This is a genomic window from Yersinia similis, from assembly GCF_001053095.1.
In the GTDB taxonomy this organism is placed as follows: Bacteria; Pseudomonadota; Gammaproteobacteria; order Enterobacterales; family Enterobacteriaceae; genus Yersinia; species Yersinia similis.
In genome coordinates, this window is record NZ_CGBP01000001.1 from 288,358 (window position 1) to 346,028 (window position 57,671).

Sequence of the window (57,671 nt, forward strand, 5' to 3'; positions counted from 1 at the left end):
CCTCTGGCTGACTCCACCACACTGTCGGGGACAGCCTCTAACCCGGCAACCACATTACGTACTAAGGGTAATAAGGCATACAGCACCAATGCGATAATCGCGGGCGCTAAACCAATGCCACCGATACCCTGTTCAGCAAGCCAGGGGATAGCAGCGGCTAACCCTGCTAATGGTGCAATCAGCAAACCAAACAAGGCAATAGATGGGATCGTTTGAATAATGTTTAACGTCGAAAAAATAGCGCCTTGTAAGCGGTGAGAGTGAAAGCAAAGTAAGCCAAGAGGAATGCCAATCACCACCGCCGGAACTAGCGTTGTCAGTAGTATTTGGACATGCCGCCATAGGGCATCATCAAATACGTCCTGACGATTCATATATTCCTTCATTAATGACAACTGATCTAATTGCCCACTAGCCAGCAATGCAATTATTGGTAGCATCAACAAAGTATTGGCTAAACTGCGCCAGACAGGATGAGCAATAGCACGAGATAAACTGTCGATAGCAATCAATAAACTCACCCCACTCATCAACCAAAACCCACCTCCCAATGACGTGCGGACGAGGCTCTCTTCGCCTCCAGCCAGTTGAGTGGCGGTCATACCCGCCAATAGCAGTAAGCCTAATACCAGCAACTCTGCAAGCAAGGCAGTCAACCAATATAGGGCGACGCTGGGAGTGAGAAAAGCAAAGATAATTAACCCAAGTATTGGTGCTAGCAGCCACAGAACAGGGCCGGTTATTAGCGATATCAGCATGATCCCCTGCCCGGAAATCAATCGATTAGGTGCATGACTAAGAAAGGCAAGCCCAGCGCCTGCTAAAACCAATAAAATAGCCAGTGTTAGCAGAACCCGGTTTTTTACAACCATAAAAATCCATCTCCATGCCAGATAACCTTATGTGTCATCGTGGATTACCTGTTTACTTTCTCACTTGAAGCTGTAGGGGCGTTAGCTACATTTACATTTACATTTACATTTACATTTACAACTACAACTACAACTACAACTACAACTACAACTACGTTGGATCTCGTTGATGGCACCATAAAGCAAATAGTTTATGGTGCCCCCTCTGCTAATGGTCAGTTTTTAATAAACCCTTTCTCTTTTAGGTAATTGGCAGCCACTTTCTTTGCATCCTGCCCTTCCACCGCAATACGTGCATTCAGCTTTTGTAACGTTGAGCCATCAAGTGTGGCGAATACCGGATTAAGCAAAGCCGGGATGTTCGGGTGAGCTTTCAGAGTAGCTTCGCGGATGATTGGGGCTGGCGCATAAATCGGCTGTACGCCTTTAGTATCTTCCAGAGTCTGTAAACCCAGTGCAGCCACTGGGCCATCGGTACCATAAGCCATGGCGGCATTCACCCCTGAGATCTGTTCTGCCGCTGCTTTAATCGTCACCGCGGTATCCCCCCCAGCCAGGGACAGTAGTTGATCTTGATTCAGCGTAAAACCATATGCCTGTTGGAAAGCGGGTAACGCATCAGGCCGCTCGATAAACTCGGCTGAGGCGGCTAATTTAAACTGACCTCCGGCATTGATCCACTTACCTAAATCATCCATCGTTCGCAAATTATTGGCCGTGGCTAAGTCTTTTCGTACAGCAATGGTCCAGGTATTGTTCGCTGGCGCAGGAGAGAGCCATACCAATTTATTTTTTTCGTAATCCAGCACTTTTACTTTTTCATATCCCGCTTTGGCACTCTTCCAAGCAGGGTCTTGTTCATCAGAAAAGAAGAAAGCCCCATTCCCCGTATATTCAGGATAAATATCAATCTCACCGGCAGTAATCGCCCCACGTACGACTTTGGTTGCTCCCAGTTGGGATTTATTGGTGGTTTTAATCCCGTTAGCCTCCAAAACCTGCACAATAATATTGCCCAGCAAGGATCCTTCGGTATCAATTTTAGAGCCTACGCGGACGTTATCTGCCGCTTGCGATATGCCACTTGATGCAGACAGCATGATGGCGGCCAATGCGAAAATCCGACCACGGGTTAGGATTATTGCCATACATTACCTCTTATCAGTTTATACCCGTCACACTTCAAGTTGCCTGAGCGTTGGCGGCTTTACGGGCTGCATAAATGCGATTCAAACCAGTCTTCGACCAATTTACCGCTTTGTTGCCGCCTTCCTGCAACTCGAATTACTTCAGGTATGTAAGGCCTATTGGTTTATAAAACGTCTGGGCAGTAGGGAGATATCATTAGCTTATTAACATACCCGTCACCCTATTAGATTTAACCCCAAACACACTAAATAACCAACTGATATTAAATATATTATTCACGTTTCATCGGACAGCCAACCTTGTCATAACCACATGATAGATAAGTATTTAAAGCCACTCACTCAAGCAAAGGGGGTTATTAACATTACACACAAAGCTGTATATAACAACAGTTAAACATCCCAATTAACAACCCACTTTCAAGCCAATGCCAGGAAAAAAATGTTCGTATAGCTCGAAGAAAGCGCTATTCAACTTAATGAAAAACCATAGGAACAGAAAGTAAACCGCTGTACATCGCTCAAAAACGAGAGTGTCCCAAGCGCAGCAACGAATTATTTGCTTACGATATGAAATACGTTAAATAATAAATACGAATAAATGCGAAACATTACGCATCATTGATAAGTCGGGGTTTAATTGCGAGTATTTCGTTATATAGTGAGTCACTTGATGGCGTTATCCATAGAATTACCCCCTTATAATTTTGATAGGTAATATGTTATGAACTCAGACTTTCTGGTTACACCGCAATGGCTTGCAGCACATGCTAATGATGCCAATATAGTTATTTTGGATGCCAGAATGTCGCCTCCCGGATTGATACCCAAACGTAATATTCAGGCTGAGTTTGAACAGGGCCATATTCCTGGTGCGGTCTATTTTGATATTGATGCAGTAGCAGACCACAGTACCGGCTTACCCCATATGCTGCCCTCTCCTCAGCTATTCAGTGAAATGGCAGGCCAGCTAGGCATCACTGAACAACACACGTTGGTGATTTATGATGAGGGTAATCTATTTTCTGCACCACGCGTGTGGTGGACATTCCGCACATTTGGCGCTAAAAATGTGCGAATTTTGGCAAGTGGTCTGAGCGGGTGGCAACAAGCAGGCTATAAGCTGGAAAGTGGCCCTGTACATCCCACGCCACAAACATTCAATGTTACTTTCAATGCCACCGCCGTTTCTAGTGTCGATGAGGTACTGGCGGTTCTGGGTAATAATGAGGTGCAAATATTGGATGCTCGGCCATCAGCAAGATATAAAGCACAAGAGCCAGAACCACGCCCTGGTTTACGCCTTGGGCGCATCCCCGGTAGCATCAATATACCGTGGGGGACCATGGTGGAGAATGGTCATCTGAAGTCACCACAGGCATTGGCAGAGATATTTGCGGCTCAGGGGGTGGACTTAACCAAGCCCATTATTACCAGTTGTGGTTCAGGGGTCACCGCAGCGGTAGTGGCACTGGGTCTAGCGGCGGTGAATGCACGGTCAGTGTCACTCTATGATGGCTCTTGGGCTGAATGGGGGGCGTCAAACTCCCTACCAATAGACGAAACGCCTCTGGCGTGAGACCAAAGGCTGGCTCACCACCAGCCACTGACATTACTCATTGTTTGTTGCCTATTGCTCGTTGCTCAGTTCTTAATATGGTAAAACCCTTTTATCTCTCCTTAACCAAAGACTGCAACAACAACCACAGCTTCTCAACGTGATGACGTTCCGTGCCCAGAGTGCCGATAGAAATCCGCACCATCCAGCGGCCACCAAGCGTGGCCGGTGTGACATAACCTTTACCGGATTGATTAAGTTTCTCGGCCCAACTGCGGGTATAATTATCCAACGCGTTTCCCATCAACCCACCCGGTTCGTGACGAATACACAAAGTTTGCAACACTACAGGTGCGACCAGTTTCCAGTCATCGCTATTTTTAATCTGTTCTGCTAACCAATTAGCATTAGCAATATCACGACGCAAACGCGCCTGTAGCCCTTCCACCCCTTGCTCACGAATTAAAAACCATAGTTTAAGCGCACGAAAACGGCGACCGAGAGGGACCCCCCAATCGCGGTAATTTCTCACTTTCCCATCAGCATCGGATTGTAAGAAACTGGGGTTAGTACTCATGATACGAATCAAATGCTCTGAATCTTGTACACAATAAACCGAACAATCAAAAGCAGCACCCAGCCATTTATGCGGGTTTATCACCACAGAATCAGCCTTTTCTATGCCGTACCACAGATGACGGCATTCTGGCAAAATCATCGCTGAACCAGCCATAGCAGAATCTACATGCAGCCATAAACCATAACGCTGAGTAATATCACCAATGCCATCAAGGGGATCCATCGCTGTCGCAGCGGTAGTACCTGTAGTAGCGATAACGATACAAGGCCGGTTTCCCTTCATCAAATCCTGTTGAATGACCTGTTCTAATGCCAATGGTGACATGGCATTGTGCCCATCGGTGGGCACTAAACGGATATTATTGTGGCCAAACCCAGCAAGCAGAGCGGCTTTATTCACCCCGCTATGAGCTTCTGGTGAAGTGTAGACAATCAACGGTTCGTCGCTGTTTTGCATCCCTTTATTCATTAACGCATAGTTTGACGTCCGCTCTCGGCCACTGATCAGCGCCACTAACGTGGCGGTTGAGGCTGAATCCTGAATCACTCCGCTCCAGGCAGCGCTAAGACCAAGCATTTTTAGCAACCAGTTGGTGGCCACTTCTTCAATTTCTGTCAGGGCCGGGCTGGATTGCCAAGACAGACCTATCACCCCCAACCCAGTACTCAAGCAATCCCCAAGAACGGAGGATAACTCGACATTAGAAGGAAAATAACCAAAAAAGTCAGGATGTTGCCAATGCAATAGTCCTGGCATGATGAGTTCTTCTATGTCAGAAATAATGTGATCGAAAGGTTCTGCTTTTTCAGGTGCATTTAACGGCAGACGAGATTTAATCTCACCGGGCACTGTCGTGGGATTAACGCCACGCAATTCGATATTTTGTCGGTAATCTGCGATCAGATCGATTATGGCATAGCCATGGCGGCGAAATTCTTCAGGAGTCATAAAAAGCTCTCATTTTGAAGTCATTAACACCAGAAATAGAACGGCTGGTTCGTGTTGTAACCTATAAATGACTGCATGCTGATTCGTTTGCCTGAATCAAACCCGCAAATGGCGTGAGGGCGGCGGGTATTGATGATCACCAGCTCATTTTTCTGTGGTTGAATGCGTAGTGGCCGTTGCAAACGCTCTTCGGGCAGTTTCCCCCCCTCGAATAGCGCGACTTCGGCGAAGGAAAAGGCATCAGTATCCCAGACCACTAACTCACCGCCAGCAGGTGGTGTCTCAATATAAATATTAGCGCTGAATTGATGCTCTAACTCGGCAACGGAAAATGGCAGGCAATCCACATGTGGAACCGTTTCGGATAGATGCGCCGTTTCAGGAAACATCACGCGAATGATACCGGCAAACATCGGTTTCCCTTCGAAAGAAGCGGTAACTGCACCCTCTGGCCAGTGCTGTTTAATATTTTCGATTAACGCTTGAATTGGCGGTAAGTCTGGGGCGCAAAGACGGTCAATCAGTATGCGCATCTGGGTGGCATCACGATAATACTTCTGCTTTGCACTCTCGTTTTCAGCTTTACCGTAGGTCGTATTGAATGGCGTCCCCCAACGGTGAACACCGTAAAAGTTTTGTACCACCCTTTCTTTTTCATAGATCTCATGGGTGTACTCATCCAGCTTTGCGATTTTATTAATGTATTGATTTAATGATGCGGCGGTTTTTTCAGAGCAGTAATTGGGAATACGAATTGCCAGGATGTCACCACGGATTAATTGCTCCAGACTATGTCTATCTAACTGTTTTAACCGGGCAATCCTAGGCTCCTCAGCAATGGAGGGTTTGAGTTGGTTAGCGGTTATTGGCAAACTAGTCACAATGATTAGGCTCCATTAGTTTAGAAACCCTATCATTTTAAATTACTCGATGAGTCTGCTAAGGGACAACATAATGAGATGTTGTCTTATTGACGAGAAGCCGTCTAAACGGGGCTAAATAGCCACCAAACGGCGAACATCATCATGTTCCATATCAATGCCTAATCCCCGTTGGACAATTTTTCCTCGAGACATCACCAAATAGTTATCCGCCAGCTCGGCGGCAAAATCATAAAACTGCTCCACGAGCAGGATAGCCATATCCCCCTGAGCCGCCAGTTTTTTGATAACCCCCCCGATCTCCTTGATAACGGATGGCTGAATACCCTCGGTCGGCTCATCCAGAATCAATAACCGAGGCTGGCACGCCAATGCCCGACCAATCGCCAACTGTTGCTGCTGACCACCGGATAAATCGCCACCATGGCGATGCTTCATCTCTTGTAACACTGGGAACAGTTGATAGATATGTTCAGGTACGCTTTTACTCTGTGAACCGGGGAAACGTGAAAGCCCCAGTAAAATATTCTCTTCCACTGTAAGCCGGGGGAAAATTTCTCTCCCTTGGGGGACATAAGCAATGCCTTCTTTGACCCGCTGATGTGGCGACTGGTGGCTAATGTTTTTCCCCTCCCAAGTGATGCCGCCGTTCTTAATAGGAACAAGCCCTATCAGGCATTTCAGCAACGTGGTTTTGCCGACACCATTGCGGCCCAATAGACAAGTGACTTCCCCCACTCGGGCCTCAAAAGTCAAGCCGCGCAGAATATGGCTACCACCATAATATTGATCAATCTCATTCACTTGCAGCATAAAAGCACCCTTAATTATCAAATAAATATGAGGGAAAAATGCAAGCTCACTGACATTCTCCAAATAACGTGCTCATCATTGAACTGCACTGAGTCAACGCCCTAAATAGACCTCAATCACCTGATCATTCTCCTGTACCTCTGCCAGTGATCCCTCGGCCAACACCTGTCCCTGGTGCAACACAGTGACATGATCAGCAATCGTCTCGATAAACCCCATATCGTGTTCCACCACCATCAACGAGTGTTTACCCGCCAACTGATTAAACAACTCAGCGGTATAGGCCGTCTCGGCATCAGTCATTCCTGCGGCTGGCTCATCTAATAACAATAGATGCGGGTCTTGTACCAACAGCATACCAATCTCAAGAAACTGCTTTTGACCGTGGGATAACAACCCCGCCTGCCGCTGCCGCAGCTCACTTAAACGCAATATGGCCAGCGTTTCATCAATCTGATCGCGCTGTTCACTGTTGAGTTTGGCGCACAAACTGGCCCACACAGTTTTATGGTTTTTTTGTGCCAATTCTAAATTTTCGAAGACACTCAATGCCTCAAATACCGTGGGTTTCTGGAATTTTCTCCCAATACCGGCATGGGCAATTTCAATAGTATTCATGGTGGAAAGATCATGGTGTTGGTCATACACCATCTTGCCGGTTTGTGGCCGCGTCTTACCGGTGATCACATCCATCAGCGTGGTTTTCCCAGCCCCATTCGGGCCAATGATACAACGCAGCTCCCCAACACCAATTTGCAATGAAAGATTACGTAACGCATGAAAACCATCAAAACTGACGTTGATGTTTTCCAGCGTCAGTACCGGATCGCGCTGCTGGCGATATTTATCGGCTGCATACTGTATCGCGCCAGGTTCCTGAGCATTTATCTCGGCGTAAATTAGTTGCTCCGTCAGTTGAAACCGGCTCATTGGTCTTTCCCCCTGCGCAATAGCCCGATAACCCCCTTCGGCAAAAATAACGTGACCAGAATGAATATCAGACCAAGAAAGAATTGCCAGTATTCCGGCATCGCCATGGTGAACCAACTTTTAGCACCGTTGACAATCCCCGCCCCCAATACCGGCCCTATCAGCGTTCCTCGTCCCCCCAGTGCCACCCAAATTGCCGCTTCAATCGAGTTGGTTGGCGACATTTCACTGGGATTGATAATGCCCACCTGCGGTACATATAACGCCCCTGCCAATGCACAAAGCACCGCAGATAGAGTCCAGACAAACAGCTTGAAACCTTTAGGATCATAACCACAAAACATCAGGCGGTTTTCGGCATCGCGCACCGCCGTCAATACCCGACCAAATTTAGTGCGAGCTAATGCCAGCCCCAAAGCCAGACTGGCAATGAGCAATGTGAGCGTTGCCAGAAACAATGCAATACGGGTAGAAGTGGCCGAGACAGGGAACCCCAATATCGTAGTGAAGCCAGTAAAGCCGTTATTGCCACCAAAACCCGTTTCGTTGCGGAAAAACAACAACATGCCCGCGTAGGTCAGCGCCTGCGTCATAATAGAAAAATAGACGCCTTTGATTTTGGAGCGAAAAGCAAAATAGCCAAACAGAAAAGCCAGCATACCGGGGACCAGTACAATCAGGCACAATGCCCAAACAAAGTACTGGCTGCCACTCCAAAACCAGGGCAGCTCAGACCACGATAAAAAAGACATAAATGCAGGTAAACCGTCTCCGGCAGCCTGACGCATCAGATACATCCCCATGGCATAACCGCCCAGAGCAAAAAACAATCCGTGCCCAAGTGATAACAATCCGGCATATCCCCAAACCAGATCAAGGGCGATAGCCACCACCGCATAACATAATATTTTGCCGATCAGCGTCAGAGTATAGGTTGATATCGCCAACGGATGGTCCGCCGGTAACAGCGCCAAAAAAGGAAGAATAATCAGTGCAATCAGCGCGACTATACCCAATGACAGGCTGGTAAGCGGTGCTTTTTTCGTCAAGGTTACCGTCAGTGGTTGATTCATTAGTCACTCACCCTGCCCTTGAGGGCAAACAGACCCTGCGGTCGTTTTTGAATAAATAAAATGATCAGCACTAAAATCAGGATCTTGCCCAATACTGCGCCAATTTGTGGTTCCAAAATTTTATTCAACATCCCCAGCCCTAATGCGGCAACCACACTGCCAGCTAACTGCCCGACGCCACCCAGGACCACCACCAAGAAAGAGTCGATGATGTACCCCTGCCCTAATTCTGGGCCGACATTGCCCAGTTGCGAGAGTGCTACGCCACCAAGCCCTGCAATACCAGAACCCAACCCAAATGCCAGCATATCAACACGCCCCGTTGCGACTCCGCAGCAAGCCGCCATTGCCCGGTTTTGTGTCACTGCGCGGACTTGCAAACCAAGACGGGTTTTATTCAGCAACAACCATGTGAGTAGCAAAACGATAACGACAAATACAATCACGGCAATCCTATTCCACGGCAAAACCAGATTCGGTAAAACCTGAATCCCACCGGACAGCCATGCAGGGTTAGCAACTTCCAAATTCTGTGCGCCAAACAACATGCGGACCCCCTGAATCAACATCAGGCTGATCCCCCACGTCGCTAATAGTGTTTCCAGCGGGCGGCCATACAAATACCGAATCACCGTACGCTCCAGCACCATACCAATGCCTGCAGTAGTAAAAAACGCAATCGGCAAGGCGATTAATGGATAAAGCGCCAGCCAGTGTGGGGCAAATTGTTGGAAAAGCGATTGCACCAGATAGGCGGAATAGGCTCCCAGCATCAGCATTTCACCATGCGCCATATTGATCACCCCCAGTAAGCCATAGGTGATAGCCAACCCCAATGCCGCCAACAGTAAGATTGAACCCAATGATAGTCCGCTGAACACCTGCCCAATAATCTCCCCAATCATCAATCGGTGTTGTATCTGTTTCAAGCTGGTGGTTGCCGCAGCTCGAACCTGTTCATTCGGTTCAACATGCGTATCGGTTAAATTTTGCAGTCGTGATTGAGTTTGCGGTGAGCCTGATTGCCCCAACAATTGCACCGCATTCAGACGCACCAGGGGATTACTGTCAGTCAGTTGTAAATTGGCGAGTGCAATGCTCAGTGCCTCTTTTACCTGACTGTCCGTTTCCAGCTTCAGGCGTTGATTTAGCAGCGGTAATTGATCGCTCTGCGCCTGCCGTTGTAATTCAACTGCCGCCTGTAAGCGCACGGTTTCATCGTCACTGACCAAGCATTGTGCCGCCAGAGCATTGGCGATCAAAATACGTAACCGGTTATTGAGCCAGATTTTTTTCAGCGTACCGGTCGGTTGCGATTGGCCTTCCAGCGAATTAACACTTTGATTATTTTTAATAAACGCTTGGCCGGCACTGTCTACCACTAATGTTTCCTGTTTTAGCGCCTGCAAAAGAGGCAACCGGCTAGCATCAGGCTCCGTTGCCCACTGTTGTAATAACGTGGCCTGCTGTGCACGACTCGCCGCAACAAAATCCTGTGCTGGCCCTGCCATTGCCAGCGTCGATAAGCCCAGTAACAGACCTATCATCGGCCTGAACAAATAATTTATTGCCCAACCCCAAATAGGAATTAACGATTTCATAGGCCCACTCATCACATATATGTGGTGAAAAAGAGCTGACATCAGATCTCGCTGACATCAGCACGTCATAGCGATTACCTGTTTGACGACTACTGGCTGCTTTTTACCGGGTGATCTGGTTTCTTATCATTACCCGCGATGAACGGGCTCCAAGGTTGGGCACGAATTGGCGCATCGGTTTGCCATACCACATTGAACTGACCATCCGCTTCAATCTCGCCAATCATGACCGGCTTATGTAAATGGTGATTGGTCTGATCCATGGTCAAAGTAAAACCAGAAGGGGCGGCATACGTTTGCCCTGCCATCGCTGCGCGGACTTTATCTACATCCGTTGACTGGGCTTTTTCTACCGCTTGCGCCCACATGTGCATCCCCACCCAAGTGGCTTCCATCGGGTCATTGGTTACCGCGCTATCGGCGTTAGGTAGCTTGTTCGCTTTAGCGTAGGCCTTCCATTGCTCAACAAATTTTTTATTCGTCGGGTTATCAACGGATTGGAAGTAGTTCCACGCGGCCAGATTACCGACCAGTGGTTTGGCATCGATACCACGTAACTCCTCCTCCCCAACAGAGAAGGCGATCACCGGTACATCGGTGGCTTTAATACCCTGATTGGCTAATTCTTTGTAAAACGGTACGTTAGAGTCACCGTTGATGGTGGAGATCACCGCAGTTTTACCCTTGGCTGAAAACTTCTTAATATTTCCAACAATGGTCTGGTAATCGCTGTAGCCAAACGGGGTATAGACTTCTTCGATATCTTTATCTTCAATACCCTTGGTGTGTAGGAAGGCACGCAGGATCTTGTTGGTAGTTCGCGGATAAACATAATCAGTTCCCAACAAAATAAAACGCTTGGCCGCACCGCCCTCGTCACTCAATAAATACTCTACCGCCGGAATAGCTTGTTGGTTTGGCGCGGCACCGGTATAGAACACATTCGGCGACATCTCCTCACCCTCATACTGCACCGGATAGAACAGTAAACCGTTCAACTCTTCAAATACCGGTAATACCGATTTACGGGAGACAGATGTCCAGCCGCCAAACACCACGGCAACCTTATCCTGTGTTAATAGTTGGCGCGCTTTCTCGGCAAACAGCGGCCAGTTAGATGCAGGATCAACGATCACCGGTTCTAATTGCTTACCCAACACACCGCCATGAGCATTAATGTCATCAATACTCATCAACGCCATGTCTTTTAACGGTGTTTCAGAAATAGCCATCGTGCCGGACAACGAATGCAAAATACCCACTTTGATGGTGTCAGCCGCCAGAGTGCCAAATGCCATTCCCATACTGATAACCGAAGCCGAGAGCGCAAAAACTTTAATCAAGTTACGACGTTGCATAGCGTTAACCTCTAATCGTTGAGTAAACACGCAAAATTGAATTAAACCAGCGCAATTGCCATGCCAACTCTGTAGCTTGATAATTTAATTGACTATTATGATTAAGACAGCGGAATACACTGATAAAAAATCAGATTATGTGCACCAATAATGTACAAACCAAGGGCATAAACGGTGCAATACGTGGAATATAGTAATGAGAAAAGCAGAGAGGGAAATGATATGAGTAAATTCAGTTACGGATGCAGCGTGAAGTATGACGGGTATATTAACCTAAGACAGGCATGGCAGATTACCACACCTGTTTTTTTACTAACAGCCAGTCTATATTGATGGCTAGCCTTTATTAACTATTAACTATTAACTATTAACTATTAACTACCAATCTTTATTGATGACCAGCCACTAACACTAGTTCTAGGCTTTTTTAGCGCCACGAATACGCAGCGTTAGGCCCTTCAGAAAATAACGTAAAACCTGATCACCACAAGGGCGGAAGTTTTTGCTGCCTTCTTTACGGAACAGTGCATTTAACTCAGGCTTAGAGACAGGGAACTCAACGGCGTTAAAGACATCATGCATATCGGTGTCTTTCAATTCGAATGCGACGCGCAGTTTTTTCAACACAATATTGTTGGTGATAACCGCCTCTACCGCAGGTGCAGGGAACTTATCATCTTTACCACGTCTAAAAAAAATCAAACCATTCAGAAAATGCGCCATCACCAGATCTGGGCAATCCTGATAACCCGCTTCGTCTTCTTTTTTAAGAAAATTAACGACATCTGCGTTGTTCACTTCAAAATCAGCCAGCTTAATGATTTCTGCTATTTTGGTATCGTTAACGTTAAGCATATAGCGAACACTGCGGAGCACATCGTTGTTGATCATATTACTGCCCTATTCCTATTATGTAGAGTAGACGTGTGCGAATATCGCAAAAAAACTAAAAGAGCGTCTTTGACGTCTAGCGGGCAGTATTGTACAGATTTATGTTGATTTTCTCAATGTAAATTTAATCAACTGTTATTTTAAATTAATTGAATTTTATATGGATATAATATTATCCCTGAAAAAATAAATTGATAAGGATTTGTTTATCACACCAATCTACTCTCTATAATTATATAAAGTGTTATGGCTGATATAATGCAATTTCTTCACCAAGAATATACTTCTTGCGTAATACTGCTGATATTTTATCCATAATCATAACAATAATGACCATTATTAATGTGATAAACATTACCACATCCCAATTCCATAACCGCATATTCTCCGCATAAACTAAACCTATCCCCCCAGCACCGACAAAACCTAACACCGCAGCAGAGCGGGTATTAGATTCAAGCTGGTAGAGACTCAATGCCAGAAACGTAGGAAAGGATTGTGTAAAAATACCAAAGCGATGTTTTTGCAAAGAATTTGCCCCCATGGCGGTTAGGCCACGGTTGGGGGACTTATCCACCGCTTCATGCCCTTCAGCATAAAGTTTACCCAGTAACCCCACATCCTGCATAATAATGGCCAGCACCCCAGCTAGCGGCCCCATTCCCACTGCACGGACAAAAATCAACCCCCAGATCGCCATATCAATACCGCGGAAAATATCCAGGAAACGACGAACGGCAAATGAAATAATGCGTAAACCCGGTGTCGACATCACGTTACGTGCGGCAAAGAATGACAGGGGTAAAGCTATCAATGTGGCGGTTAATGTCCCAGCGAATACAATTGCCAAGGTAATGAAGATCTGACCAAAATAATATTTAAACGGCCAGTTAGCAAAATCATGCCAGACAAACATACGTAAAAAATAGCGACTGAGCTGCTGACTACCATTGGCAAGCGTCTGCCAAGGGATACCAAAAATAGTAAAGAAGAAAAGGTAATATAAAAAAATAGCCGCAGTGATTATCGCAATCAATCTGACATAACGCTTCTGCTGCATGAAAAGCTGAGGATTTTGTTGTTTCAGCGTTAATATCTGTTCTGTTGTCAGATGGTGATTCAACATTATTATGCTCCTTCCACAACTCGTTTGCGCAATTTACCGGATGTATAATCCAACAGTGAAACCACAATAATAATCAGCAATAACGTCATGCTGACCTGATCATAGCGATCCAGTTTTATCGAGGTCATTAGCTCTTGTCCGATCCCGCCCGCACCCACTAATCCCAAAATAGTTGATTGCCGAAAATTAATTTCTAATCGCATAAAGCTATAAGAGAGGAATATGGGTTTAACCTGTGGCCACAGCGCAAAGCGCATCCGCTGCAATTGACTTGCCCCACAAGCGGCTAATCCACGGGCGGGTTTGTCAGAAGCCGTTTCCAGTGATTCATAAAATAATTTTGTCAGGCTGCCTATAGTATGTAGGGCCAGCGCCAGAAAACCGGGAATGGCACCAATACCAAAAGCCATTACAAACATTACCGCCCACGCTAACTCAGGCATGGTACGCAGAAAAGTCACAAACGTCCGAACCGCTAAACGTAACCACGGTGGGCTTTGGGTATTATTTGCCGCCAGAAACGCCAAAATGGTGGCAACCATAACGGATAAAAGTGTTGCTGCGACCGCCAGTTGTAACGTTTCCCAAATTAATGGCAATTGGATGGGTAAACGATAGCCCCAATAAGCAAGAGATCCTACGGTTTTGCCATCGGCAAATAAATTACGCCAGTGAAGTACAGGTATGGTTTCCGCTAAATAATCGAAAAAATTTGGGATAGAAACAAAAACGGTATAAAGATTAAACTCAGCAATATTACCTGCGCCAAGATAAATGATAGCCAGCATCAGCGACCAAATCACTGTATCACGCTTTTGTTTGCTACGAATCTGCTGATAATAGTGGTTAAAGTCAGTCTTCAAAATAAGCTACACCTAAAAGCAATGCTACACCTAAAAAAATTCTACGCCTAAAAACAATAGCTCCGGCGAACCAGAGCCATTTTGTTTTATCCGTTGGACCAAATTAACGGTCGCCTTTGGTTAATTCACGCTTCATATCAATAATATTTTGATACTCGCTAAGTGACGTTTCACCAATATGCTGTTTACCGCCCATCGCTTTAATGAAGCAACCGTGATCTTCTTTATCTAACTTTTTAATCGCAGTCACTAACTGGGCTTTAAACTCTGGCGGTAAAGCACTACGGACTAAAATCGGGCCATTTGGGATCAACGGAGATTGCCAAATAATTCGAATCTTCTTCATGAGGTCCGGTTGGCCCATGCGGATCATGCGCGTGAATGCACCGCTGGTATACCCAGTATCATAATCGCCGATCATTGATGCCCAAGTTACCGCACCAGCAAACTGACCATTAATAACACCTAAAATGTCCTGTTCATGGCCCCCAGAGAACGTAACGCTGGAGAAGAAATTATTGTATTTATTGTCCACTGAGCCACCAAACTGCTGTTTGAAGCTTTGGTTAGGGATCAAGAAGCCAGATGTTGAGTCTGGATCAGCAAAACCAAATGCTTTGCCTTTCAGGTCTTCAAGTTTTTGATAAGGGCTATCCGCTTTAACCACCACGACAGAGTGATAACCCCTGGATTTATCAGTATCATCAATGGCAATTCCGACCAATTCGACAGCGTTAGGATCTTTGATATAAATTGACGCGAAAGAGGAAGGTGACATACTCAATACTAAGTCAATTTTCCCGCCCAAAATACCTTGAATAACACCAGAATAGTCAGATGCATTATGCAAATTAGTTTTTACATTTAATTCTTTATCTAAAAACTCTTTGACACACATATTATCGCCAATCTGTTGTGTCGCATTTTGCCCACCCAGAATACCCAGATTTATTTCTTTTGGTGCATCCTCTGCCGCAGCATTAAATATTATCATTCCAGCTACTAATGAGGTAAGGCACAATGTTTTTTTCATTAAAACAACCTATTATTTATAAATGGATAAATGGGAATTAATGTAAAAGATCGGTTGACTCATCACTATAAATATCCTGAATAACACTGTCATTCAACATACTGGGTGGCCCATCAAAGATAATTCGCCCGTGAGCAATACCGATCACTCGGGTGCAATAATCTTTAACTAAATCGACTGAGTGTAAATTAACAATGACGGCAATATCATTTTCACTGATTTTCTGTAACGTATTCATAATACGTGTCGTATTTTTAGGGTCCAATGATGCGACAGGTTCATCAGCTAATAATATTTTTGGGTTTTGCATCATGGCACGGCAGATCGCCACCCGCTGCATCTGACCACCAGAGAGATTCTCTGCCCGCTGCAATGCGTGAGGCAACATATTCAGCCATTGCAATAATTCGATAGCTCTGGCCCGATCTTGCTCAGAAAATAGTTTAAAAAATGATTTTAATGTTGATGTGTAACTTAGACGCCCCAATAAAACATTGGTAATAACGTCCAATCGGGGAACCAAACAGAAATCCTGAAAAATCATGCCACACTTTGCACGCCATTTACGCATTTGTTTTGTCGTCAATGCCGCAATATTTTGTGTATCACCATTTTCATGATAATTAATAATTTCACCTGCGCTGGTAGGGATAGTGCCATTTAGAATATGTAATAATGTTGATTTACCCGCACCTGAACGACCAATTATCGCCACAAACTCACCAGCATGTAGTTCAAAATTAATATTATCCAGAACACGGTGCTGCGACTTATATGCTTTTACTAATCCTTTAACAGCAAGTACCTTTTTACGTGGTTCTTGCACCACTGCTGGATAATCAGCTGCAGTGAGTTTACGTAATGCCTGGCCCATAATGAGTCTCTCAGATTGCCTGTAATCATGAGCCATTAACGGATATTTTTATGACATATTGATGATAGTTGCATGTGAAAAAGGTGACAAAATAGCCACCTTTTTCGTGTGTTTAATTAATGACTGTCTGTGATGTTAAATCATTACCACTGACAGCGGCAGGAGTGAGCTGCTTAATCTCCGGTACTAGCTTCTTAACTTCCGATAAATAAACAGAACAACCAGTGAGCCGATTACTGCCACTACAAAGCTGCCCAGATTAAACCCGTCAACTCTCCCCATGCCAAAGAAAGTGCTGATATAGCCCCCGACCAATGCACCAATAATACCCAAGATGATGGTCATGATAAATCCACCCCCATCCTCACCAGGCATAATCCACTTCGCCAAAATACCGGCTATAAGGCCAAAAATAATCCAAGATAGTATGCCCATGAGCGCCTCCATAAAATTAATGATTACTGTTCCGATTACCCCATATGTTCTAAACCACCATACCGGTTGATTCAAAACATGTTGCTCCTAAGCAGGCAGTCTCAAACAACAGCGATTACCTGATTAAGTTAAGACCCGAATCACCGAATCTGCAAATCAGGCCGCTGTACTGATTCAGTATCACCTAAATAACGGCTTGGCGCGGGGAGAAAATATGATTAACCCCTTGCTGCTGTAATTTTTTTAACAAATCAGAGCCACCGCTTGGCACGCTATGGGCAAGCTCTCGCTCGCGGGTAAAAATAGGACTGGCCCAATATATATTGACCGGATCGTCCTGCTGATGAGGCAATGTAAGATGGTCTGCATCCGCATATAGCGCTGATGATAAAATATAGCCCTCATATCCCTGAGGGGCGACTGCAGATTCTAAGGTATGCCCCTCACCTAACCAGGTTATTTTATTCCAGGGAACATGCGCAAACCCGGCCAGAGCACTGGCCATATGAATAGCGTTATCCTCGTTGACATATTGCCCATCAATAGCCAATGCCATTTCCATGCGCCGATATTGGCTGGCATCATCATTAAATAATATTTCAACCCAAGGTTGTGGACGAATACTGACACCAATCGTCAGAAAATAATATACCCCCTCTTTTTCATGCTGAGATATCGCCATTGGAGGCCATTTTCCCTGATCGATCGCATAATATTTTACCGATGGACCAAAATGCTGCTCATAGCATTGAATATATTCCGCTTGCAAGAGGGGCCATGGATTCCCCTCTTCTTGTTGCCAGCGCCGCCAAAATTGGCGTGTGTGCTGCGCAAGGGCATATTGCGTATTGGTTGAAGCAGACCCGAGAGGCAATACCAGCGGATTGTCTTTGATGCAACTGGCTGAATAGCAGATGGAATGGTCAATATATAAACTCCAGCCTGGGATAATTGCCAGTAATTGCCCCTGATACCATAACGCGGCACCGTCATCACTTTCTGACCAGATAATCGAAATAAATTGTGGATCAAGCTCAGCCTCACCAGCGATATTACGGCAGAACTCTGCGGCCAGGCGCGGTGCCACCCCTTGTTCCATTGCCATATTATCGGTTGACTGAGGCGCGGCAACCCGATTTCTCACCCAGCAAGCACGGACCGGGAAGCGTTCTTCGAATGCTTCTTGCGGATAAATATAAAAATAAACAACCCTCAGGTCTTGTTGCACTACTGCAACCAATGTCTGGTTCTCATTACTGACTTCAGCCAGAACCTCAGATTCTTTCATAGCGCCTCAACTGTATCGGCGAGGGGTTTTAGGTAAATGCTCTTATTGCCCGCCGTAAAATAAAATTAGCTCAATAATTCCATACTGACAGTGTAAAACGTCTTATCCCCTTAAATCATCAGCAAAAGTCTCAAAAGTTCTCTAAATAACTTTTGGTAAAATACCCGCAAATGCCGTTGATACATCCCGATAAGAAGAAAAACGCGCTAATGGCGTGTTGACGTTCGAATATTTATCCTCAAGAGTCGATAGTCCGCCGCCCGCTTTCGCGCTAAAATAAACAGAATACTTTTCGCAGAATTGAAGGCTCACATGGCATATATACCAAAGAATTATTCCCGATTGGAAAGCGGTTATCGGGAGAAGGCACTGAAAATTTTCCCGTGGGTTTGTGGTAAATGCTCACGGGAGTTTGTCTATTCCAATCTACGAGAACTGACGGTTCATCATATTGATCATGACCACGGTAATAATCCAGAAGATGGCAGCAATTGGGAGATGTTATGCCTGTTTTGCCACGATCACGAGCATTCAAAATATACAGAAGTGGATCTATACGGTTCAACCGTGGTTGCAGGAGATGATGCGCAAAAGGATCAAGGCGTCGCCACCCATAACCCGTTCGCTAATTTGAAGTCTTTAATGAAAAAATAATCTGTGCGGCTCGTGTATTTCTGACGGCTAAAAACCCAATAGTTGCCGATATGAACGAGGTTCTTGTTGCTCAGCCTGTAACCCGAACGTATTGGCAAAATAACGGCATTCTGTTTTTAATTTATCAAGCTCGGCGGCATCATCGGTCATGATGGCGATTTCAGCAAAGTCTCCCAATCCGGTCAGATGGTCAACCGTGATATGAAATTTCCCCACAAAGTAAATGCTGCGCTGTTTCTCTATGGTGAATGCCGGGTGATAACCTAACGTTGCCAACATACTTTGCACTTTGCTGATATCCTCAATGTTGCTGGCCTCACAGCGTTCAGCGCCCGGCCCTTTAACAATCCATAAGCGAATACCTGATGGATTCATTTCCCGTAATACCATGCTGATCTGTTGATCCGCTAAATCCTGCCCATTAGCATCCAGATAGATGTCTTTCTCATGATTATTGAGGGTAAAAGCTGTGGCTTTTTGGGCGACTAATTGTTCATGTAACGTCGTCAGGTCCATAACACGAAATTTCAATTCAACTTCATACTTCCCAACAAAATGCTCGCTCATAAAATGCCTTATTAATCAGTACAGCCATTAGATCTGATTCTATACTTTATATCTCATGATCAAAACGTGGGTTGAATTATTAATCACAATAACCCGCTAACCACGATAATCAACGTTGGGGCATTAAACGGCCAAGGTGTAGTAAAAGGCTAATGTCATTAACAGGGGGCCACATTGATGAGCCAGTTCAATAATGAAAAAATTCAGCTCTTGCTAACTCGATTACAGCATATAGTGGGTACACGCTATTTACTGACCGGTGAACGGCAGACTGAGCGCTACCGCACCGGTTTCCGCTCCGGTAAGGGTGTGGCCCTCGCAGTGGTATTTCCGTCAACACTACTGCAACAATGGCAGTTACTACAGACTTGTGTGGCTGCTGATACCATCATTATCATGCAAGCCGCCAATACTGGGCTGACGGAAGGCTCAACGCCAAGTGGCGATGATTACGATCGCCCTATTGTCATATTGAATACCTTACGTCTTAATCAAATTCAGCTATTGGATGATGGTAAACAAGTTATAGGATTCCCAGGAAGCACACTGAATCAATTAGAAAAACGCTTAAAACCTTATGGCCGTGAACCCCATTCGGTTATTGGATCCTCCTGTATTGGTGCCTCAGTCGTGGGCGGTATCTGCAATAATTCAGGCGGTTCATTGGTCCAAAGAGGTCCGGCATACACCGAAATGGCCCTGTATGCACAAATTGATGCACAAGGTGAGTTACAGTTAATTAATCATTTAGGCATCAACTTGGGAAATACACCGGAAGAGATCCTACAACGGTTGGAACAGGGTAAATATGGTGCTGAAGATATCGAATGGGGCGGGCAACAAGCCTCAGACAGTGAATATGCTACGCGGGTAAGAGACATTGATGCAGCAACCCCTTCGCGCTTCAATGCCGACCCCAGACGTTTATTTGAAGCTTCCGGCTGTGCCGGTAAATTGGCAGTATTTGCTGTGCGACTGGATACCTTCCCCAGTGAGAAACAACAACAAGTCTTTTATATCGGCACCAACCAAACTCAGGTATTAACTGAGCTACGCCGTATCATTCTCCGCGATTTTAAACATTTACCTATAGCGGGTGAATATATGCATCGTGATATTTTTGATATTGCGGAAACCTATGGCAAAGATACATTTGTGATGATTAACAGTATGGGCACCAATAACATGCCTAAATTCTTCACGTTAAAAGGTAAAATTGATGCTCGCCTCAATAAAATTCCGTATTTGGTCGAGCACCTGACAGATCGTGTGATGCAAGGTTTTAGTCAGATATTACCTAACCATTTACCTAAGCGCCTTAAGACCTACCGTAATCAATATGAACATCATCTGCTGCTAAAAATGTCAGGCGATGGCATTACTGAAGCGCAACAACATCTACGAACCTTTTTTGCCACTGCAGAAGGTCACTTTATTGCCTGCACAGCTAATGAGGGTAAAAAGGCTTTTCTACACCGTTTTGCAGCGGCAGGGGCGGCAGTGCGCTATCACGCAGTCCACGCCGATAAAGTGGAAGATATTTTGGCTCTGGATATCGCCCTGCGACGTAATGAAGCACAGTGGTTTGAAACCTTACCACCAGAAATAGAACAATGTCTGATCGCGAAGCTCTATTATGGTCATTTCCTGTGCCACGTCTTTCATCAAGACTATATCGTTAAGAAAGGGGTCAATATAAAAACGCTAAAAGAAAAAATGTTATCGCTCCTCAATGACAAAGGCGCGGAATACCCCGCAGAGCATAATGTCGGCCATCTCTATCTGGCAAAGCCCACATTAAAAGATTTTTATCAACAGATCGACCCAACTAACAGTTTTAATCCGGGCATTGGTAAAACCTCAAAACATAAGCACTGGCAGTCAAACTAACTATATACCCTAAATAATTCGAGTTGCAGGAAGGCGGCAGCAGAGCAAGTGGCCGGGGTGAATGAAAGCAGCTAACGCACATGCGGCTTGCAGTATTACGGGTCTTGCAGTATCACGGGTATAGTCATATTACGTGGCTAACCGTGGTTGGTTAGTGTTGATGCTGTACTAGGGGGAGAGATAAAATGAAAATAATACTGTGGATTATTCAGACTGCTGACAACCTCCGATGACTCGATCTTAAACAGTGAGGATAGGCGCAGTTCTAGCCCCTTGGGAAGGGGTTACGGCGCCTTTATTTGCTGCACAGGTCTCCATAGTGATGTTCTGCTCTTATTCTGATACCTGCGCTAAACGCCCCTGTGAATCTTTTTGCTGACGATAACTTTTGGCAGCACCAGGGATTGGCGCAGCTTTACCGGTTTCGATCCAACTACGCAGGCGGTTTGCATCCGCAAAATGGGTATATTTACCAAAAGCATCCAATACCACTAATGCGACTGGCCGCTTGCCAATCACGGTACGCATGACCAAGCAGTGCCCGGCTTGGTTAGTAAAACCGGTTTTGGTCAGTTGAATATTCCATTTGTCGTTATAAACCAAATGGTTAGTATTGCGGAATGGCAACGTATAATTCGGTTCACGGAAAGTAGCCATTTTCTCGGTGGTAGTGCTTAACTGGCCAATTAGCGGATACTGTTTGGTCGCCATCAATAATTTGGCTAAATCACGCGCGGTCGAGACGTTATTAATCGACAGCCCTGTTGGCTCAACATAATGCGTACTGTTCATGCCCAAAGACTTGGCTTTTGCATTCATGGCTTTTATAAATGTGTTGTAGCCCCCAGGGTAATGGTGGGCCAGGCTGGCCGCAGCACGATTTTCTGACGACATCAGTGTCAGTAGCAGCATGTCCTTACGGCTAATTTCACTGTTAACACGAACGCGGGAAAACACCCCTTTCAACTCTTTAGTTTGATCAATATCCACAGAGAGAATTTCATCAAGAGGTAATTTGGCATCTAATACCACCATTGCCGTCATCAGCTTAGTGATTGAGGCAATAGGCACAACTTTATCTGCATTATTGGCATAGATCACTTTATTCGTTTGTAAATCAACCACCATAGCGCTACCCGATGCCAATTCCAAAGGGGCCGTCCCTTTGACCTCAACCGCTGTTCCCCGGGCAATGGCCAAAGGGGCAACACTGATACCGGTGGATAAAAGCAAGAAGCTCAATAGTGCAAAACGGATTTTTACATACATGTTTGTCAGCTTAAATAAATTATCGGGAGTGGGCGTGATTGGTGTCGCACATTATAAATTACCGGCCAGACGCACGCATCACGGTTTCTTTAAATGATTGTTACAAAGATTAAAGTTGACTGTTTGTTATTCAGCAGTCAACCCTAAAAGCGAATTAACTCATTTCTGTTCTAATAAATTTAGCCAGACTCACCGGTTATAAAATTAGGTTATCTAAAATATTTGATATTTTAAACTAAACCCATGCTCAATAATGCTTAAAAAATGCCTCTCGGATCAAAGATTACCCTATAATCGCTCACATCTATTTTTAGATAAAAGGGAACTATGGGGGCGAATATGGGAACAACAATTTTTGGTATTATCTTTGGTGTATTCTTGATTGCTGCGGGTTTAGCAGATATTCACGATGAAAAAATGGCCTCATTGACGTTCTGGGTTGATACGTTAATCATCCTTATCGGTGCACTATTCATGCTAGGGGTGGCAAAATTTATTGGCCGCAAGAAAAAGCAATAAAATAGAGTTATTCTCAGCAATATATCTATATTCCAGCCACATTATTATTTAATTTAAACATTATTTTTCTGAGTTAATGATTAATATGCTGAATTGCCAGCGCAATGTCTTTCGAGGTTTTTAACGCACGAACTTCAGTGAACAACGCAGTGGCTTCATCATATTCTTTGCGCAGATAACCTAACCACTGTTTGATGCGCGCAACATGATACAAGCCGGTATCGCCCTGCTTTTCCAACTGCACATATTTTTGCAGTAATTTGACCACTTCCAGCCACGGCATACGCGGTTCGTTATACTTCACCACCCGGCTTAAATTAGGCACATTCAGTGCGCCACGGCCTAGCATCATAGCGTCACAACCCGTGACGCCCATGCACTCTTGTGCACTCTGGTAATCCCAAATTTCACCGTTGGCAATCACCGGTATTGTCAGCCGCTGGCGAATCTCACCGATCGCTTGCCAGTTAATCCGTTCGGCTTGATAGCCATCTTCTTTGGTACGGCCATGAACTGCCAGTTCCGTCGCTCCTGCTTGTTGCACGGCGTCAGCAATTTCAAACTGACGATCACCTGAATCCCAGCCTAGACGAATTTTTACCGTGACGGGGAGATGGGCCGGAACAGCCGCACGCATGGCTTTTGCACCTTGATAAATCAGTTCTGGATCTTTTAGCAAGGTTGCCCCGCCGCCACTGCCGTTAACCAGTTTTGAAGGACACCCGCAATTGAGATCAACACCATATGAGCCAAGCGCTACCGCACGAGCCGCATTTTCTGCCAGCCACTCTGGGTATTGGCCTAATAGTTGGATACGTACTAATGTGCCAGACTGAGTACGGCTTTGATTATGCAATTCAGGACATAGGCGGTAGAAAGATTTAGCAGGCAGCAGTTGATCAACCACCCGCAAAAACTCGGTGATGCAAAGGTCGTAATCATTTACTTCACTGAGCAATTCACGCACCAGCGAATCTAATACACCTTCCATCGGTGCCAGTATTACTCGCATACTCATTATCCAGAGCCTTTATTTGTCATGACCGCCAGCCTAATTCTATATCGTAGAATGTCAAAAAAGGCTGGCAATGATACGAGGGAAACGGGGATAAAAACAAGAGATAACACTGAATAATACAGATTACGTAGAGTAAAAAATAATAATATTCTTGGCCCCTTAAAATTTTTTGTTTGGTCATCTTTGTTCTACCACACTGAAAATCGGCTATTAAAGTCGTGTGGTAAAATACCCATGGGCAATGCCCATTTATGAAAACGGACATTGCCAAAGAGATAGTCTAAATACGTATTTTACGCATAAGCATGACTTTTCGGTGCGTTAACATGGGTGAATTGCATGCCATCCTTTTTTTCTCCGTTATATTTAGCATTTCCTTCTAAAATGACATGGCACTTTTTAGTATAAAAAACAATATCATTAACACTGGCATCTTTCGCGATATTAATAGTAACTTCCTCTACTTGTTTCGAAGTTGATTGCGAAGCTGTATGGCCGACCCTTTGTTCATTAACAAATACTTTACCATTAGTAATTATGGTATTTACCCCTCCTGAAATAAAAAGATTCCTCATTCCCATCACTATATTACCACTCCCAAAACTCGTGATATTAACATTTACAAATTCAGGGGGGGAAATGTTAATTTTTCCAATACAAGATGCTGTACCAATAAATACTTTCTCACTGGTTACATTAAGGCTTTCTTTAATCGTTGAATTGACAATTTTTACAGACCCCGCCTTACATGTTACGCTACCATCAATAGTTGAATCGCTCATCGAAATTGAACCACTTGTAGTATCCACATTACCGTTAATTTTTGTTGTATCTATGTCTATCCTACCACTTGTTGTTTCCAAATTGCCGCTTACAGTTGATTTTTCCACCTCAATCGAACCACTGACTGTTTCTATATTTTTTTCTATAGTCGAATTCACCGCATTAATATTACCACTTACCGTGGTAACATTTTTATCTACTATAGAATCTTTTACAGTAATATAGCCACTGATTGAATGCACATTACCGTAGACTGTAGAATGGCGATTAATTTTTATATCACCACTTATAGTTCCTATATTACTCTTGCACTTTTCATTATTAATGCGTAAATCATCACTTATAGATGAGACTGCTCCAGTATATTTTTGAATTGAATTTGAGTTGTTAAAGCCGGCTGAGTGTATATTGTTTGTCGATATGTTATTAACTTGCGGCATACAGAAAACCCTTATATTAATGATGAGTAAACAGTTTTTATTCGTTTGTTTCTGATGAAATAATATTCTCAATCAGTATTAACAATAATACATCAAAACTTAATTGTTATTATTTAAAAAAAAGACAAAATTATCATTTTTAATAAATTAAATTATTTTATGTTTAATGAAAAAACTTATTAATATAGAAACTTTAGTAATTAGCCCTTATAGACTTTAACTACAATTTAATTTAATTAGATAACGTTAAATTCAATAATGGTTATATATACATTTTTTAATCAGATTAAGGCTGTATTTTGATAAAAAAACCGCCTCCTAAGAAGCGGTTTTATCAGTGAATAGAAGCCGTTATACCCAAGAGGTATCGCTTATTCGCCTGGATTACGGCTACGACCGCGAGACGATGGGCCTGCCGGGCGGCGTTGACCATCAGCCTGGCTGCGTGGGCGGCTGTTGCGGCTATCACCGCGACCTGCTGCACCGCCTCCATTCTGCGGACGACCCGCACTGCTACCACGGCCCATGCCCGGACGTTGTGCGCCACGGCCCTGACGGCCATTTTGAATCGGATCGGCTTTAATGCTTAGATCCGGCTCATAACCATCAAGTGCGATACGTGGAATTTCACGTTTTAATAAACGCTCAATATCACGCAGCAGTTTATGTTCATCGACACAAACCAGTGAAATCGCTTCCCCGGTTCGTTCCGCGCGGCCAGTACGGCCAATACGGTGAACGTAATCTTCCGGAACGTTTGGCAATTCATAGTTAACCACGTGTGGTAACTGGTCGATATCCAGACCACGGGCAGCGATATCCGTCGCCACCAGCACACGGATTTTACCGTCTTTAAAATCAGCCAGTGCACGAGTACGTGCGCCCTGACTCTTATTACCGTGGATCGCCGCCGCAGTAATACCGTCTTTATTCAACTGTTCAGCTAAATGGTTCGCGCCATGCTTCGTGCGGTTAAACACCAGCACTTGCTGCCAGTTACCTTCACCAATCATCTGAGACAACAACTCACGCTTACGGTTTTTATCGACAAAGTGAACGCTTTGAGCGATCTGCTCTGACGCCGTGTTACGACGGGCCACTTCAACAGAGGCTGGGTTGTGCAACAATTTGCTGGCCAGCCCTTTAATCTCATCAGAGAAGGTGGCAGAGAACAGCAAATTCTGACGTTTAGCCGGTAATTTGGCTAATACACGGCGGATATCGTGAATAAAGCCCATATCCAACATACGGTCCGCTTCGTCCAAGACCAAAATTTCAATTTTGGACAAATCAACCGCGTTTTGATGTTCCAGATCCAGTAAACGGCCAGGTGTCGCGACTAAAATATCGACGCCACCACGCAATTTCATCATCTGCGGGTTAATGCTAACGCCACCAAATACCACCAGCGAGCGAAGTTTCAGGTATTTGCTATAACTCTGTACGTTTTCGTCAATCTGCGCGGCCAGCTCACGGGTTGGCGTTAAAATCAATGCCCGTACCGGACGGCGGCCCTTAATTGGCTGTTGATCTTGGCTAAGCAGTTGCAATAGCGGCAAGGTGAAACCAGCGGTTTTACCCGTACCCGTTTGCGCACTGGCCATTAAATCGCGGCCTTCCAGTACCACAGGGATTGCCTGACGTTGAATTGGCGTCGGCACAAGGTAGCCCTGCTCTTCAACAGCACGCAGGATGTCGGCGTTTAGGCCGAGAGAATCAAATGACATATTACGAGAAGCTCCAGATCTTCCCAATCCTGACGATATCGCCAAGTGCAGTTTCAAGGGAAGATTATCAGACGAGGCATGAATTGAGGCATTACCACGAGGATTGGCACAAACTGCAGTGCACCATTGACGCGGATTATAACAGATGTTTAGCAAGAAAAGGGATATTTACATAAATCTTAATTTTTTAATCGCGAGAACATCAATGAAACCAATTTAGCGGCCATAGATATCTGGCTTTCATAGCCGATGTCTTTACATGTCTACTACGGTGACCTAAAGTTAATCATATGATTGATTTATTGTTCAACTAACTATTCGCATCAATCTACTTTAGCGTCTACATAAAACAGTTAAGCAGGCAGAATATTTATGTCTCATTTGACTCCTCATTCCGTCACACCGCCGTCACCGGCTACCACCAGAGGTGAACAGGCCCGCCAACAGTTGCTTCAAGCCGCGATTGATTTGTTCGGTGAATTGGGTCTGAAAGGTGCGACCACCCGCGATATTGCACAACGGGCGGGGCAGAATATTGCCGCGATCACCTACTATTTCAGCTCCAAAGAGGGCCTCTATCTCGCGGTCGCTCAACATATTGCCGATTTTATCCAGCAGGCGTTCTCACCGCTGGCACAAGAAATTGATCACTTTTTGCAGTTGCCTACTGAGCATCAGCTGCCGGAACAGCAACTGCACTATATTCGTCAAGGGTTATTGGCATTCAGCCATTTAATGACACAACCTGAAACGCTAAATCTCAGTAAAATCATGGCGCGTGAGCAATTATCGCCAAGCGAAGCCTACCCACTGATCCACACTCAGGCCATTGCCCCATTACACCAAACACTGAACCAGTTGCTGGCTGCATTTACGGGTACCGATGCCAGTGCAACCAAAACCATTATTCATACTCATGCCTTGATAGGTGAGGTTTTGGCTTTTCGTCTGGCACGTGAAACGATTCGCCGACAAGCTGGCTGGAAAAGTATTGGCGAGGCCGAAAGTCACTTAATTAATCAAGTACTTATTGAACATATCGATCTGCTTCTTAACGGGCTCCGGGCCAAGGCAGCACTATGACCTCTCGCCTATTTTTATTGTGATAAAAACCAGTGGTAGACAGGAAACATTATGAATCGTAAGAAGATTATCGTGGCTGCCGTTATTGTCGCGCTATTAGCAACCCTAGCGTACGGATGGCATTATTATCGTCAGCAAAATGACGCGTCACTGACCCTCTACGGTAACGTGGATATCCGCACGGTAAATCTGGGCTTTCGCGTCGCTGGCCGCCTTGCCTCACTGGCAGTAGATGAAGGTGATGATATTCATCCGGGGCAAACGCTAGGGAAATTGGATGACGGCCCTTATCTGAATGCGCTCAAGCAGGCGCAAGCGAATGTACAAAGTGCGCAAGCCCAATTGGCACTGCTGAAAGCGGGTTACCGTGAAGAAGAAATTGCACAGGTGAGGTCCGAAGTGGCTCAGCGACAGGCCGCTTTTGACTACGCCGATAACTTTCTGAAACGCCAGCAGGGGTTGTGGGCCAGCAAAGCCGTATCCGCCAATGAACTGGAGAATGCCCGTACCGCACGCAGCCAGGCGCAGGCTAATTTGCAAGCAGCAAAAGATAAACTCGCACAATTTTTGAGTGGTAACCGCCCACAAGAAATCGCTCAGGCTGAGGCGAATCTGGCCCAAACAGAGGCCGAACTGGCGCAAGCCCAACTCAACCTGCAAGACACCACACTGCTCGCCCCATCGGCCGGTACGGTACTGACCCGCGCAGTAGAACCGGGCACCATTTTATCGGCCAGCAATACCGTACTTACCGTTTCACTGACCGACCCGGTCTGGGTTCGAGCCTATGTCAGTGAACGTCATTTAGGTCAGGCGATCCCCGGTACAGAGGTTGAGGTCTTTACTGATGGCCGCCTCGATAAGCCCTATCACGGTAAAATTGGTTTTGTTTCACCGACGGCAGAATTCACGCCAAAAACAGTGGAAACACCAGATTTGCGCACCGACCTGGTATATCGCTTACGCATTATTATCACGGATGCGGATGAATCATTACGACAAGGTATGCCCGTCACTGTTCGTTTCCCCCAACGTTAAGGCAGCATGAGTTATGAATGGAATTCAGCACATCATTACTCTGGAGACGGTTGAAAAACGGTTCAGCGGACTGGATCACCCTGCGGTTGCCAGCCTGACTACGGAGATCCGCAGCGGAGCCGTGACAGGATTAGTCGGGCCGGACGGTGCCGGTAAAACCACGTTATTACGTATGCTGGCCGGATTGCTAAAACCCACTCAGGGTAAGATAACCGTGGTCGGGCTAGATCCGTTGAAAGATGATCGCCAGCTACATGCCATTCTCGGTTATATGCCGCAGAAATTTGGCCTGTATGAAGATTTAACGGTCATGGAAAACCTGACGCTGTATGCCGATCTGCGTGGCGTGACCGGTGAACTTCGGCGTCAGACATTTGAGCGCCTGCTGACGTTTACCGATTTAACCCGCTTCACATCACGCCTGGCGGGTAAGTTATCGGGTGGCATGAAGCAGAAGTTGGGGTTAGCTTGTACCTTGGTCGGCCAACCTAAAGTACTGTTATTGGATGAGCCAGGTGTTGGTGTTGACCCCATATCTCGCCGTGAACTGTGGCGCATGGTACATGAGCTGGCAGACGACGGCATGCTCATTTTGTGGAGTACTTCTTATCTGGATGAAGCAGAACAATGCCGTGAAGTGTTGCTGCTGAATGAAGGCAAATTCCTGTACAGCGGCGCACCACAAACCCTGACACAGCGCATGAGTGGCCGCACTATTTTGGTGGCCGCCCAACATGGTACCAACCGCCAGCTGTTACAACATGCACTAACTTTGCCCCAAGTCAGTGACGGGGTGATCCAAGGTAAATATGTCCGGCTGATCCTTAAGCCAGATGTCGATCACAGCCAGTTATTACAATGGTTAAATCACCCCGATGCCGAAATGAGAGAAGCGGAACCCCGCTTTGAAGACGCCTTTATTGACCTGTTAGGTGGTGGCCCGGACAGCGAGTCCGCACTGGCAAAAATTATGCCCAGAGTGGCTGGCAACCCTGATGAAACCGTTATTGAAGCACAAGCGTTAACCAAGAAATTTGGCGATTTTGCCGCGACTGACCATGTTAATTTTCAGGTTAAACGCGGTGAAATATTTGGTCTGCTCGGGCCAAATGGGGCCGGTAAATCCACGACCTTTAAAATGATGTGTGGCTTATTGGTACCCAGCGATGGAAAAGCCTTGGTACTGGGTATGGATCTAAAAACCAGCTCGGGTAAAGCTCGCCAACATCTAGGCTATATGGCACAAAAATTTTCGCTGTACGGCAACCTGACCGTTGAGCAAAATCTGAAATTTTTCTCCGGGGTTTATGGCCTGAAAGGCAAAATCCAGCGCGACAAAATTGCCGATATGATCTCGGCATTTAACTTTACCCCGATCCTGAAACAAACACCGGACTCCCTGCCATTAGGGTTTAAGCAACGGCTTGCACTGGCCTGCGCCTTGATGCATGAGCCAGATATTCTGTTTCTTGATGAGCCAACCTCCGGTGTCGATCCGCTCACCCGCCGTGAATTTTGGTTACACATCAATGGAATGGTAGACAAAGGCGTCACCGTCATGGTGACCACCCACTTTATGGATGAAGCGGAATATTGTGACCGTATCGGGCTGGTTTATCACGGCAAGATTATCGCTGCGGGGACCCCCGATGAACTGAAACAACAGGTCGCCAGTGATGATAACCCCAACCCGTCAATGGAAACTGCGTTTATCGAATTGGTTCTGCGCTACGACCAACAGCATGATAAGGAGTAAACCCATGGCCGAGCAGAATATTTCGCCGGTAGCTAAGGGCGAGACTTATCAGGACACAGGGTTCTCCTGGCGGCGCTTGCGTGCCTTGTGCCACAAAGAAACCCGGCAAATTTTACGTGACCCCAGCAGTGGGCTGATCGCGGTGGTCATTCCCCTCATGCTGCTGTTTATTTTTGGCTATGGCATTAACCTTGATTCCAGTAAATTACATGTGGGCATTTTACTGGAGCAGCAGAGTAAACCGGCGCAGGATTTGGCTAACACCTTTGCTAATTCTCCTTATATTGCCGCACAAATCAGTGATAACCGCGAAGCACTGATTCATACTATGCAAGCTGGTACTATTCGTGGGCTAATTGTTATTCCGAATGACTTTGCCGAGCAACTCGCGCGGCCCGAAGGTAAAGCACCGATTCAGGTGATCACCGATGGCAGTGAACCCAATACCGCCAATTTTGTGCAAGGCTATGCTCAAGGGGTCTGGCAACTTTGGCAACAACAGCAGGCACAGAATACTGGGCAAAAAAATGATCCACTCATTGAGATTCAGGTGCGCTATTGGTTTAACCCTGCGGCAATCAGCCGACATTTTATTATTCCCGGCGCTATCACCATTATTATGACGGTCATTGGAGCGATTCTGACCTCGCTGGTTATCGCCCGCGAGTGGGAGCGCGGTACGATGGAAGCGCTGTTATCCACTCAGGTCACACGCAGTGAATTACTGCTATCAAAACTCATTCCCTATTATGTCCTTGGCATATTCGCCATGGCGCTGTGCATGCTGGTATCGGTGTTCATTCTGGGGGTGCCCTATCGAGGCTCGCTGGGGATCTTGTTCATCACCACCAGCCTGTTTTTAGCCAGTACATTGGGGATGGGGTTGTTGATCTCCACGCTTACCCGCAACCAATTTAACGCCGCGATGATCGCGTTGAACGCGGCATTTTTGCCTGCGGTAATGTTATCTGGTTTTATTTTTGAAATTGACAGTATGCCTGCCGTCGTTCGAGCCGTGACCTATATCATTCCTGCCCGCTACTTTGTCAGCAGCCTGCAAACACTGTTTCTGGCGGGAAATGTCGGTACTGTTTTGGTGGTTAATCTGCTGTTTCTGATCGCATCAGCCGTCGTGTTTATCGGCCTGACCGCTTGGAAGACCCGGCGTAGGTTGGATTAAAGGAAGCGTAAAATGTTTTATCGCCTATACACACTGATTATTAAAGAATTGCAGTCGCTGTTACGCGAGCCACAGACTCGTGCAATATTAATTTTGCCCGTAATATTGCAGGTTATCTTGTTCCCGTTCGCCGCGACGCTGGAAGTCACGAATGCCACTATCGCGATTTACAGTGAAGACAGCGGCAAAGCCTCGGTAGAGTTGACCCAACGTTTTGCCAAAGCGGCCGCATTTTCGAATGTGCTGCTACTGCACAGCCCCCATGAGATCCAACCGGTTATTGATAATCAAAAAGCCTTGCTGTTGATCCGCTTTCCCGCGCAGTTCAGTGCTGATCTGGCCAACGGTAAAACCACACAGCTCCAGCTCGTTCTGGATGGGCGTAATTCCAACAGTGCACAGATCGCGGCGAATTATATTCAGCAAATCGTGCAAAATTACCAGTTGGAATTAACCGGCGGCCAGATCAAACCCAATAACAGCGAATTGGTCATCAGGAATTGGTATAACCCGAATCTGGACTATAAATGGTTCGTAGTACCGTCATTGATTGCCATGATCACCACCATCGGTGTACTGATAGTGACCTCGCTGTCAGTGGCCCGCGAGCGCGAGCAAGGGACGATGGAGCAATTGTTGGTTTCACCACTGACAACATGGCAGATTTTTATCGGCAAAGCCGTTCCAGCGCTGATTGTCGCAACATTCCAGGCTTCTATTGTGTTGTTAATTGGCATCTTTTTCTACCAGATCCCTTTCGCCGGTTCGTTGGCTCTGTTTTACGGCACGATGTTGCTTTATGGCTTGTCTCTGGTCGGTTTTGGTCTATTGATCTCCTCGTTATGCTCAACTCAGCAGCAGGCTTTTATTGGCGTATTTGTCTTTATGATGCCTGCTATTTTACTTTCTGGTTATGTCTCTCCGGTAGAGAACATGCCAATCTGGCTGCAAAATATCACTTGGATCAATCCTATTCGTCATTTTACTGACATCACCAAACAGATTTATCTCAAGGATGCCAGTTTCGATATTATCTGGCACAGTCTGTGGCCACTGTTGGTGATCACTGCCACTACAGGCAGTGCAGCTTATGGCATGTTTCGACGAAAAATCGCCTAGGGATTTCAGGATCAGTGCACGCCCGGTTAGTAGAAAAAAATTCAGTGCTATAACGTCAGGCTTCCGGGTCATTTAACTAAATATTTGTTTTCAGCAATGCACTGAAATTCAGAGGGGATGCGTTTATTATCGGGCAATAGCTAGGTTCTTTTTTGCAATTTTGCCTGTAACGTTTTGCGCGTGATGCCTAAATGCTTTGCTGCCTCTGTTTTATTGCCTCCCGTCTTTTCCAACGCAGTCAAAATAGCGTCTATTTCGACTCGTTCGAGAGACTGGATAGGTTTTTCTGCATCCTCATAACCTATATTCTCACTACCGGCATTCTCCTGAATATAATGATTAATATTTAACGGCAACTCCTTCTCGCTGATGAAATCACCGGTCAGTAAAATCACCGCACGCTCCACCGTATTTTCCAATTCACGCACGTTACCAGGCCAGTTGTATTTCAACAGCATATTCATCGCTTGTGGTGTGAATCCTTTGATTGATTTACGGTTCTTGAGTGCAAACTTTTCCAAGAAATGCATCGACAACGGCGGAATATCTTCGCTTCGCTCTCTCAACGCCGGGGTATCTATCGTGACCACATTTAATCGATAGTAGAGATCTTGGCGAAACTTTCCACTATCAACATCGGCTTTAAGATTGCGGTTAGTGGCGGCAATCAACCTGACATCAATAGCTAACGTCTGATTACTGCCAACGCGCTGGATCTCCCGTTCTTGGATAGCACGCAGGAGTTTTGCCTGCATCAACCCTGAAATTTCACCAATCTCATCCAAAAATAACGTTGCCTTATGTGCCTCCATAAAGCGCCCTTCCCGACGTTTATCTGCGCCAGTAAACGCCCCTTTTTCATGGCCGAATAGCTCGGACTCCAGCAATGACTCACTGAGTGCCGCGCAGTTAACAATCACCAACGGTTGATCTTTACGCGAGCTGTTAGCATGAACTGAGCGGGCAATAATTTCTTTGCCCGTACCCGATTCTCCACATATCAACACCGTCGCTTCAGAAGGCGCAATCATGGCGACCATATCCATCAGATAGCGCATTTGTGGGCTGCGACCAATAATATTTTGGTTACTGATGAGCTGCTGTTTAAGTGTTTTATTCTCATTCTTGAGATGAGTATGTTCCAGTGCCCGCTCAAGGGTGAGTTGTAACATGTCGAAATCAAGCGGTTTGGTAAGATAATCGTATGCCCCGGCTTTAATTGCCTCAACCGCAGATTCAACGTTGGAATAAGCCGTCATAATTAAAATAGGGATTGCCGGGTTATAGGCTTTAATCGCCTTTAATGCCTCAATACCATCCATTTCAGACATTCGCACATCCGTCAGAATTAAATCGAAAGGGATCTCTTTAGCCAGTTCGATGGCCTCTAATCCATTGTGAGCTGGCGTGGTTTGATAACCCCAGCCTTTCATTAAAGCCTGGATAATTGTGCAGTGGCTTAGGTCATCATCAACGACCAAAATATGCGCTTTATGTGTTGTCATTATTAGACGCCTTTTGTTCTTGCCCATCCGGTCGATATTGACCGCGTTGTATGAGGGAGATTGTCATATCAAAGCGGGTCCCGGATTGTGGGTGGCTGGTAACGGTAATTCTACCTTGATGTTCTTCAATCACTTTTTGCACGATAGCAAGGCCCAGACCAGTGCCAGAAGCTTTCGTCGTGAAATAAGGGTTAAAGATATTTTCCAGATCTTCTGCTCTGATGCCTTTACCTGTATCAATTACGCTAATTCGTAATTTTGACTCTTCGACTAACGCCAGAGCAATTTCAAGCGCCCCCTCCCTCCCCATGGCCTGAATAGCATTTAAGTAAAGGTTCAGTAATGCTTGAGTGAAGCGATCGGGATCTATTTCCACCCGTGGCAAATTTTCATTGCTAATAAATTGAATTGTGATTTTTTTGCTATCGGCATCCTGACGAATAAGATGAAGTGAATGAGCAATGATTTCGTTAATATTGACGAGTTGGAACCGCAAATCCGATGGACGAACTAACCCCAGTAACTCAGTGACCGCTCTATTGAGCCTATCGACCTCTTTTATCATCACTTTTGCTAATTCTTGCTCCTCACTGCCTTGCGGGGAATGTCCCTCAAAATATTTCGCAAAACCTTTGATAGAAGAGAGCGGATTTCTTATTTCATGCGCGACACCTGCGGCTAAATTGCCAATGGCCGCCAGTTTTTCCTTACGCCGTATCTCTTCTTGTAACTGCCGGACCTCTCTCATGTCCCGAAAGATGAATATATTGCCCAGGAAGCTGCCATGATGATTAACAATATTTGTCACGCTAATGCTTAATGGAATAATTAGACCTTCTTTTAATTTATAATCAATTTCATGCTCTATCACTGGCTGATGGCTTTGACTTTTTTTAACTAAAAGATTCCATTCTGGAGGCAGGGCTTGGTGGATATTTTGGCCGGTCAGAATATCTTTACTAATACCGAATATCTTTTCTGCCGTGTGGTTTACGACACTGACCAATTGCTCTTCATTGGTGGTAATCAACCCAATAGGCAGATTATTGATAATCTCGGTTGAAATCGCTTTAGAGTCTTGTAGCTGGCGTCGGGAAAGCTGGTAACGGCGCGCCCAGAATAGGGCCAGAATACCCGCCAGAGCCAACATACTGAGAATAGACAAAAAGATAATCGTATTGCGAATATCTTTTGCTTGCATCGTATCTAACGCTTCAGTGTCGAAGGCGGTAAAAATGACACTTTGATTTTCATATTTGTCATTATTATCTTGAGTCGCAGCAGCGTTACTCCTTCTCGCCATATTCATATGAGACTGATGGGTATTATTTCGTCTCAGTGGCTTAAAAAAACGATAGACCTCAAAAGCATCCTGACTTTTATTATCCTCATCAAGAAAAGCTGCTATTCGCCACTGCTCAGCTAACTGAACGTTTAAATCTGCCATCTCTTGTGGGCTATAGAGCTGCGTTCCGACACGTGCCGGGTTACTGTGGGCAAGGATTTTCCCTGATAGGTCGGTAACCGCAATATAGATAACGCCAGGCTGGTAAGCCATCTCTTCCATCAACGTTTGACGCTGACGCCAACTCATTCCCATGCCGGTACGCGAACTGGATTCAAAAGAGCGAATCAATACGGCGCTTTTCTCTAATAATGTCTGAAATTCAATGTTGCGCCCACGATTCAGATCCTTGATCGCCATAGTGATAATCACCGTGATCAAAATGATAACTAAACCAACAAAAAAGCCGTATGGGATCACAGAGAATAAATTCGATTTTCCTTTAGATTCCTTCACCCTTCTCATCCTTATTTTTATTATTGGTTAGTATCAATGAATTGGTGGCGGGTAATTATTACCCATACCGTTGCTACCGTGGGTAATAATTACCCGTTTTTACTTAATGTATTACATCTCACCCCTGCTATAGACCGTGCCTGAATAGCTGCCCGCCGATAATACAATGGCCAATAATAAACCTAATTTATTGATATACCTTATTTTATATAATCACACTGACTAAAAAACAACCATTATTTAAAGCAATTTTCATGCCATTAGCATCTTGGCATAGGAATTGCTTTAACGTAATAAGCTTACTACGTGACGTTTCACTGACTCATACCGAAACAAAGGATACTAACTATGAACCTGAACAAAACAGCGATTGTAACCCTTCTTTCTCTTGCTACCGTGATTGGATTCGGTGGCTCTGCTATTGCTCAAAATGCTATGGGTACCCATATGAATGGCAGCGGCACGGATATGTCTAATTCTCAGGGACAGCACTATGGAAAGAATTCCATGGCTAATTTGACGACAGAACAACAGGCGACACGCCAGCAAGTACTTAATGAATTTCAGACATCAACAGCAGATATGCGCCAGCAACTGACCTCTAAAAACTATGAGTACAAAGCGCTATTAACCAGCAAGCCAGTAGATGAACAAAAGGTTCTGGCTGTCAGTAAAGAAATTCAAACGTTAAGAGATAACCTCTACCAAAGTCGCGTCGCGATGGATACCCAGTTAGCAAAAGCGGGGATAGCAATGACGGGAAACCACGGTTCAAGAGGGGGTAATCATATGGGAATGGCTGGCGGGAGAGGTTGCCGATAACAGAAAAATTCATGAGGTTATTGACAAAGTGCCCGCGACGGAGAGAACAGGCAGATCGTAAAGACGCCGTAAATACATCCATGTAGGCTCGAGCCGCGCCATCCTTGGCGCGGACGCTTTACTCTTCTGCCTATCCTCACCGTTCAAGATTGAGTTATCGGGGTTTGTCAGCAGTCTGAAATTCATCAAAAAATAAGAAGTTGACAATAAAATAGAAACTCCCCTGATTAACTTTTGATTAATCAGGGGTTATCTGGAGAGTCTATTTGGGACGAGTAGACCTCCTCACGATAATGATTAATGGGATAACTGGCGGTTTTTTAGATCAGTTGGCTCATGTTTATATTGAAAAACGAAGAAGAAAACAATTACCAAAACGACAGTGTAAGCAGCAAAAGATAGCCAAATACTATTCCAGTCTTTTATGCCATTAACGGTGAAATAATCAACCACATGCCCACTGGTGATGGCACCCACATAAGCCCCCACGCCGTTAACCATTGTCATAAACAGGCCCTGCGCACTGGCTCTGATATTATGATCGACTTCTTTCTCAACATAAATTGCACCGGAGATATTAAAGAAATCAAAGGCGCAACCATAAACCACCATTGATAACAGTAATAGAACAATACCGGTAGCCGACGGATCACCATAGGCAAATAGAGTGAAGCGCAGCGTCCAGGCAATCATGCTGATCATCATCACGCGTTTGATACCAAAGCGAGATAAGAAGAAGGGAATAGCCAGAATAAAGAAGACTTCTGCAATTTGGGCCATCGATAATAAGATCGAGGGATATTGGACAACCAGACTATCCTGATAAATTGGATTTTTTGCAAAGTCATGAAGGAAGGGGCTGCTGAACGTATGGCTAATTTGTAATGAAGCGCCGAGTAACATAGCAAACAGGAAGAAAATAGCCATTTTCTTTTGTTTAAATAATACGAAAGCATCAAGCCCTAAAATATTAACCCAAGAGCGGTCTTTTTTAATATTAGATGTTGGACAGCTTGGTAATGAAAGAGCATATATCGCCAACACCAGCGCCGCACCAGAAGCGATATAAAGCTGGATATTACTCAATTCAAATCCGGAGAGACTGATAGCCCACATGGCAAAAATAAAACCAATGGTGCCAAAAACACGTACCGGGGGGAAATCTTTAATCGTGTCCAGCCCCGCTTTTTCTAAACAGATATAAGAAATGGTGTTAGCAAGTGCAATCGTCGGCATATAGACCATCGCATTGAACAACATCACAAAGAACATGATATTAGGGTCTGAAACATTGGCGGCGATCAACAGCGCAACGGCCCCCAACAGATGGCAACCCGCATAGAGAATATTAGCTTTTACCCAGCGGTCGGCAATAATACCGACCAGACTCGGCATTAAAATACAGGCGATACCTTTAGCGCCATAGACCAACCCCACCTGTGCACCGGTAAAGTTCAGCGTATTCATCATGTAAGCACCCAGCGTCACCAACCAGGCACCCCAGATAAAGAACTGCAGGAAAAACATAATCTTAAGCCGTTTTTTTATTATCATTATTATTCTCCGTGATTCAAATGCGTCGAGGAATATATTTTTGTATTGAGCCTATAGGGTATATCCCTCATTTACGGTGGCCCCTATTTACGGCTGGCATAATAGGGGCATAAAATATTTATGACGTCTTTATCGATCAGCGGAGCGCTTTGCTTTTTAAGAACGCTTCAATCAGTTTGGTGAAATTGACGGATGCTACTTTAGCAAATTTTAAGGTTTGCTCATGAGACAGCACCACATCAGAAAGGCCTTCAGCCAGGTTAGTAATCGCGGTCAGAGCAATCACTTTTAAACCACAATGGGCTGCAGAGAGAACTTCCGGCACGACAGACATACCCACAACATCACCGCCGATGATCTGCATCATGCGAATCTCAGCCGGTGTTTCAAAGCAAGGCCCAGGGTAAGAGACAAAGACGCCTTCGGTCAGCGGGATATCAAGCTGTTGAGCAATTTTGGCCATATCAGCACGCAGATCTTTATCATAGGCATTCGCCAGGCTAAAGAAACGTGGACCAAAACGATCGTCATTAGGGCCAACCAACGGCGTGCCCGGCATGGTATTAATGTGATCTTTTAGCATCACAACCGAACCTGGCAAAACTTCTGGTCGCAATGAACCGGCGGCGTTAGTACAGAATAAGAATTCGCAACCCATCAATCTAAATGTGCGCACCGGATTAGTCATGATGCTCATGCCTTTGCCTTCGTAGAAGTGGCCACGGCCTTTCATGCACATCACAGGAACACCAAACAGATCGCCCAGCACCAGTTCGCCAGCATGGCCGTGAACCGAGCTTACAGGGAAGCCAGGGATATCAGCGTAGCTAATCGTAGTGTCATTCGTAATTTGATCAACTAAATCACCCAATCCAGAACCTAAAATGAACGCGATTTGAGGCTTAAATCCGGGTTTTATTTTCTGAATATATTTAACGGCTTGAAATGGTAATTCATTGAAATCAGCATCAACGTTTATATTTGAATTTACTGTTGTCATAATAAAACCCCTTGATTATTTTAATAACGATCAAATAAACCGGCTAAATATGTACCTCGAATGATTGGCGTTACCGCACCTGAGCGCAAAGTGATGAGCTAACTCCCTGAGCGATAGGGGAGACTAAATGCTGCTAACACCGCCGCAACGTCAAAGACGAAAGGTAGAGATAGATCTAATCTACCCCATCATAAATAGTGGGTTATTGCATAACCAATACTAAAAACCCGCTAATCCATACTGAAAATGTAATGGTTCAGAATGGGTTTCCACGCAATTATCGTCGATCACAAGAGGGTAATGGGTAAGCACATGACAACAAGAATACTTAAAGCACATTTGCAAATGTTAGGGTTTACCGCTCTACTTGGCGGTTCCTTTATTGCCAGCGCCACCATCAGCAACGCATTGCCACCCATGGTAATTACCTGGCTGAGATACGCTATTGCAAGCCTGTTTTTTGTTGTATTACTGGTGAGTCAGGGTTTACTAAAGTTACCCCATTACCGGGATTTGGGCCGTTATACTCTGATTAGCCTACCGCCGCTGCTCTATTTTGCCTGCATGATCTTTTCACTTCAGACAACCAGCGCAATAAATTCGAGTGCGTTATACACCACCGTGCCATTAATGAGCATGGTAATGAGTGTGGTGTTTTTGAACTCAAAATCGACGTGGTCTGTGGTGGCCGCATTATTAATTGGAATTTTGGGTGCGTTGTTAATTATTTTTAAAGGTGATTTGTCTCAGGTTTTACACTTATCGCTTATGCCATCTGATTACCTGTTCCTATTTGGTTGTTTAGGCATGGCGCTGAATCCTATTGTGGTGAAGAAGTTACATCGGGGTGAGCACGCCTTAGTGCTTACCGGTTGGAGTTTGATATGTGCCACGCTACTGCTGACGGTGACCATCGCCTATCAGCTTCCGGATATTGAATGGCGTAATATTAGCATCATAACCTGGAGCGGCGTTTTATATCTTGCCACCTTTGCCACCGCATTAAGTTTCTTTCTGTTCCAAAAAGCCTGCATTGTACTTTCGCCGACTAAAGTATCAGGCTATGTGTACCTGATCCCGCTGTCGGTTATTGTCACTAATGTGATATTAGGCCAGGCAATAAATTGGCAAGAGATCGCCAGCGGAGCCGCTTTAGTGGTGATCGCTATGGCTATTTTAGTTAAAGCCAAGTAATACAGGCCAATGAATGCCACGGATTCAAAAAACAAACTCAAAATAACGCAAGTAACCTATTTAGCGCCGGAGTCGCGCTATCAGGGTGATAAACAGCGAAGAGATCGGCAGAGAGATCTTCTTTCAGCGGAATAAATTTAATATTAGGCCATGGGATTTCCTGCATACTTTCCGGTACTAAGGCGATACCAAGATTGCTGTTCACAAAAGCCAACTGGGTCTGAGGTTCATCAAACTGATAAATGGCCTGTGGCGTACAACCAGCATTAAGACAACTATTGTATAAATTTTTAGAGTAGCCAGAGTGATTAAAGGTGAGAAATATGAGCGTTTGCTCTGAGAGATCTTTCAGCGCGAGTATTTTTTTATTCGCCAGTAAACTCTCATTAGACACGGCGACGGCGACTCGCTGTTTTTCTACTCGCCTATAAATCAGCGCCGGATTTTGTTCCAGATCGGCACACCGCCAGAACCCGATATCAAGCTTCTTATTTAATAATGCCTCATACTGCTTACTGGGTGGCAGCTCATGTAACGACCAGGTGGTATTAGGGTTGAGTGTCTTATAACTTTTGAATTTCTCTAGTAGCTGATGCCAAAGAGCGGAGCCGATAATGCCAATATTAAGGTGGGTTTGCTCATGGCGGGCAATATAGGATACGCGGCTTAATGAATTCTCTATATTATCAAACACATCTTTCATTTCAGCCTTCATCATTTCGCCAGCCAGGGTTAACACCACGTTACGGCTGTCTCGTATAAATAGAGGGAAACCTAATGCATCTTCTAATTCTTTAATTTGCAGGCTTAACGGCGGCTGAGAGATATGAAGGCGTTCAGCGGCTTTTCCGAAATGTAGCTCTTCTGAAACGGCTAAAAAATAGCGGATCATTTTCAAATTGATACGACCGGAAAAAAGAAGCTTTTGCATATCACCTATCCAATTATTTTAATACGAGCAACCTGGATTATTATTTCAATAATAATCTTGTCTGATAATCAAACCATAATCTTAATTATATGTATTTATTACCTAAGTCAGGCGGTGATAGTAGACGATTACATTAATAAAGTTAAGCCAGAAAAAGCGGCAGATGATTTTGATTAAGCGGTGGTGATCTCTTCAGCGACTCGTCAGATGAAGAGACCCCACTATTGCGTACTATTGATCGGGAAATGTCATGATATTTCCCGGCGCTTCACTTTGAATATGCAGGAAGTTCATATGGCGCTCATACTGGTCAAGAATGTTATTGATAATCTGTTCTTTGCTGTAGTCCATCAAATCATTCCCCTGCGTTCCTTCAAGCAAATAAGTTTCAAGGCGGTAATAGTGTGATTTCCCCGAGCGGGCACGGTAGGTGAATGCGGGCACAGAATAGCGTTGCGGCCAGATCTGGTAGACGAAGTTCTGTTCGTCACCCAAATCTACCAACAGTTCCAGATGATTTAGACGATTCAGGCGTTCATCTTCCTTCGGCGGCAGTTCGTTGAATTCGACTTTAACACCGCGCACGGCCAATTCCTGCGCCACTTCCTCCATCGCTGGACGGCAAATGGTATCCAATATTTTCGCGGTATAGGTGGTACCTGGGTAGTTCATTACCCGTGATAAACGTTGTTTCCAGTTTAGTACTTCATTACCTGAAATCAGTGTAGGAGCCGGTGTCTGTTGCGAACTGGCTTTACGGTAATCCTCAACTTTCAGCGATTTATACAAACCGACCATCACGAAGAAAATCACAAAACTGAACGGTAACCCCATAATGACAGTTGCGTTTTGCAAGGCCGTGACACCATCGGTCATCAACATTCCCAAAGTCAGTAACCCGATAGTGATCGACCAGAAGGTACGTAACCAGTTGGGGGAGTCGTTATTAATATCGGCCAAGCGAGAGGTGAAATTCCCCAACACCAGCGAGCCGGAATCCGCTGACGTGACATAAAATAGTAAGCCGGTGATTGTGGCAACCGAGGCACTCAAGGTGAAACCGGGGTACTGTGCCAACAGGCTATAGAAACCGCGTTCAGGAAACGCCATCACTTCATTAGCAAAAGCAATATTGCCATGCAGGATCTGGTACAAGGCGCTATTGCCGAAGATAGACAGCCAAAGCAAGGTGAAGACAAAGGGTATGATCAGCGTACCGACCACAAATTGGCGGATAGTGCGGCCACGGGAAATACGCGCCAGGAACAGACCAACAAAGGGTGACCAGGCAACCCACCATGCCCAGAAAAACAGTGTCCAGCTATTCATCCATTGGGTTGGGCGATCAAAAGCAAAACTATTGAGAGTCATGCCCAAAAAGCGATTGATATAATCCCCCACGTTAAGCACCAGCGCATTCAGCAGGAATTCCGTGTTCCCCCAAAACAGCAGGAATAGGATCAGGCCTAACGCCAGCAAAACATTCACTTCAGAGAGGATCCGAATGCCTTTGTTGACACCCGATGTCACCGATACTGCCGCCATCACCACCGACAACAAAATTAACCCAGCCTGAACCGCCAGACTTTCCGGGATGTGAAACAGGACATTGAGGCCGTAATTGAGCTGCACCACCCCAATCCCCAATGTGGTGGCAATCCCGAAAATCGTCCCGATAACGGCGGCGATATCCACACTGTGGCCGATTGGCCCGTCGATCCGCTTACCGAAGATAGGGTAAAGCGCGGAACGGATGGTCAACGGCAGGTTATAGCGATAGCTGAAGTAACCGAGTGCAATCCCCATCAATGCATACATCGACCAACCTGTCAGCCCGTAGTGGAACAGCGTCCAGACCATCGCCTGCCTCGCGGCTTCCAGAGTCTGGCCCTGGCCTTCAGGTGGCATCATATATTGCGTCACGGGTTCGGCTACCGAGAAGAACATCAGGTCAATTCCGATACCGGCGGCGAACAGCATCGCCGCCCAACTGACCAGGCTGAACTCGGGCTTTGACTGTTCGGGTCCAAGTTTGATTGAACCGTAGCGTGAGGTGGCAATATAAATAACAAAAACAATATACAGCGTGGCCGCCAGTAGATAGTACCAACCAAAAGTGGCAGAAACCCAGTTAAGGGTAATACCAATCCAGCGATTAGAGAGGTCAGTATAAAAAATAGTCATAAGACAGAACGCAAGGATCAGCCCTGCGGATGTAAAGAACACCACCGGATTTAACGTATCCTTTTGCGGTTTTGTGTCGATGTCTGAAGTCACCATCGTTTCCCCTGCATTTTTAAAAAAGTAAGGCTCATCACATTTGGTGGGTAAGCGCCCCTTAGCGCATATCAAGAGACTGCTCGCAGGCGATCCGCTGAGTGCACTTACCACCAATTTTTGGTGAGCTGACGTTATTGGTGAGCTAAAAATTACCTATCCGATACCAACGTGATTAACTTCTAACATCAACAAGTTACAACCAATTTTTATACAAAAATTTAACTTATCAGCAATAAAATATATTCATTTTTTATTGAACGTTCAATCAAAAAAAAGTTTAATAGTGTTTCGTAACGGGTAACTGGCTGCCAATAGGCAGCGTGAATAACAGTATTAATTGATTGAATTTAAAGGAGTCCAGACCCGTGCCAAAAGTAGGAATGCAGCCGATTCGACGGCAGCAATTGATCGAGGCAACAATGGCCGCGGTGAATGAAGTGGGAATGCATGAAGCGTCTATTGCGCAGATTGCAAAGCGTGCTGGCGTATCCAACGGCATTATCAGCCACTACTTCCGTGACAAAAATGGCCTGCTAGAAGCCACAATGAGATATCTGATAAGGCACCTTGGCGAGGCGGTGAAGCAGCACTTGGCTGCCCTGCCCGTCAACGATCCTCGCGCCCGTTTGCGGGCGATCGCCGAAGGCAACTTTGATGACAGCCAGATCAATAGCGCCGCGATGAAAACCTGGTTGGCATTTTGGGCGAGCAGTATGCACAGCCCGCAATTGTATCGGCTACAGCAGGTGAATAACCGCCGGCTCTATTCAAATTTATGTGCTGAGTTCAAACGTTGTTTACCACGTGAGCAAGCGCAGCTCGCCGCTAAAGGCATGGCGGGTTTGATTGATGGATTATGGCTACGCAGTGCATTGAGTGGCGAACACTTTAATCGTCAGGAAGCGCTGCTGATTATCCATAACTATATTGAGCAGAAATTGAACATCAAATGTAAGTGCTGAACAAAATTCGAACGCACTGAACGGTATTTAGCCGTACAGAAAAAGACAGGAGAGACCATGTCCCGCTACGGCTTGCAAAAACTTTATATCAACGGCGCTTACACCGACAGCGCCAGTGGTGAAACTTTCGATGCCGTGAACCCTGCGAATGGCGAATGCATTGCGCAACTCCAGGCCGCCAATGCACAGGATGTTGATAAGGCGGTAGCCGCAGCCAAACAAGGTCAGCCAGTGTGGGCAGCGATGACCGCGATGGAACGTTCACGCATCTTACGCCGGGCTGTGGATATCTTGCGCGATCGTAATGATGAACTGGCGGCAATTGAAACGGCAGACACCGGTAAACCTCTATCCGAAACCCGATCGGTAGACATCGTTACCGGTGCCGATGTGCTGGAATATTATGCTGGCCTCATTCCCGCTATTGAAGGGCAACAGATCCCACTACGTGACAGCGCATTTGTCTATACCCGCCGTGAGCCACTGGGCGTGGTTGCCGGTATTGGTGCCTGGAATTATCCCATTCAGATAGCCTTGTGGAAATCTGCACCGGCGCTGGCGGCGGGCAACGCCATGATCTTCAAACCAAGTGAAGTGACATCGCTGACCGCACTGAAATTGGCAGAAATCTATACCGAAGCGGGTTTACCGGCTGGCGTATTTAATGTATTGACCGGCAGTGGTGACCAGGTTGGGCAAATGCTGACAGAGCATCCGGGCATTGCAAAGGTCTCCTTCACTGGGGGGATTGCCAGCGGTAAAAAGGTGATGGCTAACGCCGCTGGATCGACTCTGAAAGATGTCACCATGGAGTTGGGCGGGAAATCCCCGCTGATCATTTTTGCTGATGCCGATCTCGATAAGGCCGCTGACATTGCGATGATGGCCAATTTCTACAGCTCAGGACAAGTCTGCACCAACGGCACGCGAGTTTTTGTCCCGCAGGCGTTACAGGCCGCGTTTGAGCAGAAAATCGTTGAACGGGTCAAGCGGATTCATATTGGTGACCCAAGCGATGAACGAGTCAACTTTGGCCCGCTGGTCAGCTTCCAGCACCGCGATTCAGTGATGCGTTACATTGACAGCGGTAAACGGGAAGGCGCAACCCTGCTGATCGGGGGATGCTGTCTGACCGAGGGCGCACTGGCACGCGGGGCCTATGTTGCCCCAACGGTATTCACCCACTGCCACGATGACATGCAAATTGTGCGTGAAGAGATCTTCGGCCCGGTGATGAGCATTCTTAGCTATCAAAGCGAAGAGGACGTTATTCGCCGAGCTAATGATACCGAGTACGGTTTGGCGGCGGGGGTCGTCACACAGGATTTAAACCGTGCCCATCGCGTGATTCATCAACTGCAAGCGGGTATTTGCTGGATCAATACTTGGGGTGAATCAGCACCTGAAATGCCTGTGGGCGGATATAAGCATTCTGGCATAGGCCGTGAAAACGGCATCAGTACGCTGGAACATTACACGCAAATCAAATCAATTCAGGTTGAGTTGGGCAGTTTCAATTCTGTTTTTTAATCCAACACCAGAGGGACATCCAATGGAATACGATTACATCATCATTGGTGCCGGTTCTGCAGGAAACGTGCTGGCAGCCCGTTTAACAGAAGATGCGGATGTCACCGTACTCTTGCTCGAAGCGGGTGGACCAGACTATCGGCTGGATTTTCGGACACAAATGCCTGCGGCGCTCGCCTTTCCACTTCAGGGTAAACGTTATAATTGGGCTTATGAAACCGATCCGGAGCCGCATATGAACAACCGCCGCATGGAGTGCGGACGCGGTAAAGGTTTGGGCGGTTCATCATTAATTAATGGCATGTGTTACATCCGTGGCAACGCCATGGATTTTGACCACTGGGCCAGTTTATCGGGTCTGAAGGACTGGAGTTATCTTGATTGCCTGCCGTACTTTCGCAAGGCAGAAACACGCGACATCGGCCCAAATGATTTCCACGGTGGTGAAGGCCCTGTCAACGTGACCACACCTAAAATCGGCAACAACCCGTTATTTCATGCGATGGTCGCTGCGGGTGTGCAGGCCGGTTATCCGCGTACTGATGACCTGAATGGCTATCAGCAGGAGGGTTTCGGCCCGATGGATCGTACCGTGACGCCGAAGGGGCGTCGTGCCAGTACTGCGCGCGGCTATCTTGATCAGGCGCGCCCACGTAATAACCTAACCATTATTACGCACGCCCTGACGGACCGGATCCTATTTGAAGGAAAGCGGGCCACTGGTGTCCGCTACCTCAAAGGTGATGCTGGCACCGGCCAAACCGCCTATGCTCGCCGTGAAGTTTTATTGTGTGGGGGTGCTATCGCGTCACCACAAATTTTACAGCGCTCGGGGATTGGCCCTGCGGAATTACTGCAACGCCTGGATATTCCGTTGGTGCAGGCGTTGCCCGGCGTCGGGGAGAATTTGCAAGATCACCTTGAGATGTATCTGCAATATAGCTGTAAACAGCCAGTGTCACTTTACCCTGCTCTGCTGTGGTTTAATCAGCCCAAAATCGGTATCGAATGGTTATTCAATGGTACGGGCGTGGGTGCCAGCAATCAATTCGAAGCCGGTGGGTTTATCCGCAGTCGTGATGCGTTTACCTGGCCGAATATTCAGTACCACTTCCTGCCCGTCGCCATTAATTACAATGGAAGCAACGCCGTGAAAGAACATGGTTTTCAGGCGCATGTTGGCTCGATGCGTTCACCAAGCCGTGGCCGCGTACAGGTAAAGTCGAAAGATCCGCGCCAGCACCCAAGTATCTTGTTCAACTACATGTCGAGCGAACAAGACTGGCATGAGTTCCGCGATGCTATCCGCATCACCCGCGAGATTATCGCGCAGCCTGCACTGGATCCATACCGTGGCCAAGAGATAAGCCCTGGGGCCAATGTTCAAAGCGATGACGAACTGGATGCCTTCATCCGCGAACATGCCGAGACGGCATATCACCCTTCGTGCTCATGTAAAATGGGTGACGACAAGATGGCGGTGGTTGATGGGCAAGGCCGTGTACACGGTGTGCAGGGGCTACGGGTGGTCGATGCATCTATCATGCCGCAAATCATTACCGGCAACCTCAATGCCACGACCATCATGATTGCAGAGAAAATAGCGGATCGTATTCGTGGCTGCCAACCACTGGCAAAAAGCAACGCCGCGTATTTTATCGCCGGAGATACCCCTGCCCGCACCTCCCCCGTAAGGCATTCATTACCCGTAACATCATATCCGTAAAGAAAATCACGAAATACGTAGAGGATCGTTAACCACATCGCTCGCCGATACAGACCGTTACTCGCCGCATCAAACGGCGACTTCTACATAAAAACGGTGATGACCACTGGCGACATAAAAACAAAAAGGACACCAGATTTTGGTGTCCTGAGGTTATTGGCAAAGTGCCCGCGACGGAGAGAACAGGCAGATCGTAAAGACGCCGTAAATACATCCATGTAGGCTCGAGCCGCGCCATCCTTGGCGCGGACGCTTTACTCCTCTGCCTATCCTCACCGTTCAAGATCACGTCATCGGGGTTTGTCAGCAGTCTGAGGACACCAGATTTTGGTGTCCTAGAGGTTGATGACAAAGCGATTTATAGCTCAGTGGGTGAAGGGTTGACCGCACCAAGGGGCACTTCGGCGACTCACGACCCCAACGGCACGTTTCCTCTTCATTTGACTTTGTCAGCAGTCTGAGGACACCCGGTTTTTATGCCTGGTGTCCTTTACTATCTCAAACCATGTCGGTGGGCAAACTTACCGCGCCATAGCGTTTAATCAACCCGCTTAGCGACGATTACCGAAGATCCGTAATAACATCAAGAACAGGTTAATGAAATCGAGATACAGAGTCAGTGCGCCCACAATGGAGTATTTACGGAATGAATCTTTATCATTGACATCCAACTGTGCGCCCAAGTTTTTCAGTTTCTGTGTGTCGTAGGCAGTCAGGCCCACAAACACGAGCACACCGATATAGGTCACAACCCACATCAACGCCGGGCTTTTCAGCCAGATGTTAACAAGGGATGCCAGAATGATACCGATCAGGCCCATAAACAACATGCTGCCCATACCGCTCAGATCACGTTTGGTGGTGTAACCATAGAAGCTCATAGCACCAAACATCCCGGCACAAATAACGAAAGTACTGGCGATAGACGCGCCCGTGTACATTATCAATATGCTGGAAAGGGTAAGGCCGGTCAGCGCGGAATACAGCATAAACAGTGATGTTGCTGCTGTTCCACTCAGGCGGTTAACCATACCGGAAATAACAAAAACCAAACCAAGCTGGGCAATAATCAAGCCAAAGAACAATATTTGGTTTGATTGCAAAGCAAAAATGATTGAAGGAGTGTTCGCGGCATACCAAGCGACAACTGCGGTTAATAACAAGCCACAGGTCATCCAACCGTATACCTGCGCCATATAGGCCTGAATGCCTGAGCCGGCACGTTCGACAATCGAACCATTAGAGCGTGGATAGCGGTCCATGGTAGTTACCTTTGTATTAAATAATAAATACAGGCTATCGACTGACAGCCCACCGTCCTTTTAAGGTACCATAGAAATAGCGGAAACAAAGGAGTAAAAATAGACATTTAGCCGTGATTTTTATGCTGTTCTGCGCATAGATTACCAGCGTTTAGCCGCAATATGGTCGCTGTCCCGTGATTCAACCCAGCGCTCACCCTCAACCGTGGCTTCCCGCTTCCAGAATGGTGCCCGTGTTTTCAGGTAGTCCATAATAAATTCTGCTGCTTCAAATGCCATACTGCGATGAGCACTGGTCACACCCACGAAGACAATTTCATCTCCGGGGAATAGTGACCCGACCCGATGGATGACCGATACCCGCTGCAATGACCAACGGCTGCGTGCTTCGGCAATAATTTCCGTCAGCGCTTTTTCTGTCATGCCGGGGTAGTGTTCCAGTGTTAGCGCACTGACACTGGCCCCCAGATTATGATTACGGACTTTGCCAGTGAATGTCACCACCGCGCCATCTTCATCGCACTGTGACAACCATGTGTATTCATCACCTACATTGAACGCTTCTGCGCCGACACGGATACGCGTATTTTCCATCATCAACCCCCGGTCACCGGCGGGAAAAACGCCACTTCATCACCTGCGGCCAGTGGATGCTGAGCACTCACTAACGATTGATTAACCGCTGTCAGTAATTTGCCCTCTTCAAGGGCTAACTGCCAGCGCTCACCCCGTTGGCACAGGGATTGACGTAGCGCTTCAACAGTTGGAAACTCGGCCGCTAACTGTAATTTATCCACCCCAACCAACTCACGTACCTGAGCAAAAAATAGAATCTGAATCATATATCCACCTTGAAATCACCTGATTTCCCACCACTCTTTGTCAGTAGGCGTACTGGGCCGATAATCATGTCTTTTTGTACCGCTTTGCACATATCGTAAATCGTCAGGGCCGCAACTGAGGCCGCAGTAAGGGCTTCCATTTCTACCCCGGTTTTACCGGTCAGGCGGCAGCAGGTTTCGATCCGCACCCGGTTATGCTCTGGCTGTGCTTGCAGTTTTACTTCCACTTTAGTCAGCAGTAACGGATGGCACAGCGGGATCAATTCCCACGTTTTTTTGGCTGCCTGAATACCGGCTATCCGAGCCGTCGCGAACACATCCCCCTTGTGATGGCGGCCATCGATAATCATCGCCAGTGTCGCGGCCTGCATTTCAACAAACGCTTCTGCACGTGCTTCGCGGACGGTTTCATTCTTTGCCGAGACATCGACCATGTGGGCTTCGCCTGCGGCGTTTATGTGTGTCAGTTGGGTCATCAATAAAATCCCTTCGTTCTTGACATTACAGGGGTGTTAGCGGCATTCACTTGCCCGAATCACTTACTGATGTAAGCTCATCGGCGCTCACTCATTTGCTGCCTACCTGTAATGCCAATAACTTTGGGCATTTCCCTTCGCTTGACATTACAGGGGGGTTAGCGGCATTCACTTGCCCGAATCACTTACTGATGTAAGCTCATCGGCGCTAATTCGCTCACATCAGCCGCCAATAAAGGATAAATTTTGCGTTATACCGCTGTTACCCTGATGTAAGAAATGAGTTTGTTTCTTCGTTTGCAATGCACTTTGAATCCGCGCTATCAGCTCATCTTGTTGATCATCACTGCCCAGCAGATCACGTAATGTAATCCCCTGCTCACCAAATAAGCACAAATGCAAATTACCGAGAGCAGAAACACGCAGACGGTTACAACTGGCACAAAAATCTTTTTCATACGGCATGATCAGCCCAATTTCACCTCGGTAATCCGGGTGGTGAAACACCTGCGCCGGGCCATCACTGCGCGCCCGATCTTGCTGCTGCCAGCCTTGTTCGAGTAATTGTTGGCGGATAACGCCACCAGAAACATGGTGTTTGCGGAACAGGTTACCGCCTTCGCCAGTTTCCATCAGTTCGATAAAACGCAGTTGAATGGGCCGAGGCTTGATCCAGTCAAGAAATGCACTCAGTTGGCGATCATTAACATCACGCATCAAAACAGCATTGACTTTGACTTTGTCAAAACCGGCATCAAATGCGGCATCTATGCCCTGCATGACTTGATAAAATTTATCCTGCCCGGTGATGGCATGAAATTGTCGCGGATCCAGACTATCGACGCTGACGTTAATCGCCGTCAGACCCGCATCACGCCATTGAGCCACATCACGGACCAAACGATAACCATTAGTTGTAACGGCCAAGGTACGGATAGCGGGATTTTGCCGGATAGTGGCAATAATATCAGTGAAATCACGCCGCATCGAAGGCTCTCCCCCCGTCAGGCGGATTTTTTCCGTACCCAACAAGGCAAAGACGCGGCTGACGCGGTTGATTTCGTCAAGGCTCAAAAAACTTTTGACGCCATCTGGGCGGTAGCCCTCTGGCAAGCAATATGTGCAACGAAAATTGCACACATCAGTGATCGATAGGCGCAAATAGTAGAATTTACGCGCAAATGCGTCAGTGAGTTGTACCATAACACCTTTCCAAATATGGGAGATGCAGGCATTTCTACCTTGCACCCTGGTGGCTTAAAGCCACGGCCAGAACATCATATTGCCAATACGAAAAAGACAACGTAGACGCTAAGGCTAGGAGTTTATGTTTAGTTGTAACTTATAAATTACGGCTAAATCATGGCGTTAAAAAATAAGGTGATAAACAACAACTAACCACTAAAAACCCTACTTTTCCTACAGATTCTAACGTTAAAATGGCAGGATAGCCAATCATAGTTTTTCGCTATATATTATTATATACAACGACTTATCCATTCAAAGTTATTGTTATTCAGCTTACTGAAATCCGGGATTGATGCCTTGTTTAAAATCACAAAAATTATGGCTTATATCGCGTTTCAATCACAAATCCGTTAACTTATGCGGCAATTTTATGATTAACGGTCCCCAAAGCCATTAACGTGGCAGTCAGGTTACAACTCGGGATAAAAACGGAATGCGTGATGAACGCCAGGCACTGAATATAAAAACAGGAGAAATATGCGAAATCGCACATTAGCGGATTTGGAACGGGTCGTTGCACTGGGCGGAGGCCATGGTTTGGGGCGAGTAATGTCGTCTCTCTCCTCCTTAGGCTCTCGCCTGACAGGCGTTGTTACCACCACCGATAATGGCGGTTCAACTGGACGGATACGTCGCTCAGAGGGGGGGATTGCCTGGGGAGATACCCGTAATTGCCTTAATCAGTTGATTACCGAGCCGAGTGTCGCCTCCGCGATGTTTGAATACCGTTTTACCGGTAATGGTGAGCTGGCAGGGCATAATTTGGGTAACTTAATGCTGAAGGCGTTAGATCACCTAAGCATTCGCCCCATTGAAGCGATCAATTTGGTGCGTAGCTTGCTGAAAGTGGATGCCTTGTTGATCCCGATGTCCGAGCAACCGGTAGATTTGATGGCTATTGACCATGAGGGGCACCCGATTTACGGCGAAGTGAATATTGATCAACTGGCGCAGATGCCACAAGAAATGTTGCTATCACCCCATGTGCACGCCACCCGAGAAGCCGTCGAAGCCGTTAATCAGGCGGATGTTATTTTGATTGGCCCCGGCAGTTTTCTAACCAGTCTAATGCCATTACTGCTGCTGGATGATTTAACTCAGGCATTGCGCCGCAGCTCTGCCAGCATGATTTACATTGGGAATCTGGGCCGCGAATTAAGCCCCGCCGCCGCTGCGCTGTCATTACAAGACAAACTGACCATCATGGAAAGCAAGATTGGCCGTAAAATCATTGATGCAGTTATTGTCAGCCCGACAATCGATATCAGTGGCGTAAAAGACCGAATTATTGTCCAGCAACCACTGGAAGCAAAAGATATTCCTCACCGCCATGACCGCGAGTTATTGCGTCAGGCGTTGGAGAATACCTTGCAACAGTTGGGTGGTACAGGCTCGGCGTAAGTTGCCGATGCCCCACAATATGTTTGCCGCTCATCATCCGCAGCGCCACTAAACCGCAAGGCAGGCGGCTCAAAACTGGTCTTTCAACCACTCCGCTTTGTCGCTCATCTCAATATAGAGCGCTTCCACTTTTTGCCTTGCCCACGGGGTACGGCGCAGAAACTTTAAGCTGGATTTAATGCTGGGGTCACTGATAAAACAGTTAATCTGAATACGATCAGCAAGCCCATCCCAGCCATAGTTTTCAACCAATTTTGTCAACAATTGCTCTAGGGTAATTCCGTGCAGCGGATCTTTAGATAAATGCTCGCTCATCGTTTTTCTCTTGTGTTATGAGATAAATATCTCATGGCCTGACAACGGCACACTGACAGATAATTATCTGTATCGTCATAATTTTAGCGGCACACCTTACTGAGAATTGATGAGGGCGACAAGTATTTCTGGATACCCCCGTCATACTCCAAGTGGGATATGGCGCTAGTGGCCGACGGTCTGGCCCTCGGCTTTAAGGTATCGGAGATAAACTTAAGATACCGCAATAAACTGTTGCCGCAGTTGATGAACCTGATCACGTAATTCAGCCGCCTGCTCAAACTCCAGATTTTGCGCATATGTATACATTTTCGCTTCCAGTTCACGAATTTTCTGATCAAGTGCTTTCGGCGACAAAGATTGATATTGGGTGGTATCGGCCATTTTGTTACCGCCGCGCCCTTTTCCTTTGCCGCGCATCGAGGGCTGCCCCAATTGCAGGATATCGCCAATCTTTTTGTTTAGCCCCTGAGGAATAATCCCGCGTTCTTCATTATACGCCTGCTGTTTAGCTCGCCGCCGTTCCGTTTCACCAATGGCTTTTTCCATTGAGGCGGTAATTCTATCGCCGTATAAAATCGCCTTGCCGTTGAGGTTACGGGCAGCACGACCAATGGTCTGAATCAAGGAGCGTTCAGAACGCAAGAAGCCCTCTTTATCTGCATCAAGAATGGCAACCAATGAGACCTCTGGCATATCCAACCCTTCCCGCAGCAAGTTGATACCCACCAGCACGTCAAATTCACCCAAGCGTAAATCGCGAATAATCTCCACCCGCTCCACAGTATCGATATCTGAATGCAGATAGCGTACTTTGGCACCATGCTCGCTGAGATAATCTGTCAAGTCCTCAGCCATCCGTTTCGTTAGCGTGGTCACCAGTACCCGCTCGTTAATCGCAGCACGGATACGGATCTCTGACAGCAAGTCATCTACTTGCGTCGCCACCGGACGGACCTCGATCAGCGGATCGAGTAGGCCCGTTGGCCGCACCACTTGCTCAATAATATCACCGCCAGATTTCTCCAGCTCGTATTTGCCCGGAGTGGCCGAAACATAGATCGTTTGTGGTGCCAATGCTTCAAACTCTTCAAAGCGCATTGGCCGGTTATCCAGTGCCGATGGCAAGCGGAAACCGTACTCCACCAGCGTTTCTTTACGTGAGCGGTCGCCTTTGTACATGCCACCAATTTGCGGAATAGTGACGTGGGACTCATCGACAATCAACAGACCATCAGCCGGTAAATAGTCAAATAATGTGGGCGGCGCTTCACCCGGCCCACGGCCAGAGAGATAGCGAGAATAGTTTTCGATACCCGAGCAATAGCCCAGCTCATTCATCATTTCAAGATCAAACTGAGTACGTTGGGAGATACGTTGCTCTTCCAACAATTTGTTGTTGGCTAACAGCACCTGACGCCGCTCCGCCAGCTCGACTTTTATCTCTTCCATTGCCTGTAGAATGCGTTCCCGTGGGGTGACGTAATGTGTTTTAGGATAAACAGTAAAGCGAGGGACTTCATGCTGTAGCTGACCCGTGAGTGGATCGAAGATGGATAATCGCTCGACTTCCTCATCAAATAATTCTACCCGCAGCGCCCACTCATCAGATTCTGCCGGGAAGATGTCGATCACTTCCCCCCTAACCCGAAAAGTACCGCGTTGAAATACCTGATCGTTGCGGCTGTACTGCAATTCTGACAGGCGACGTAAAATGGAACGTTGATCAATGATCATGCCACGGGTTAGATGCAACATCATTTTCAGATACAGATCTGGATCGCCCAAACCATAAATGGCCGAAACCGACGCCACTACCACCACATCTCGCCGCTCTAACAAGGCCTTGGTGGCTGATAGCCGCATCTGCTCGATATGTTCATTGACCGACGCATCCTTCTCGATAAAAGTATCGGAACTGGGCACGTAAGCTTCAGGTTGATAATAATCGTAGTAGGAGACAAAGTACTCTACCGCGTTATCCGGGAAGAACTCTTTCATCTCGCCGTAAAGTTGTGCTGCCAGTGTTTTGTTCGGGGCCAGGATCATGGTTGGCCGGTTCAGATCGGCGATAACATTAGCAACCGTAAAGGTTTTGCCCGATCCCGTTACCCCTAGCAAGGTCTGGTGTGCCAGGCCATTCTCCAGCCCCTCCTCCAATTTACGGATAGCCTCAGGCTGATCGCCAGCTGGCTTAAACACAGAATGCAGTTTGAATGATTTGCTCATGAATTCGCTACCCGCGGGAGAAACACACTGTCAGGGGGCTAATTATGAAAGCCCCCGAGATTTTTGCCAACCTTATGATACTGGATATAAAACCAGCTTCAAACACCCAATGACAGGAATTTTCGTATCGACGCAGCGGTTGTCCCTTTACAGTGACAACTTGGTAACATTTACACCGTAAAAATTTTTATCCCCAAATGTTACTGCGATCAAGATATCCCCAAATAATTGATTAAACATTACTCATCATTTTTTCGAATGTATATTAGGCGCTTGATTTTATATAACACATTGAAATTAAACAAATTTAATAAAAAGGAGAGAATCCAGACAACAGGAGCCGAAGCCGCGCTGGCTCTCGCCTCTCTTTAGTTTTGTATTGTTAATGCACAAGGTTATCCACAGGAATAGTGGATAACTCAATCAACCCCACAGAGGCTGGGAGCTGGCGAAAAACAAAACTTCGCGATGAAATGGAGATGGACGGCCTTTTTTAGTGTTTTTTTGACGTTTTTATTTCAACGCATATTTCAATTAGTGCTAACTACACTGCTTGCTAATGTTATAACTAGCATTTATTCGCATTATCACCTTATCCAAGACCAAAGAGCGGTTTTTTTCTGCACCAGAACGTGCACCATGGCACTATTTAAGTGCAATATCCCCCAACAGCTTACCCTTCCCTAATCAAAACTTTATTATTATTCCTCTGCTTAGCCAAAAAAACATTTACAGGCCATTAACATACAGATTTTATTTCTGTGTTCGACAATTTGGTCCAAGAGTTGCTTGATCTCTGTAGATTATCTGAAGAATAGATGAATTAACTGAAAACAATTCAGTAAGCCAATTGGCTAGATAGAGTCTACTATTGAAGGCATTAGTGGTAAAAATAGCGCTTTGGTATCATTTAATGCTACTAAAGGGTTATTTAATCGCTATTTACACACGTAACCACGCGTAATAAGTGTGGCGTTTTATGCTCTATTACCGCGACCAAGTATGCAGATTTGCTGGTTAACTCTCACTAGCCGTTACAGAACACCGGGTCACCTGTGAACCACTGAGATCGACTAAGGAGACGCACTGATGCTAAGTTTAACCGCTGTAAATCAATATTATGGGAATAATCATATTCTCTGGGATATCAATCTGGAGCTTCCCCGTGGCCAGTGCACGTGCCTGATAGGCCGCAATGGTGTGGGGAAAACCACGTTGATTAATTGCATTATGGGACATTTACCCATTAAAAGCGGCACCATGATCTGGCAACCTCAC

General features: G+C 46.2%; 51 protein-coding genes, 1 pseudogene and 1 riboswitch (2 of these 53 only partly in view). Of the genes and pseudogenes, 16 read left to right on the plus strand and 36 right to left on the minus strand.

All coding sequences use genetic code 11. The features are described from left to right. Positions 1-872, minus strand: partial view of an ABC transporter permease gene (locus AC971_RS01195; protein WP_025383146.1) — the 5' portion only. The gene continues 283 nt to the left of window position 1, outside the view; 872 of the gene's 1,155 nt are visible here — the first part of the coding sequence; the start codon lies at positions 870-872; the stop codon falls past the left edge of the window. A gap of 215 nt (positions 873-1,087) precedes the next feature. Continuing rightward, a complete protein-coding gene (gene osmF / locus AC971_RS01200; protein WP_025383145.1) occupies positions 1,088-2,020 on the minus strand; it encodes a glycine betaine ABC transporter substrate-binding protein OsmF in 933 nt (310 codons plus the stop codon). A gap of 724 nt (positions 2,021-2,744) precedes the next feature. On the opposite strand from osmF, the gene sseA reads away from it, so the two are divergent. Then, positions 2,745-3,599, plus strand: a complete 855-nt coding sequence (sseA, locus tag AC971_RS01205) for a 3-mercaptopyruvate sulfurtransferase (RefSeq protein ID WP_025383144.1) — start codon at positions 2,745-2,747, stop codon at positions 3,597-3,599. 91 nt (positions 3,600-3,690) lie between these two features. Here the strand turns inward: sseA and AC971_RS01210 are convergent, their stop codons facing one another. The 14 genes from AC971_RS01210 to AC971_RS01275 all read right to left on the minus strand — a co-directional run bounded on the left by AC971_RS01210 (position 3,691) and on the right by AC971_RS01275 (position 18,272). Continuing rightward, on the minus strand, positions 3,691-5,106 hold the full coding sequence (locus AC971_RS01210; RefSeq protein WP_025383143.1) for a pyridoxal phosphate-dependent decarboxylase family protein: 1,416 nt from the start codon (positions 5,104-5,106) through the stop codon (positions 3,691-3,693). Positions 5,107-5,129: 23 nt separating this feature from the next. Continuing rightward, entirely contained in the window at positions 5,130-5,987 is an 858-nt protein-coding gene (locus AC971_RS01215) for a 2OG-Fe(II) oxygenase (RefSeq protein WP_025383142.1), read from the minus strand. Between the two features lie 114 nt (positions 5,988-6,101). Next, complete coding sequence (gene urtE / locus AC971_RS01220) at positions 6,102-6,800, minus strand: urea ABC transporter ATP-binding subunit UrtE (protein WP_025383141.1); 699 nt, start codon at positions 6,798-6,800, stop codon at positions 6,102-6,104. Between the two features lie 93 nt (positions 6,801-6,893). Next, complete coding sequence (urtD, locus tag AC971_RS01225) at positions 6,894-7,730, minus strand: urea ABC transporter ATP-binding protein UrtD (RefSeq protein ID WP_025383140.1); 837 nt, start codon at positions 7,728-7,730, stop codon at positions 6,894-6,896. After that, complete coding sequence (urtC, locus tag AC971_RS01230; RefSeq protein WP_025383139.1) at positions 7,727-8,803, minus strand: urea ABC transporter permease subunit UrtC; 1,077 nt, start codon at positions 8,801-8,803, stop codon at positions 7,727-7,729. The genes urtD and urtC overlap by 4 nt, the downstream gene beginning before the upstream one ends. Beyond that, positions 8,803-10,404, minus strand: a complete 1,602-nt coding sequence (gene urtB, locus AC971_RS01235; RefSeq protein WP_025383138.1) for an urea ABC transporter permease subunit UrtB — start codon at positions 10,402-10,404, stop codon at positions 8,803-8,805. The genes urtC and urtB overlap by 1 nt, the downstream gene beginning before the upstream one ends. Before the next feature lie 89 nt (positions 10,405-10,493). Beyond that, on the minus strand, positions 10,494-11,762 hold the full coding sequence (gene urtA / locus AC971_RS01240) for an urea ABC transporter substrate-binding protein (RefSeq protein ID WP_025383137.1): 1,269 nt from the start codon (positions 11,760-11,762) through the stop codon (positions 10,494-10,496). 417 nt (positions 11,763-12,179) lie between these two features. Further along, entirely contained in the window at positions 12,180-12,653 is a 474-nt protein-coding gene (locus AC971_RS01245) for a YehS family protein (protein ID WP_002210791.1), read from the minus strand. 244 nt (positions 12,654-12,897) lie between these two features. Then, positions 12,898-13,779 carry a phosphonate ABC transporter, permease protein PhnE gene (gene phnE / locus AC971_RS01250; RefSeq protein ID WP_025383136.1) on the minus strand — a complete coding sequence of 294 codons (882 nt, stop codon included), beginning with the start codon at positions 13,777-13,779 and terminating at the stop codon, positions 12,898-12,900. Between the two features lie 2 nt (positions 13,780-13,781). Continuing rightward, entirely contained in the window at positions 13,782-14,642 is an 861-nt protein-coding gene (gene phnE / locus AC971_RS01255) for a phosphonate ABC transporter, permease protein PhnE (protein ID WP_025383135.1), read from the minus strand. A gap of 103 nt (positions 14,643-14,745) precedes the next feature. Continuing rightward, entirely contained in the window at positions 14,746-15,675 is a 930-nt protein-coding gene (phnD, locus tag AC971_RS01260) for a phosphonate ABC transporter substrate-binding protein (RefSeq protein ID WP_025383134.1), read from the minus strand. Between the two features lie 37 nt (positions 15,676-15,712). Then, on the minus strand, positions 15,713-16,549 hold the full coding sequence (phnC, locus tag AC971_RS01265; RefSeq protein ID WP_025383133.1) for a phosphonate ABC transporter ATP-binding protein: 837 nt from the start codon (positions 16,547-16,549) through the stop codon (positions 15,713-15,715). Between the two features lie 186 nt (positions 16,550-16,735). Next, positions 16,736-16,984 carry a GlsB/YeaQ/YmgE family stress response membrane protein gene (locus AC971_RS01270; protein WP_002210786.1) on the minus strand — a complete coding sequence of 83 codons (249 nt, stop codon included), beginning with the start codon at positions 16,982-16,984 and terminating at the stop codon, positions 16,736-16,738. Between the two features lie 184 nt (positions 16,985-17,168). Beyond that, on the minus strand, positions 17,169-18,272 hold the full coding sequence (locus tag AC971_RS01275) for a suppressor of fused domain protein (protein WP_025383132.1): 1,104 nt from the start codon (positions 18,270-18,272) through the stop codon (positions 17,169-17,171). A gap of 312 nt (positions 18,273-18,584) precedes the next feature. Between AC971_RS01275 and yajD the strand changes: the two genes are divergently transcribed. Continuing rightward, positions 18,585-18,926: an HNH nuclease YajD gene (yajD, locus tag AC971_RS01280; protein WP_002214185.1), complete on the plus strand. Its 342-nt coding sequence runs from the start codon at positions 18,585-18,587 to the stop codon at positions 18,924-18,926. A gap of 27 nt (positions 18,927-18,953) precedes the next feature. On the opposite strand, the gene cyaB is transcribed toward yajD, so the two are convergent. Continuing rightward, positions 18,954-19,493: a class IV adenylate cyclase gene (gene cyaB, locus AC971_RS01285; RefSeq protein ID WP_025383131.1), complete on the minus strand. Its 540-nt coding sequence runs from the start codon at positions 19,491-19,493 to the stop codon at positions 18,954-18,956. Positions 19,494-19,670: 177 nt separating this feature from the next. Here cyaB and dld point away from each other — a divergent pair, with 177 nt between their 5' ends. After that, positions 19,671-21,383 (plus strand): D-lactate dehydrogenase, encoded by a 1,713-nt coding sequence (gene dld / locus AC971_RS01290; RefSeq protein WP_025383130.1) that lies wholly within the window; start codon positions 19,671-19,673, stop codon positions 21,381-21,383. A 333-nt stretch (positions 21,384-21,716) separates the two neighbouring features. Here dld and pbpG read toward each other — a convergent pair whose 3' ends face one another. Next, positions 21,717-22,652 (minus strand): D-alanyl-D-alanine endopeptidase, encoded by a 936-nt coding sequence (pbpG, locus tag AC971_RS01295; RefSeq protein ID WP_025383129.1) that lies wholly within the window; start codon positions 22,650-22,652, stop codon positions 21,717-21,719. 339 nt (positions 22,653-22,991) lie between these two features. Here pbpG and AC971_RS01300 point away from each other — a divergent pair, with 339 nt between their 5' ends. After that, positions 22,992-23,171, plus strand: a complete 180-nt coding sequence (locus tag AC971_RS01300) for a hypothetical protein (RefSeq protein ID WP_025383128.1) — start codon at positions 22,992-22,994, stop codon at positions 23,169-23,171. Between the two features lie 73 nt (positions 23,172-23,244). On the opposite strand, the gene dusC is transcribed toward AC971_RS01300, so the two are convergent. The 3 genes from dusC to rhlE all read right to left on the minus strand — a co-directional run bounded on the left by dusC (position 23,245) and on the right by rhlE (position 27,139). Then, positions 23,245-24,183, minus strand: coding sequence for a tRNA dihydrouridine(16) synthase DusC (gene dusC / locus AC971_RS01305; protein ID WP_038402603.1), 939 nt, complete (start codon positions 24,181-24,183; stop codon positions 23,245-23,247). 299 nt (positions 24,184-24,482) lie between these two features. Continuing rightward, positions 24,483-25,412, minus strand: coding sequence for a DUF4097 family beta strand repeat-containing protein (locus AC971_RS01310; protein ID WP_025383126.1), 930 nt, complete (start codon positions 25,410-25,412; stop codon positions 24,483-24,485). Positions 25,413-25,783: 371 nt separating this feature from the next. Next, positions 25,784-27,139 carry an ATP-dependent RNA helicase RhlE gene (gene rhlE, locus AC971_RS01315; protein ID WP_048677200.1) on the minus strand — a complete coding sequence of 452 codons (1,356 nt, stop codon included), beginning with the start codon at positions 27,137-27,139 and terminating at the stop codon, positions 25,784-25,786. Positions 27,140-27,511: 372 nt separating this feature from the next. On the opposite strand from rhlE, the gene AC971_RS01320 reads away from it, so the two are divergent. The 5 genes from AC971_RS01320 to AC971_RS01340 are packed head-to-tail and all read left to right on the plus strand — an operon-like array spanning position 27,512 to position 33,315. Further along, the gene (locus AC971_RS01320) at positions 27,512-28,222 is read left to right on the plus strand and encodes a transcriptional regulator (RefSeq protein WP_025383121.1); all 711 of its coding nucleotides are present in this window, start codon (positions 27,512-27,514) and stop codon (positions 28,220-28,222) included. Between the two features lie 51 nt (positions 28,223-28,273). After that, positions 28,274-29,260, plus strand: coding sequence for a secretion protein HlyD (hlyD, locus tag AC971_RS01325; RefSeq protein WP_025383120.1), 987 nt, complete (start codon positions 28,274-28,276; stop codon positions 29,258-29,260). Positions 29,261-29,273: 13 nt separating this feature from the next. Then, a complete protein-coding gene (locus tag AC971_RS01330) occupies positions 29,274-31,016 on the plus strand; it encodes an ATP-binding cassette domain-containing protein (protein ID WP_025383119.1) in 1,743 nt (580 codons plus the stop codon). Positions 31,017-31,020: 4 nt separating this feature from the next. Next, positions 31,021-32,196 (plus strand): ABC transporter permease, encoded by a 1,176-nt coding sequence (locus AC971_RS01335; RefSeq protein WP_025383118.1) that lies wholly within the window; start codon positions 31,021-31,023, stop codon positions 32,194-32,196. Between the two features lie 12 nt (positions 32,197-32,208). Next, positions 32,209-33,315: an ABC transporter permease gene (locus AC971_RS01340; protein ID WP_025383117.1), complete on the plus strand. Its 1,107-nt coding sequence runs from the start codon at positions 32,209-32,211 to the stop codon at positions 33,313-33,315. A gap of 140 nt (positions 33,316-33,455) precedes the next feature. Here the strand turns inward: AC971_RS01340 and AC971_RS01345 are convergent, their stop codons facing one another. Together AC971_RS01345 and AC971_RS01350 are read right to left on the minus strand one after the other, a co-directional pair. Continuing rightward, positions 33,456-34,820, minus strand: a complete 1,365-nt coding sequence (locus tag AC971_RS01345) for a sigma-54-dependent Fis family transcriptional regulator (RefSeq protein ID WP_025383116.1) — start codon at positions 34,818-34,820, stop codon at positions 33,456-33,458. Next, positions 34,807-36,621 carry a PAS domain-containing sensor histidine kinase gene (locus AC971_RS01350; RefSeq protein WP_025383115.1) on the minus strand — a complete coding sequence of 605 codons (1,815 nt, stop codon included), beginning with the start codon at positions 36,619-36,621 and terminating at the stop codon, positions 34,807-34,809. Before AC971_RS01350 ends, AC971_RS01345 begins: the two co-directional genes overlap by 14 nt. Before the next feature lie 348 nt (positions 36,622-36,969). On the opposite strand from AC971_RS01350, the gene AC971_RS01355 reads away from it, so the two are divergent. After that, entirely contained in the window at positions 36,970-37,443 is a 474-nt protein-coding gene (locus AC971_RS01355) for a periplasmic heavy metal sensor (protein WP_025383114.1), read from the plus strand. A gap of 13 nt (positions 37,444-37,456) precedes the next feature. Here the strand turns inward: AC971_RS01355 and AC971_RS24565 are convergent. The 3 genes and pseudogenes from AC971_RS24565 to xapA form a co-directional block, all read right to left on the minus strand. Then, a pseudogene (locus AC971_RS24565) lies at positions 37,457-37,525 on the minus strand (gluconate 5-dehydrogenase); the annotation flags it as partial. 215 nt (positions 37,526-37,740) lie between these two features. Beyond that, entirely contained in the window at positions 37,741-38,997 is a 1,257-nt protein-coding gene (locus tag AC971_RS01360) for a nucleoside permease (protein WP_025383113.1), read from the minus strand. Positions 38,998-39,133: 136 nt separating this feature from the next. Further along, entirely contained in the window at positions 39,134-39,997 is an 864-nt protein-coding gene (gene xapA / locus AC971_RS01365) for a xanthosine phosphorylase (protein ID WP_025383112.1), read from the minus strand. 345 nt (positions 39,998-40,342) lie between these two features. Between xapA and AC971_RS01370 the strand changes: the two genes are divergently transcribed. Beyond that, positions 40,343-41,191, plus strand: coding sequence for a DMT family transporter (locus AC971_RS01370; RefSeq protein ID WP_025383111.1), 849 nt, complete (start codon positions 40,343-40,345; stop codon positions 41,189-41,191). A 37-nt stretch (positions 41,192-41,228) separates the two neighbouring features. On the opposite strand, the gene AC971_RS01375 is transcribed toward AC971_RS01370, so the two are convergent. Both AC971_RS01375 and AC971_RS01380 read right to left on the minus strand, forming a co-directional pair. Next, entirely contained in the window at positions 41,229-42,122 is an 894-nt protein-coding gene (locus tag AC971_RS01375; protein ID WP_025383110.1) for a LysR family transcriptional regulator, read from the minus strand. A 231-nt stretch (positions 42,123-42,353) separates the two neighbouring features. Beyond that, on the minus strand, positions 42,354-44,402 hold the full coding sequence (locus AC971_RS01380) for a choline transporter (protein WP_025383109.1): 2,049 nt from the start codon (positions 44,400-44,402) through the stop codon (positions 42,354-42,356). A gap of 365 nt (positions 44,403-44,767) precedes the next feature. Here AC971_RS01380 and betI point away from each other — a divergent pair, with 365 nt between their 5' ends. From betI to betA, 3 genes are read left to right on the plus strand one after another with little or no spacing between them, the layout of a single operon-like run. Continuing rightward, positions 44,768-45,364 (plus strand): transcriptional regulator BetI, encoded by a 597-nt coding sequence (gene betI, locus AC971_RS01385; RefSeq protein WP_025383108.1) that lies wholly within the window; start codon positions 44,768-44,770, stop codon positions 45,362-45,364. Between the two features lie 57 nt (positions 45,365-45,421). Beyond that, complete coding sequence (gene betB, locus AC971_RS01390) at positions 45,422-46,894, plus strand: betaine-aldehyde dehydrogenase (RefSeq protein WP_025383107.1); 1,473 nt, start codon at positions 45,422-45,424, stop codon at positions 46,892-46,894. A gap of 22 nt (positions 46,895-46,916) precedes the next feature. Beyond that, positions 46,917-48,620 carry a choline dehydrogenase gene (gene betA, locus AC971_RS01395; RefSeq protein WP_025383106.1) on the plus strand — a complete coding sequence of 568 codons (1,704 nt, stop codon included), beginning with the start codon at positions 46,917-46,919 and terminating at the stop codon, positions 48,618-48,620. Positions 48,621-48,703: 83 nt separating this feature from the next. On the opposite strand, the gene AC971_RS25555 is transcribed toward betA, so the two are convergent. The 6 genes from AC971_RS25555 to moaA form a co-directional block, all read right to left on the minus strand. Next, positions 48,704-48,838, minus strand: coding sequence for a gluconate 5-dehydrogenase (locus tag AC971_RS25555; protein WP_071825488.1), 135 nt, complete (start codon positions 48,836-48,838; stop codon positions 48,704-48,706). Positions 48,839-49,171: 333 nt separating this feature from the next. Further along, positions 49,172-49,882 (minus strand): Bax inhibitor-1/YccA family protein, encoded by a 711-nt coding sequence (locus AC971_RS01400; protein WP_002210775.1) that lies wholly within the window; start codon positions 49,880-49,882, stop codon positions 49,172-49,174. A gap of 141 nt (positions 49,883-50,023) precedes the next feature. Continuing rightward, positions 50,024-50,476, minus strand: a complete 453-nt coding sequence (gene moaE / locus AC971_RS01405) for a molybdopterin synthase catalytic subunit MoaE (protein ID WP_025383105.1) — start codon at positions 50,474-50,476, stop codon at positions 50,024-50,026. A 2-nt stretch (positions 50,477-50,478) separates the two neighbouring features. Next, entirely contained in the window at positions 50,479-50,724 is a 246-nt protein-coding gene (moaD, locus tag AC971_RS01410) for a molybdopterin synthase sulfur carrier subunit (RefSeq protein WP_002210773.1), read from the minus strand. Beyond that, the gene (gene moaC / locus AC971_RS01415) at positions 50,721-51,200 is read right to left on the minus strand and encodes a cyclic pyranopterin monophosphate synthase MoaC (protein WP_025383104.1); all 480 of its coding nucleotides are present in this window, start codon (positions 51,198-51,200) and stop codon (positions 50,721-50,723) included. Before moaC ends, moaD begins: the two co-directional genes overlap by 4 nt. 222 nt (positions 51,201-51,422) lie before the next feature. Continuing rightward, positions 51,423-52,403: a GTP 3',8-cyclase MoaA gene (gene moaA / locus AC971_RS01420; protein WP_025383103.1), complete on the minus strand. Its 981-nt coding sequence runs from the start codon at positions 52,401-52,403 to the stop codon at positions 51,423-51,425. Beyond that, positions 52,390-52,536: riboswitch (molybdenum cofactor riboswitch) on the minus strand. (Overlaps the previous gene by 14 nt.) 389 nt (positions 52,537-52,925) lie before the next feature. Here moaA and yvcK point away from each other — a divergent pair. After that, complete coding sequence (gene yvcK, locus AC971_RS01425; RefSeq protein WP_025383102.1) at positions 52,926-53,849, plus strand: uridine diphosphate-N-acetylglucosamine-binding protein YvcK; 924 nt, start codon at positions 52,926-52,928, stop codon at positions 53,847-53,849. A 69-nt stretch (positions 53,850-53,918) separates the two neighbouring features. Here yvcK and AC971_RS01430 read toward each other — a convergent pair whose 3' ends face one another. Together AC971_RS01430 and uvrB are read right to left on the minus strand one after the other, a co-directional pair. After that, positions 53,919-54,164: a VF530 family protein gene (locus AC971_RS01430; RefSeq protein ID WP_025383101.1), complete on the minus strand. Its 246-nt coding sequence runs from the start codon at positions 54,162-54,164 to the stop codon at positions 53,919-53,921. A gap of 213 nt (positions 54,165-54,377) precedes the next feature. Continuing rightward, positions 54,378-56,393 carry an excinuclease ABC subunit UvrB gene (uvrB, locus tag AC971_RS01435; protein ID WP_025383100.1) on the minus strand — a complete coding sequence of 672 codons (2,016 nt, stop codon included), beginning with the start codon at positions 56,391-56,393 and terminating at the stop codon, positions 54,378-54,380. Between the two features lie 1,089 nt (positions 56,394-57,482). Between uvrB and AC971_RS01440 the strand changes: the two genes are divergently transcribed. Further along, positions 57,483-57,671, plus strand: the 5' end (the start) of a protein-coding gene (locus tag AC971_RS01440) for a branched-chain amino acid ABC transporter ATP-binding protein (RefSeq protein WP_025383099.1). The gene runs 522 nt beyond the window's last position; the window shows 189 of its 711 coding nt (coding positions 1-189); its start codon is at positions 57,483-57,485; its stop codon lies beyond the right edge, outside the window.

Bases quoted from the DNA above. Each gene is read 5' to 3' on its own strand.
- osmF (WP_025383145.1), bottom strand. From the start codon at position 2,020: ATGGCAATAATCCTAACCCGTGGTCGGATTTTCGCATTGGCCGCCATC.
- sseA (WP_025383144.1), top strand. From the start codon at position 2,745: ATGAACTCAGACTTTCTGGTTACACCGCAATGGCTTGCAGCACATGCT.
- AC971_RS01210 (WP_025383143.1), bottom strand. From the start codon at position 5,106: ATGACTCCTGAAGAATTTCGCCGCCATGGCTATGCCATAATCGATCTG.
- urtE (WP_025383141.1), bottom strand. From the start codon at position 6,800: ATGCTGCAAGTGAATGAGATTGATCAATATTATGGTGGTAGCCATATT.
- urtD (WP_025383140.1), bottom strand. From the start codon at position 7,730: ATGAGCCGGTTTCAACTGACGGAGCAACTAATTTACGCCGAGATAAAT.
- urtC (WP_025383139.1), bottom strand. From the start codon at position 8,803: ATGAATCAACCACTGACGGTAACCTTGACGAAAAAAGCACCGCTTACC.
- urtB (WP_025383138.1), bottom strand. From the start codon at position 10,404: ATGAAATCGTTAATTCCTATTTGGGGTTGGGCAATAAATTATTTGTTC.
- urtA (WP_025383137.1), bottom strand. From the start codon at position 11,762: ATGCAACGTCGTAACTTGATTAAAGTTTTTGCGCTCTCGGCTTCGGTT.
- AC971_RS01245 (WP_002210791.1), bottom strand. From the start codon at position 12,653: ATGATCAACAACGATGTGCTCCGCAGTGTTCGCTATATGCTTAACGTT.
- phnE (WP_025383136.1), bottom strand. From the start codon at position 13,779: ATGTTGAATCACCATCTGACAACAGAACAGATATTAACGCTGAAACAA.
- phnD (WP_025383134.1), bottom strand. From the start codon at position 15,675: ATGAAAAAAACATTGTGCCTTACCTCATTAGTAGCTGGAATGATAATA.
- phnC (WP_025383133.1), bottom strand. From the start codon at position 16,549: ATGGGCCAGGCATTACGTAAACTCACTGCAGCTGATTATCCAGCAGTG.
- AC971_RS01270 (WP_002210786.1), bottom strand. From the start codon at position 16,984: ATGGGCATACTATCTTGGATTATTTTTGGCCTTATAGCCGGTATTTTG.
- AC971_RS01275 (WP_025383132.1), bottom strand. From the start codon at position 18,272: ATGAAAGAATCTGAGGTTCTGGCTGAAGTCAGTAATGAGAACCAGACA.
- yajD (WP_002214185.1), top strand. From the start codon at position 18,585: ATGGCATATATACCAAAGAATTATTCCCGATTGGAAAGCGGTTATCGG.
- cyaB (WP_025383131.1), bottom strand. From the start codon at position 19,493: ATGAGCGAGCATTTTGTTGGGAAGTATGAAGTTGAATTGAAATTTCGT.
- dld (WP_025383130.1), top strand. From the start codon at position 19,671: ATGAGCCAGTTCAATAATGAAAAAATTCAGCTCTTGCTAACTCGATTA.
- pbpG (WP_025383129.1), bottom strand. From the start codon at position 22,652: ATGTATGTAAAAATCCGTTTTGCACTATTGAGCTTCTTGCTTTTATCC.
- AC971_RS01300 (WP_025383128.1), top strand. From the start codon at position 22,992: ATGGGAACAACAATTTTTGGTATTATCTTTGGTGTATTCTTGATTGCT.
- dusC (WP_038402603.1), bottom strand. From the start codon at position 24,183: ATGCGAGTAATACTGGCACCGATGGAAGGTGTATTAGATTCGCTGGTG.
- AC971_RS01310 (WP_025383126.1), bottom strand. From the start codon at position 25,412: ATGCCGCAAGTTAATAACATATCGACAAACAATATACACTCAGCCGGC.
- rhlE (WP_048677200.1), bottom strand. From the start codon at position 27,139: ATGTCATTTGATTCTCTCGGCCTAAACGCCGACATCCTGCGTGCTGTT.
- AC971_RS01320 (WP_025383121.1), top strand. From the start codon at position 27,512: ATGTCTCATTTGACTCCTCATTCCGTCACACCGCCGTCACCGGCTACC.
- hlyD (WP_025383120.1), top strand. From the start codon at position 28,274: ATGAATCGTAAGAAGATTATCGTGGCTGCCGTTATTGTCGCGCTATTA.
- AC971_RS01330 (WP_025383119.1), top strand. From the start codon at position 29,274: ATGAATGGAATTCAGCACATCATTACTCTGGAGACGGTTGAAAAACGG.
- AC971_RS01335 (WP_025383118.1), top strand. From the start codon at position 31,021: ATGGCCGAGCAGAATATTTCGCCGGTAGCTAAGGGCGAGACTTATCAG.
- AC971_RS01340 (WP_025383117.1), top strand. From the start codon at position 32,209: ATGTTTTATCGCCTATACACACTGATTATTAAAGAATTGCAGTCGCTG.
- AC971_RS01345 (WP_025383116.1), bottom strand. From the start codon at position 34,820: ATGACAACACATAAAGCGCATATTTTGGTCGTTGATGATGACCTAAGC.
- AC971_RS01355 (WP_025383114.1), top strand. From the start codon at position 36,970: ATGAACCTGAACAAAACAGCGATTGTAACCCTTCTTTCTCTTGCTACC.
- AC971_RS01360 (WP_025383113.1), bottom strand. From the start codon at position 38,997: ATGATAATAAAAAAACGGCTTAAGATTATGTTTTTCCTGCAGTTCTTT.
- xapA (WP_025383112.1), bottom strand. From the start codon at position 39,997: ATGACAACAGTAAATTCAAATATAAACGTTGATGCTGATTTCAATGAA.
- AC971_RS01370 (WP_025383111.1), top strand. From the start codon at position 40,343: ATGTTAGGGTTTACCGCTCTACTTGGCGGTTCCTTTATTGCCAGCGCC.
- AC971_RS01375 (WP_025383110.1), bottom strand. From the start codon at position 42,122: ATGCAAAAGCTTCTTTTTTCCGGTCGTATCAATTTGAAAATGATCCGC.
- AC971_RS01380 (WP_025383109.1), bottom strand. From the start codon at position 44,402: ATGGTGACTTCAGACATCGACACAAAACCGCAAAAGGATACGTTAAAT.
- betB (WP_025383107.1), top strand. From the start codon at position 45,422: ATGTCCCGCTACGGCTTGCAAAAACTTTATATCAACGGCGCTTACACC.
- betA (WP_025383106.1), top strand. From the start codon at position 46,917: ATGGAATACGATTACATCATCATTGGTGCCGGTTCTGCAGGAAACGTG.
- AC971_RS25555 (WP_071825488.1), bottom strand. From the start codon at position 48,838: ATGGATGTATTTACGGCGTCTTTACGATCTGCCTGTTCTCTCCGTCGC.
- AC971_RS01400 (WP_002210775.1), bottom strand. From the start codon at position 49,882: ATGGACCGCTATCCACGCTCTAATGGTTCGATTGTCGAACGTGCCGGC.
- moaE (WP_025383105.1), bottom strand. From the start codon at position 50,476: ATGGAAAATACGCGTATCCGTGTCGGCGCAGAAGCGTTCAATGTAGGT.
- moaD (WP_002210773.1), bottom strand. From the start codon at position 50,724: ATGATTCAGATTCTATTTTTTGCTCAGGTACGTGAGTTGGTTGGGGTG.
- moaC (WP_025383104.1), bottom strand. From the start codon at position 51,200: ATGACCCAACTGACACACATAAACGCCGCAGGCGAAGCCCACATGGTC.
- moaA (WP_025383103.1), bottom strand. From the start codon at position 52,403: ATGGTACAACTCACTGACGCATTTGCGCGTAAATTCTACTATTTGCGC.
- yvcK (WP_025383102.1), top strand. From the start codon at position 52,926: ATGCGAAATCGCACATTAGCGGATTTGGAACGGGTCGTTGCACTGGGC.
- AC971_RS01430 (WP_025383101.1), bottom strand. From the start codon at position 54,164: ATGAGCGAGCATTTATCTAAAGATCCGCTGCACGGAATTACCCTAGAG.
- uvrB (WP_025383100.1), bottom strand. From the start codon at position 56,393: ATGAGCAAATCATTCAAACTGCATTCTGTGTTTAAGCCAGCTGGCGAT.